We start from the raw sequence: 57,671 nt of genomic DNA on the forward strand, positions 1-57,671 counted from the left end.
GGGCGGCCGAGGGACCGGGACCGGCGCTGGGATCGGTACGGCGCAGCGATGAGACGCCGCAGAGCACACCGTCCCGGTACTCGTGACGACACTTCTGAAGACGCACACGAAGGAGCGCAACGTGACTCAGTGGTTCTACCGCCGCGGCGAACTGGCACGCGAGGGCTGGGAGACCCTCGTCGACGCCCGCACCCCCGGCTGGGCGCACACCGGCCTGCGGGTGGGCGCACTGACTGAGGGCACCGTCCTGGAGCTGCCACCGGCCCAGGTGGAGCGGATCGTGATGCCGCTCTCCGGTCCCGCGCACGTCGAGTACGTCGTGGACGGCGCCACCCGGGAGCAGCGGCTCGGCGGGCGCCCCGGGGTGTTTCACGGCCCGTCCGATGTGCTGTACCTGCCCAGCGGCGCCGCCGCGACGCTGCGCTGGGCCGGCAGCGATGCCCGCATTTCGGTCTCCGAGGCCGTCACCGCCGAACGGCGCCCGGCCCGGTATCTGCCCCATGAGGACATCCCAGTCGAGCTGCGAGGTGCCGGCACCTCCAGCCGGCAGGTGCAGAACTTCGGCACGCCCGCGGCGCTCGATGCGGCGAAGATCATCGCCTGCGAGGTGATCACGCCCGCGGACAACTGGTCGTCCTATCCGGCGCACAAGCATGACGAGCATCTGCCCGGGCACGAGAGCCGGCTTGAGGAGATCTACTACTTCGAAGCCGCCGTGACCCGCGGCGCCGGTTCGCCCGCCGGTGTCGAAGCCGCCCCCGGTGGCGCGGATCCGTTCGGCATGTTCGCGACGTATTCGTCCCCGGCCGGGGAGATCGACATCAACGCCCTGGCCCGTACCGGCGATGTGGCGCTCATTCCCTACGGCTATCACGGGCCGGCGGCTGCCGCCCCCGGCTACGACCTGTATTACCTCAACGTCATGGCCGGTCCGGACGAGGAACGGGTGTGGCTCATCAGCGACGATCCCGCCCACGCCTGGGTGCGTGGCAGCTGGGAACAGCAGAGCGTCGACCCGCGCCTGCCCTACACCGCGACCGGGACAGGCGCCTCGGCGGTCTGACCGCCGGCCGGATCAGCGAATACCAGAACGGAACGTAAGGACGCATCATGAGCACCAGGCGGATGACGGTCGGGCAGGCACTCGTGGAGTTCCTGGCCCGGCAGTACACGGTCGACGGGGACAGGCGGGAGCGCACCATCGCCGGCACCTTCGGCATCTTCGGGCACGGCAACGTCGCCGGTCTCGGCCAGGCCCTGCGGCAGGCCAATGAGCAGGACCCCGAGCTGATGCCCTACTACCAGGCCCGCAACGAGCAGGCGATGGTGCACCAGGCCGTGGGGTACGCCCGCATGCACCGGCGGCTGGGCACCTTCGCTGCCGCGGCCTCCGTCGGCCCGGGTGCGGCGAACATGCTCACCGGCGCCGCGCTGGCGACCTCCAACCGGATGCCGGCGCTGCTGCTGCCTTCGGACACCTTCGCCACCCGCGTGGCCGACCCCGTGCTGCAGCAGCTGGAGCACCCGCACGACACCAGCCTCCAGGTGACCGACGCCTTCCGGCCTCTCTCGCGTTTCTTCGACCGGGTGGACCGGCCCGAGCAGCTGTTCTCCATCGCGCTGGCGGCGCTGCGGGTCCTCACCGATCCGGCCGAGACCGGCGCCGTGACGATCGCGCTGCCGGAGGACGTGCAGGCCGAGCCGGTGGACGTGCCGGAGGAGTTCCTCGCCGAGCGCGAGTGGCACCTGCGCCGCCCGCTGCCCGAGCACGGCCCGCTGGAGCGCGCGGTCCGGGTGATCCGGCAGGCCCGCCGGCCCCTCATCGTCGCCGGCGGCGGGGTGCTGTACTCCCACGCCGAGGATCAGCTGCGGGCCCTGGCCGAGGCGACCGGGATCCCCGTCGGCACCACGCAGGCCGGCGGCGGCGTCCTGGACTGGGACCACCCGCAGAACCTGGGCGGCATCGGCGCCACGGGCTCGTCCGCGGCCAACCGTTATGCCGCGCAGGCGGACGTCATCATCGGCATCGGGACCCGCTACAGCGACTTCACCACCGCCAGCCGCACCGTGTTCCAGCACGAGCGGCCCGCCTTCGTGAACGTCAACGTGGCAGCCTTCGACGCCTATAAGCACGGCAGCCAGCTGCCCGTGATCGCCGATGCCCGCGAGACGCTCACCGCCCTGTCACGCGAGCTGCAGGACTGGCGTCTTCCGGCCGAGGCCGCCGAGGAGGCCGCCGCGCTCAAGCGCGACTGGGATGCCGCCGTGGACGAGGCGTTCGTCCCCAGCGGGGCCGAGCTGCCGGGACAGCCGGAGATCATCGGCGCGGTCAACTCCGCCATCGACGGCCGGGACGTGCTCATCCAGGCGGCCGGCTCGCTACCGGGGGATCTGCAGAAGCTCTGGCGCACCCGGGACCCGCTGGGTTACCACGTGGAGTACGCCTTCTCCTGCATGGGCTACGAGATCGCCGGCGGCCTGGGCGTGCGGCGCGGACTGGACGCCCTGGACGACGACCGCGACGTGGTCGTCATGGTCGGCGACGGCTCCTACCTGATGCTGCACACGGAACTGCTCACCGCGGTGGCCGAAGGCCTGAAGATCATCGTGGTGCTCATCCAGAACCACGGCTACGCCTCCATCGGGCATCTCTCCGAGACGGTCGGCACGGACCGCTTCGGCACCTGGTACCGCACGTACGACAAGCAGGCGAAGAACTTCCAGGGCGATGAGGTCCTGCCGGTCGACCTGGCGGCCAACGCCCGCAGCTACGGGATGGACGTGATCGAGGTCGAGCCCGGTCCCGGCGCCATCGACGATCTCAAGGCCGCCCTCGCCACCGCCAAGGCGAAGGACACCTCCACGTTCATCCACATCAACTCCGATCCCCTCGTCTACGCGCCTGAGGGCGATGGCTGGTGGGATGTTCCGGTCGCCGAGGTCTCCGAGCTGCCCAGCACCCAGCGGGCGCTGGAGGAGTACCGGCAGGAGAAGAAGCGGCAGCGGCCGCTGCTGGGCTGAGGACCGGCGACCCGAGTGGCCACAGCCCGGCTGAGGGCAGGCGACCCAAGCGGCCGCAGCCGGGCTTAACGGTCGACATCGCGCGTACTGAGCTGAAGCAGGACCAGCCGGTTCTGGCGGACTTACGCACCGGCATCGGCGCAAGATCAAGGACGGTGTCCGGAGCGGACGCCGCGGAACGGGCATGACCGCCCGCGAGACTCGAAGGAGAGCACATGACCGCAGCGGAACTGCGCATCGGCGTGATCGGCGCCGGCGCCATGGGTTCGGACCACATCAAGCGGATCACCCGCCGGATCTCCGGCGCCCGCGTGAGCGCCGTGGTGGAACCGGACGAGACGAGGGCTCAGACCGCGGTGCAGAACGCACCGGGCGCGCAGGCGTTCGGCCGCATCGAGGACGCGCTGGAAGCCGGCGCCGTGGACGCCGTGCTGATCGCCACCCCGGGATTCCTGCATGAGGCAGTGCTGCTGCCGGCGCTGGAGGCGAAGCTGCCCATCCTGTGCGAGAAGCCGCTCACCCCGGACCCCGAGTCGTCCTGGCGCGTCCTGGAAGCGGAGCAGGCCTCCGGTGCCCGGCGCATCCAGGTGGGCTTCATGCGCCGGTTCGACCCGGAGTACCGGCAGCTGCGCGAGCTGGTCTCCGCCGGGACGGCCGGCGAGCTCCTCATGGTCCGTGCGGCACACCGGAACGCGAGCGTCCCGGAGCAGTACCAGCAGGACATGCTCATCACGGACTCCGTGGTGCACGAACTCGATGTGCTGCCGTGGCTGGCCGGCGCCGAGCTGCGCTCCCTGGAGGTCAAGCTGCCTCGGCGCAACTCCCTCACCCCGGAGCGGCTGCAGGAGCCGATCCTGGTGCTGATGGAGCTCTCCAACGGCGTGCTGGTCGATCTGGAGATGAACGTGAGCGTCCAGTTCGGCTATCAGGTGACCACCGAGGCGGTCTTCGAGTCTGGCGTGGCGCGGATCGGTGAGAACGCCGGCCTGCAGCTGTGGCAGGCCGGCCGGACCGGCACCGGCGTGGATGCGGACTTCACCACGCGCTTCGCCACAGCCTACGACGAGCAGGTGCAGCGCTGGGTGGATGCCGCCCGCGCGGGCCTGGCCGGGACGGGTTCCTTCGTCGACGGGCCGGACGCCTGGGACGGCTACCGCGTGGCGGTCGCCTGCCAGCAGGGCGTCAAGGCACTGCACGCCCCGGGCACCCGCGTGGAGGTGGAGCTGCCCGAACGCCCGGCGTTCTACCGCTGAGCACCTGGCGCGCTTGGCCGCGTGATTCCGGGGCTGTGCACTAATTCCGCGTCAACTCCCCCGGGAATTAGTGCACAGCCCCGGAAGTAGAGGACGGGGGGCGCTCAGGTCCAGCGGTCCAGGACGCGCTTCTGCACGAGGGCGAAGACGCTGTCGCAGAGCTTGCCCAGCACCGCCAGCAGCACGATCGCGAGGATCATCCGGTCGGTACGGCCGTTGTTCTGCGAGTCGATCAGCAGGAAGCCCAGGCCCATCGACGAGGCCAGCAGTTCGGCCGCTACCAGGAACAGCCAGGACTGCGCCAGGGCGAGCCGCAGGCCGGCCACGACGGAGGGCATCGCCGCCGGGAGCTGAACCGTCAGGAGCAGTTTCACGCCGCCCAGCCCGAAGGCGCGCCCGGCCTCGACCAGCTGCGCGTCCACGTGCCGCAGTGCCGCGGCGACCGTGGTGTAGACGGGGAAGAACGCGCCGATGGCGACCAGGGTGACCTTGGAGTCCTCGCCGATGCCGATCCACAGGGCCAGCAGCGGTACCCAGGCCAGGCCCGTCACGGCCCGGAACGCGCCGATGGTGGGGGCGAAGAGCACGTCGCTGAGGCGGGACAGTCCCACCAGCGCGCCCACGGCGAGGCCCAGGATCGCGCCGATCGCGTAGCCGAGCAGCACCCGCTGGGTGGAGATGCCGATGTGCTGGAAGAACTGGCCACGCTCGATCAGGTCGATGGCGGCGGTGAAGACGTCTTGCGGGGGCGGCAGCTGCACCGGCGTGAACACGCCGGCGGCGGTGCTCCAGAACCACGCGGCCACCAGCGCGGCCGGCACCAGCAACCCCAGCAGGACGACGGGACCGCGCCTGCGTCCGGAACGGCGCGCACGCCCGGAGCCCGGACCTGTGCCGGAGCCCGGACCGGCAGCGCCGGGCGCGCCGCTCGCCACCGTGGCATGACCGTGCGCGGCCGTCCCCGGCGCGGCGCCGCTCCCGGCGTGTGTGACGTCGTCAGGTGCGCCTTCCGGCGCACCTGCGGCTGAATGATGCTGGCTCATCCTCGCGCTCCCTGTGGACTACCGTGGATTCCCCTGCAGCGCCTGCGCCTTACTCGGCGGCCTGCGCGTAACTCGGCTCGAAGAGGGTCTCCAGGGCCTCGTCCAGGGCTTCCTGATCGCGGACGTCACCGGAATCCACCATGAAGGAGCCGATGGTCTCCAGCACCGGGGAGAGCTCCTCGGCGACGGGGACCCCGCTGATGTCGTGGTTGAAGCGGCTGAAGGCGAGTTCGGCGATCTCCGGCTCCAGGCCGGCTTCCTCGGCGTAGATGTCCTGTGCCTCCTCCGGGTTGTCCAGGACCCACTGCCGGGCGCGCTCGTACACGTCGATGACCAGCTGCACGGTCTCCGGGTGCTCGGATTCGAACTGCTCGGTGACGTTGAGGACGATCGGGCTGATCAGTTCGGGATTGGTGTAGATCAGGCGGGCGCCAGCCACCTCGGCCCCGGCGAGGATCGGGTCCAGGCCGGACCAGGCGTCGACGGTGCCGTTGTCCAGGGCGGCGCGGCCATCGGCGTGCTGCAGGTTCTCCAGGGTGACCTCCTCGACCGGCACGTCGAACAGGTCGAGGGTCTGGAGCAGGAAGAAGTACGGGTCGGTGCCGCGGGTGACCGCCACGGAGGCCCCGCGCAGGTCCTCGACGTCCTCGATCTCGGAGTCCTCCGGGACGGCTAGGCCGAAGCCCTCGCTGGCGTGGGTGACGTAGACAGTCTTGATCTGGGTGCCGTTGGCGCGCGCCTGCAGCGCGGGGCCGCCGCCGGTGGTGCCGAAGTCCACCGCCTGCGCGCGCAGGGACTCGTTCGCCCGGTTCGATCCGGCGGAGAAGACCCAGTTGACGTCGACGCCGTCCTCGCCGAGCTCCTCCTCCAGCCAGCCGTGCTCCTTGATCACGAGGCTGAGGACCGAGTAGGTGGCGTAGTCGACGTTGAGCTCGGTGAGCTCGCCTCCGCTGCCGGCGATGCTGCTGCCCTCGCCGGCGCAGGCGCTCAGCGTCAGGCTCGCGGCGGCGAGTCCGGCGATGAGGGAGCTGGTCTTCACGGCAGCGCGGGGGCGCATGGTCTGGGACATCGGATGGCCTTTCGTGGAGCGTGGGTGCGGATCAGGCTTCGGAGCGCAGCTGGACGCCCAGGGCGGCCAGGAGCTGCTGGCGCAACCGGGTGAATTCCGGGTCGGAGTGGCTGCGGGGACGTTGCTGGCTCGGCGAGACGGTCTGCAGGACGGTGGCGCCCGGCCGGCCCTCCTCTTTGCCGAGTACGACGATGGTGTCAGCCAGGACCAGGGCTTCGTCGACGTCGTGGGTGACGAAGATGACGGTGGTGGGTTCGGCGGCGTGGACGTCCAGCAGCAGATCGTGCATGCGCAGCCGGGTGAGGGCGTCGAGCGCGCCGAAGGGTTCGTCGAGCAGCAGCACGCTCGGGGTCCGGGCGAGCGCCCGGGCGAGGGAGGTCCGCTGGGCCATGCCGCCGGAGATCTCCTTGGGCTTGTGCCCGGCGAATTCGGTCAGTCCCACCAACTCGAGCAGTTCGCCGATGCGGGTGCGGCCCCGGGCGCGGTCCTCGTCCCGGGGCAGGCCCAGGGCGACGTTGTCGGCGACCGTGCGCCACGGCAGCAGCCGGGCTTCCTGGAAGGCGAAGGCACACCGCGGGTCGTACTGGGCCACCGCCCGGCCGTCGATGTTCACCGCGCCGTCCGTGGGGGTGTCCAGGCCGCCGATGAGCCGCAGCAGGGTCGATTTGCCGGAGCCGGAGGCGCCGATGATCGCCACGATCCGGCGGGCGGGGATCTGGAGGGTGACGTCGCGCAGCACGGTGTGGGCGCTGAACGATTTGCCCACGGCACGCAGCGCGACGGCGTCCTGCGTCGCGGAGTGCGCGCTGCTCGTGCCGGCCTGGCCGGTGTGCTCAGTCATGCTCGCCCATAGGTGTCGTCGGTCGTCGGTGGTGGCTGGCGTTCGCGTCGTGCCGTGCCGTGCCGTGACGGAGCGTGACGTCGTATACCGCGCCGCCGGTCGCGCCCGGCGTTCCGGCACACGCAGTTTCCCCGCACCGCGCGGGCCACGTGGCCCGTCGGCACGCGGCGGAGCGGGCTTCCGCCCGGCCGATGACCGACGCTACCGAGAGGCCGCGCCCGCGGTGGGGGGTGGACGACACATTTCGTCAATCAAGGCGGGGCGTTCCCCCGCAGAGGCGGGGCGCGCCGTGGGTCAGGCGGGCCGCGCCGTGGGTCAGGCGCGCGCGGCGGTCTCGACGTCGCGCTGCTCGGCCTTCAGCTGGGCCGCGAGGACGGCGGGCCGGGCCACCGCGATCGACAGGACCGCGCCTACGCCGCACAGGCCGGCCGCCATCATCCACGCCGCGTCGTAGCTGCCGGTGGCGTCGCGAAGCAGGCCGGCACCGCCGGCGGCGATGGCCGCGCCGATCTGGTGGGAGGCGAAGACCCAGCCGAAGACGACGGGGGCGCGTTGCCCGAACCGCTGAGCGCACAGCGCGATCGTCGGCGGAACCGTGGCGACCCAGTCCAGGCCGTAGAAGACGATGAACGCCCACATCGGCGGGTGGACCTCCGGACCCAGGAGCGCCGGCAGCAGCAGGAGCGAGCCACCGCGCAGGGCGTAGTACGCCAGCAGGAGGAAACGCGGGTCGATCCGGTCGGTCAGCCAGCCGGAGAACACGGTGCCGAGGATGTCGAAGATGCCGATCAGGGCGAGCAGTCCCGCAGCGGTCGTGGCGGGCATCCCGTGATCGTGCGCCGCGGGGACGAAGTGGGTGCCGATGAGCCCGTTCGTGCTGGCGCCGCAGATCGCGAAGGAACCCGCCAGCAGCCAGAACGTGCGGGTCCTGGCCGCGTCCCGCAGTCCGGTCATCGTCGTGGCGAACGCCGAGCGGGGGCTGGGGGCGGGCGTGATCTGCGGATCGCCGGGCACGGCGCCGTAGGGCACGAGGCCCACATCGGCGGGCCGGTCGCGGAGCATCAGCAGGACGAGCGGCACCGCGAGGAGCGCCGCCCCCGCGATGACGAACGAGGGCGTCCGCCAGCCGTGGTCCTGCGCGAGCGCGGCGATGAGCGGGAGGAACACCAGCTGACCGGCGGCGCTGCCGGCGGTCAGGATCCCGGAGACCAGTCCGCGGCGGGCCACGAACCAGCGCCCGGCGATGAGGGACACGAACGGCATCGACATCGCGCCGGTAGCCGCGCCGATCACGAGGCCCCACAGGATCCAGAGCTGCCAGGCCTGCTGCACCAGCACCGTCAGGCCGCTGCCCAGGGCGACGGCGGCGAGCGCGACGACTGTGACCCGGCGGACGCCGAACCGTTCCATGAGACCGGCGGCGAACGGCGAGAACAGGCCGAAGAGCAGCAGGTTCACCGAGACCGCGCCGCCGATGGTGCCGTGCGACCAGCCGAACTCCTCGTGCAGGGGGTTCATCAGCACGCCGGGCGCCGAGCGCATACCGGCGGCGGCCACGAGGGTGAGGAAGGCGGCGATGACGACACTGATGTACCAGGGAGAGAGTCTTTTCACGAGCTTCACCTTCTCCCGTGGGCGCCCACGCCTGCCAGTGGCAGAAAAGCCAAGGTATGAAACAATTCGGCCATGCCGTCATCATCGTCCGCGCAGCGCCCCGCAGACCGCGAGCGCCCTGAGCGCCGCGAACACCTGGAGCGCTTCGAACACCTGGAGCGCCGTGCGCGCCCGGCACGCGCCCAGCGGCCGGGACGCGCTCAGCAGTCAGAGCACGCGGGGCGGCCTGGGAGCGTCCATCGCCGCCAGCGCCGGCCGCACCGGGTGGTCGTCCTGCTCCTGCCGCCGGTGATCGGCTTCGACGCGACGATCCCCTCGCTCATCTTCGGCAGCGCGACCGATGCCGCCGGGCAGCCGCTGTACGAGGTGCGCATGTGCACCACCGCGGAGGGGCCGGTCTCCACCTCCCGGGGATACGGTCTGCTCGCCGATGCGCCCCTGGAGGCGCTGGCCGAGGCCGACACCGTGGTCGTGCCCGGCACCCGGCTGCCCGCCGCCCGCGAGCGCGGTGAGCTCGATGACGCCGCCCGGCGGGCGTTCGCGCTCATCCCGGACACGGCCCGGGTGGTCTCGGTGTGCACGGGGGCGTTCGTCCTGGCCGCGGCCGGGATGCTGGACGGCAGACGCGCCACCACGCACTGGCAGTACGCCGCGGAACTCCAGCGCCTGCATCCGGCCATCCGGGTGGACGCGAACGCGCTGTTCGTCGACGAGGGCCGGGTGCTCACCTCGGCGGGGCTGACGGCCGGCATCGACCTGTGCCTGCACATGGTGCGGCAGGACGCCGGCTGGGAAGTGGCCAACCGGGTGGCCCGGTACTGCGTGGCCCCGTCCTGGCGGGACGGCAGCCAGGCGCAGTACATCGAGCTGCCGCAGCCGGCGTCGAACGGCGGCACCCTGGCGGCCAGCCGGCAATGGGCGCTGGGCCGCCTCAGCACCCGCGTGACGGTGCCGGAGTGGGCGGCTGCGGCGCATATGAGCGTGCGGACCTTCAACCGGAGGTTCCAGGCGGAGACGGGCCTCTCCCCCGCCGCGTGGCTGTCCCGGCAGCGGGTGCGGCGGGCACAGGAACTCCTCGAGACGACGGACCTGCCGGTGGACGCCATCGCCGTCCGGACCGGCTTCGGCACGGGCGCCGCCCTGCGCAAGCAGTTCCGCGCCGTCGCCGGGACCACGCCGTCCGATCACCGCCGCCGCTTCGGCAGCGCGCACGACCGTACGGCGTGAACCCGGCAGCGATCAGCAGCCGCTCGGTCGGCTCTGGAAAGCGATCAGCGGCAACATGCCAGGTCGCCGCGCGGGGCTGACACCGCCGGGCTGGCACCGGTCAGAGGCTCGTCTCAGCGCGCGCCGGGCATCAGCGTGAACCGGAACCCGGCATTGTCCTCCACTGCCTGCCGCGAGTAGACCAGCGGGAACGTCTCTCCCCGCAGCCACGGACCGAATTGGTCGGCGTAGTGGCGTGAGCGCGGATCGCCGGATTGCCCCGGGGCGTTCATCGTCAGGCTCCTGTCCCAGTCCCCGACGTCCAGGGCCATCCGGAACGAGGATCCGATGGTCTGCCGGAAAGTACCGTCGTATCCGGCCAGACCGACGGTGTCACCGGTCCCTCCGCGCGGGACCGGGCCCAGCCGTGCCCACTCCGCGGGAATCCCGGTGCGCCCGGTGAACGCGGGATGTTCGAGGGCCGTGTGGTGCACAGCACCCCACGACCACGACGCGGTATCCTCCCCCAGAAGCCCCCGGATCTCCTCCAGCGCCGCCGGCAGCGTGTGCTCGACGACGTTCCGCAAGGCCTGCGGATCGTACTGTCCAAGCAGGGCGGCCATGCGCAGATCCCCTCTGAGGTCTCCGCCGAAGGACTCGTCCTTCAGGAGGTATCTCTTGGCCTCCTCGATCGCCTGCGGGCTCAGGCCTTGGATCCCGAGGACGGTCTCCACGAGCCGGGGCCGGAGGTGCCTGCGGGCCCAGACCTCGAAGACGAGCGCTTCACGGGAAGCCGCCTGGGTCCGTCCGTCCCAGGCGCGCAGCCGGCGGAACTCCTCGTGCCTGGGAGTGGCGCCCTCGACGTCGAGGACGCGCAGCAGTTCGACGGCGTGAACGCTCAGGTCGTCCCATTGCATCGCCGCGGACTCCTCGACCGAGATGCCGCCCGAGCCACCGAGCCATTCGCGAAGTCGCGTGGCACGGGCATAGGAGTACCAGTCGTAGGTGACGGTCTGCTCCGTGTTGTCGTGCCCGGCTGGAAGGTTCATCTCATTCGCGGAGGCGAACCAGCCCTGGTCCGGACGGCGCAGCGAGGGGAAGTCGGCAAGATCCCACCACCCGTCCCACTCGTAACGGCCGTCGCCCGGGACCGGGACGCTGCCGTCCCATCCTTTCCGCCGGGGGATGCGGGCGGCCGGCTGCCAGCCGAAGTCCCCATCGGGCGTGGCGTAGATCTGGTTGACCCCCGGCGCTCCCCAATGCCGCAACGCCGCCAGGAAGTCGTCGGCGTTGCGGGCGTTCATATAGCCCAGGCTGGCGAGATAGGGGACCATGCCCGGTTCCAGCCACGCGGCTTTCAGCGCCACCGCGACGCCGCGTCCGGTGTCCTCGTAGATCACCGGCCCGTGCCGGGTGAAGCGGAGCGTCACCGCCGCCGTCTTGCCGCCCGCGATCCCGATCTCCTCGGTGTGCTCCTCGAACGGAGTCCATTCACCCCGGTAGCGGTACTGACCGCCGTCGCCGGGCCGCGTCTCGTAGACGAACAGATCCTCCTGGTCGGCCGGCCAGATGGTGAGGCCGAAGGCGATGGCGTCGTTGTGCCCGATCGAGATGCCGGGCAGGCCCGGCTCGCCGGCGCCGACGACGTCGAAGGCGGGAGTGCTCAGATGCGCGAGGTACCGGAGCGAGGGCAGGGTGACGGCGCGATGCGGATCGTTGGCCAGCACGGGCCGGCCAGTCGAGGTCCTCTCGCCGGAGACCACCCAGTTGTTGCTGCCGCTCAGCGTTTCACCGGCGCGTCCGGGTTCGGGCTCCCCGGCGAAGGCGACGGGAGAGAAGGCGAGCCGGTAGACGCGCAGAACCTCCTCGGAGAAGACCTGCAGATCGGTTCCCTCCGGCACCTGCAGGGGGTCCGCCGGTTCGCGTGCCTGCCTGATCGCCTCGGCTTCGGTCCCGAACTCGCGCAAGGTGATGCTGCGGGCCAGCTCCTGCTCCGCGTTGTAGAAGAGACCGTGGGTCCGGAATCGCACGTAGTCCTCCGCGGACCACAGCCGCGGCCGGTATCCGTGCAGATGGAACTCCGGCGGCAACCGGCCAGGTTCCTCGCACGCCCAGGAGATGTAGGCGTTGACCCCGGTGGCGAACGCCTCGACCGCCTCGCGGGTCCCGGCGGCGTACGAGGCCCATTCGGCCTCGATACCGCCGCGGTAGCGGAACAGCCGGTTGGCGCGGTCCTGCTCCAGGTAGGCCTCTCCCAGCACTTCGGCCAGCCGTCCGTTCCCGCGGCGCAGCCACAGGTCGATCTGGAACAGGCGATCGCGGGCGGCGTTGAATCCCTGAGCCAGGAAACCGTCGCGCGCCGAGGAAGCATAGATGTGCGGTACGCCCCAGCGGTCGACGATCACCTCGACGGGCTCGTCCAGGTCCGGCACGGGGAACTCCGCGTCCTGGGCGCTCTCGGCGGGCAGAGCGGGATCGATGTGTCCGGCAGGGCCGATGGTCCCGGCAGGACCACGGGTGGGGCCGGCATCTCCCGCCGGGTCTCCGGCGGGGCCGGTATCGGGGTGGTCAACGGCGCCTGCGGGGTCGTCGGGGGTGAAGTCCGAGGTCATCCGGTCCTCCTCGTGCGCATGATCGCGTCCACCGCGACCGCGGCGACGACGATGCAGCCCTTGGCGATCATCTGCCAGTGCTGCGAGACGTTCAGGCTGTAGAACACGTTGGTCAGGGTCGCCAGGATCAGCAGTCCGACGACCGAGCGCCACATGGCGCCCTCGCCGCCCCGCAGGGAGGTGCCTCCGACCACGACGATGGCGATGGCGTCCAGTGCCAGCATGCCGCCGACGTCCGCCTGGCCGACACCCAGACGCGAGGCGTCGATCATGCCGGCGAGCGCGGCCAGCACGCCGGTGAGGGCGTATACGCTCCCGTGCAGTCCGCGCACCCGCAGACCGCTGAGCCAGGCGGCCTCGTAGTTCCCGCCGATCGCGTAGACGTTGCGGCCGAAGGTCGTTTTGGCCAGCAGGAAGGCGCCGATGATGAACGACACGATGAGGATGATGATGGGCAGGGGGACACCGGCGATCCGCGTGAGCGCGAGATCCTGGAAGGCCGGGTTCCCGTTGACGATGAAGGGCGAGGAGCCGGAGTAGATGTAGGCGATGCCTCCGATGATGGAGGAGGTGCCCAGGGTCGCGACGAACGGGTTGATGCCCAGCCGGGCGATGATGGCGCCGTTGAAGCAGCCCACGAGCAGTCCCGCCAGCAGCGCGCCGAGGCCCGCCGTGAGCACGGAGCCCGTCTGCAGGGTGAGCCCGGCGAACAGCGTGGCACCGAGCGCGTAGGTGGCACCGACCGAGAGGTCGAACCCGCCGCTGATGATCACGAAGGTCATGCCGATCGCGATCAGCCCGACGGCAGCGTTCTGAGTGAGGATGTTGCTGATATTGGCCGGGCTGAGAAAGCCCGGGTAGAGCACCGTCGCGATGCAGATCAGGACCACGAGCGCGCCCAGGATGCTGAACGTGGACACGTAGTGGCGCAAGCCCCGGGCGCCGCCGCGGCCGCCGGGCTTCCCCGGCGGCGCGTCGGACGCACCGGTGACGGGCTGAGCGTTGGGGATCGTATCTTCTTTCATGCTGCTTCCGTTTCTCCGAAACCGAATCGGACGATCTCCTCGACCGAGTACGCCGTCGAGGCGGTGTCCAGTTCTTTGACGACTTCTCCGTGCGCGAAGACGAGCAGGCGATCGCACACGGCCAGGACCTCTTCGAGCTCGGACGAGGTGACCACCACGGCCGCGCCCTCCTCCGCGAGGCGGACGAGCGAGGCGAGCACCTCGGCCTTCGCGCCGACGTCGATCCCCCGGGTCGGCTCGTCCACGAGGAGCACGCGGGGCCGGCGGCCGGCCCACTTGGCCAGCAGGACCTTCTGCTGATTCCCGCCGGAGAGATGACGGACCGGTTCAGCCAGCCTGCCGGGGTCGAAGCCGAAGAACCTGGCGACCTCGGCGGTGCGTGAACGCTCCTTGACCGGCGAGATCATGCCCTGTCCGGGGGTCCGGCGGCCGAGCCAGTAGTTCGAGGGCGCATCCATGCCCATCACGAGAGCGGCACGGCGGCTCTCGGGGACCATCGCGATTCCCTCGGCGATGGCGGCGCGGGCCGAAGACGGCCAGGGCCGCTTCTCACCGTGCAGGACGAGTTCGCCGGAGCTGGCCGGCTCCAAGCCTGACAGGGACCGGAAGAACGTGGTCCTGCCGGAGCCGACGAGACCCCACAGCCCGACGATCTCCCGTTCCCGCACCCGCATGTCGATGCCCTTCAGCACGCCGGGAAGGACGAGGTTCCGCACGGAGAGCGCCTCACCGCCCAGAGCGTGACGGGTCTCGCGCCGGGCGATGACCACGTCCTGGCCCACCATGTGCCGCACCAGGGCGGGCTTGTCCCACTCGGACCGGGACGCGGAGCGAACCACATCGCCGTCGCGCATGACGGTGATGTGATCACTGAGGCTGAGCACCTCGTTCAGGTTGTGACTGACGATCACGATGGTCGTCCCCTGAGCCCGGAGGCGGTTGATGATCCGGTAGAGCACCTCGCGTTCCTGCTCCGCCAGCGCAGCGCTGGGCTCGTCGAGCATGAGGATCCGGCCCTTGGCCTGCACCGCGCGCATGATCTCGATGATCTGCTGCTGCGACACCGACAGGTCGCGCGCCCGGGCGTCCGGGTCGACGAAGACGTCGAACTCCTCGCACAGCTGGAGGTACCGTGCCCGCATGGCTTTCTCCGACAGGACGGAGGCCCGTGCCATCAGCTGACCGAGGAACACGTTCTCCACCGCCGTGAGCGCCGGGACCATCGTGAGTTCCTGGTACACCACGGCGATGCCGTGGCGCCGGGTCTGCCGCGGATCGGAGGCATCGAGTTCCTCACCGAACGCCGTGATGGTGCCGGTGTCGTTCTTCACCCGCCCGGCGATCATTCCCAGCAGCGTCGACTTGCCCGCTCCGTTCTCCCCGACGAGGGCGTGCACCGTGCCGGAACGAATGGTCACGCTGGCGTCGCGGACGGCGTACTTGCCGGAGAACCTCTTTGATATGCCCTTGCATTCGATGGCGACCGGTTTCGCTGGCGCTACCGCGTTCATGATCACTCCTGGAGGCTCAGCCGCCGCACCGGGCCCGCGGTCGTGCGCGGGCCCGGTGCGGCGGGCGATCAGTATTCGGCGTCGTAGTCGTCGACGTTCTCGGGGTAGACGAACGGGCTCCCGTTCGGCAGCGAGTCGAGTTCGGCGAGGTTGACGAACACCGGCGTCTCAGTGCCTTCCACCAGGTCGACGAGGCCCTGCAGCGCGTAACGCGTCTCCTGCCTCGGGAGCATGATGATCGTCGAAGCCAGTTCTCCGTCGGAGACCCGGTCGAGAGCCCATTCGTCGCCCCCGAAGTCGAACACGTCCACATCGCTGCCCGAGGTCGCCTGCACCACCCCGCGGGTCATGCCGGAGAAGTTCGACATGATCACGTCGAGGTCCGGATTGGCCTGCATGATGGTCTGCGCGGCTTCGAAGGCCTGGGGCGTCGTGTAGTCCGTGGTCTGCTGCGCGACGACCTCGTATCCCTCCTCCGCGTCGAAAGCCTCGGCGGCCTGGAAGAAGCAGATCGTGTTGGCGTTCAGGTCGGGACCGGAGATGAGCGCGATCTTGGCGCCGTCCGGGTAGGCCTCCTTCACCTGCTCGACCCAGTCCTGGTAGACGTCGAGCGTCTGCCCGCCGACGTAGTTGACGGTACCCGGCTGCCAGGTCTCCTCGCCGAGGTTGGTGGCCCGCCCGCAGATGGGCAGGTTGAAGACCGCCACCATGACGCCGGCCTCGGGCGCATCCTGGGTGAGCAGGTTGCAGACGAGGTTGCCGTCGTTCGGCTCGACCGCGAAGGCGTTGTAGCGACCGCTGGTCAGCGCGGTCTGCATCTGGTCGAACTGGACCTGCGCGTCGAACTCGCCGTCGAACACGTCGAGCTCGAAGCCGTTCTCCTCGGCGAAGACGTTCGCCTCGTCGATGGCCGCCTGCAAGTACTGATTGCTGCTGCCGGCCGAGAAATAGGCCACGCGCAGATCCTCGACCGCGTCGACGGACGGCTCGGGCTGGCCTTCGGCGCTCTGGGCGCCGCTGCCCGATTCGGCCTCGGCGGCCTGCTGGCTGGGGCTGGTGCAGGCGGTCAGCGTCAGGAGCAGCGCGGCCGCGCAGGCGCCCCAGGCGAATCGCCGGGTGGGTGAGTCATTCATCGTCATTCACTCCAGGTGTCATAGATGTCGCTGATGGGCGCGAACCATGTGCCGGGGAAGGACGCCATGTAGTCGATGAGCCGCTCCAGGCCCATGATCATGTGGGCGCGGCCGATGGTCTGCGGGTGCACGGTGATGCACAGGACCCCGCCGGGCACGTTCTTGTACGCGTAGTCGAAGTGGTCCTGGAAGCGCTTGAACATCGCCTCGCTGGAGCCCAGGCCCGGGTTGGCACCGGGGATGTACTCCTGATCGGGGAAGTCGTCCAGGTACCACGAGACCGGGAACTCGAGCACGCTGCTCGGCTCGCCGAAACTGCTGCCGTCTTCCCAGCCGACCGTCACGGGGCGCGGACGATACGGTTCGAAGTCCCTGCCCATCAGGGACGAGTCCCATTCGAAACCGAACTCCTCCAGGAGGCCGAGGGTCGTCTCGGTGAAGTCCCACGCCGGGGAGCGGTATCCCCGTGGCTTCTTGCCGACGTGCTTCTCGTGCAACCGGAGGGTCTGTTCCATGAGCCGGCGTTCCTCGTCGGCGTCGAGCTTGGGCACCGGTTCGTGCCAGCATCCGTGGGCGGCGATCTCGTGGCCGCGCTCGACGATGGACCCGAAGCGCTCGGGGAAGGTCAGCATGGTGTGCGCCGGGGTGCACCAGGTCGTGGTGATGGAATAGCGCTCGAAGAGGTCGAGGAGGCGCGGCACTCCTACTTCAGCGCCGAACTCTCCGCGGGACAGGTAGCTGGGGCTGCTCAGGCCGAAGGTGCCCATCCAGACACTGTGCGCATCGAAGTCGGCTCCGATGCTCACGGCGAGGGTCTTCCCGGCAGGGAGGTTGAGCGGCATGTCGCGTTCTCCTAATCGTGTGGTGCGTGCATGAGACGGGAGAGTCAGACGGCGAGGAAGCCGCCGTCGATGACCAGTTCGGTTCCGGTGACGAAGCGGGCGTCGTCACCGGCCAGGTAGACGCAGCCGGCGGCGATGTCCTCCGGTTCGCCGCCGTGGCCGGCCGGGGTCGCGCCGATGACCCGCTCGTTGGCGTCCGCGGGTTGCCGGTCGGTCAGCGGTGTACGGATCCAGCCGGGAACCACGGCGTTCACCCGGATCCCCTCGCGGGCGTAGGTGACGGCGGCGTTGCGGGACATCGATCCCACCGCGCCCTTGGCCGCGTTGTACGCCGCGACGCCGACGCCGCCCACGACCCCCCAGGCGGAGGAGAGATTGATGATGGAGCCGGCGCGCCGTTCCCGCATGGCCGGGAGGACGGCGCGCATGCCCAGGTAGACCCCGGTCTGATCCACGTCCAGCACGCGCTGCCACTGCGCGGTGGTGAGCTCGTGGATGGGCTCGTATCCGATGACGCCGGCGGCGTTGACGAGGACGTCGACGCGGCCGTAACGGCGCATCACCTCCTCTGCGAGCGAGGCCCAGGCCTCCTCATCGGCGACGTCGAGGCGGCGGGTTTCGATCTTCTGATCGCCCGGCCGGTCCTGGTCCGCGATGTCCGCGGCGATCACCCACGCGCCCTCCGCGGCGAACGCTTTGGCGACGGCTCTGCCGATGCCCATGGTCGCGCCGGTGACGATCGTGACTTTGCCTTCGAGTCTTCTCATGTCTCTCCTTCCGGTCACGACCGCTCAGGCAGCCAGGTATCCGCCGTCGACGGGCAGGTCCACGCCGGTGATGAACGCCGACTCGTCCGAGGCCAGGAAGACGGCGGCGCCGGCGACGTCGGACGGCGTCCCGGGCCGGCCCAGCGGGGTGGCGTCCAGGAATCTGTCGTTGACGTCGGCGCTCTGGCCGGCGGTCATCGGCGTCTGGATCCAGCCGGGCAGGATGGCGTTGGCGCGGATGCCCTGGCGCGCATAGGTGATGGCGGCATTCTTGGTCATGGTCCGCACGGCGCCCTTGGCGGCGTGGTAGGCGGCGATGCCCGGGACCGCGGCGGCACCGCAGATGGACGAGATGTTGATGATGGCGCCGCCACCGCCGGCTTCCATGGCGGGAATCGCGGCGCGCATGCCGAAGAAGACGCCGGTCTGGTTGACCGATACGACCCGGCGCCATTCCTCCAGCCTGGATTCGTGCACGGACTCCGGCGAGGTGATGCCCGCGTTGTTCACCAGCACATCGAGCCGCCCGGTCCGTTCCAGGACCTTCGCGACCACCTGCGCCCAGGCGTCCTCATCGGTGACGTCGAGGGCTTCCGTGGCCGCGAGCGCGGGCGCCGAGAATCCCAGCACATCGCATCCGATCACCGTGGCGCCCTCGGCGGCCATCGCGGTGGCGATGCCGGCACCGATGCCCCGCGAGGCCCCTGTGACGATCGCGACCTTGCCGGTCAGCCGTGTCATTGGATCAGCTCCTTCCCGTCCCGGCGAGTGCCGGATTGGGTTCAGAGTATGATCGGCGTCACATGCCCCGGATCGTAAGAATTACGTATCTCCGACAGGGCCGCCGCGGCGGCTCGCCCGCAGGCCGGTGCGGGGCGCCCGCATGGACGGGCGCACCCGGACGCGGCACGGCGCACCAGCTGGCTCGCCCGCACGACGGTTCCGCATCCTCGCCGCGAGCGGATCCGGATCCTTCGGCAGTCTCAGCAACCCGCCCGGACCGCGCACACGGCTAAGCCGCCCGTCCTCGCGTTCGTGAGCGCGTCAGCCACGACTGCGGCACGAAATCGCCGTCGGTGTACGGGTGCGGGCTCAGGATCCGCTGCTGGCCGCGCTGAATCTGGAAGATGAGGTGGGCAAGGGAGAGCGAGGGATCGGACCCCGTGCCGGCGTAGGTCTGCGCGGTCTGGCTGGTGTCCCCGAAGTAGTAGGCGCCGTTGACGCCGCGGTACACGATCCGGCGGAGTTCCTTCGTCACGGCGTCCCTGTCCCGCGGGTTCTCCGCCAGGCGCCATGCCTGCGCGATCAGCTGCACGCGGTCATAGGCGATCCCGGCGTGCGAACGTCCCGGCAGACGGCCGAACGTGTTCGCGTACTGGGTGGCGAAGGCACGCGCCAGCGGATCGGAGTAGGTTCCTGTGACGGTGGCCCAGACGAGGCCCTCGGCCCGGTCGCCCATGCGCTCGTAGAACTTCGGCACACTCGGGGCGTAGAGGGAGTACACCAGGGTGTCGCTCGGTTCGGCGAGGAAGGCGTCAAGGAATCCGACCGTGCCGTCCACCAGGTAATGGCCGATCATCACCGCCCCGGGCTCGAGCGAGCGGATCCGCTCGGCCATGGCCGACCAGGCGAGCTTCGAGTCGCCCGCCGGCCGCATGACCTCGAGCTGCCAGCCGAGGCGATCGGCGAGAGCGGCGGCCTCGGCGAGACCGAGATCGGTGAGATCCCATCCGCTCTGGATGATGACCAGCCGGCGCGAGGAGGGAGCCCACTGCCCGCTCACGCGCAGCTCCTCCATGAACTGCACGAACCGGGGGCCGTAGTGGGAGTCGCTCGGGCACACCTGGAAGATCCGCCCGTACCGGCCCGGGTCCTGGCTGACCCGCCGCTCCATCGCCGCCAGGGTGGCCGCGTGCAGGTAGATGCCGCCGGCGTCGGCGATCACCTCGTGCGCCAGGTCCTGGTGGGCCAGATAACCCGAGGTGATGGCATCGGCCTCCTGGTCCGCCATCTGCGTGAAAGCGGCCCGCACGCTGTCCACGTCGAAGATGTCGACATCGGCGACGGCCAGCTCGACCCGGCGGCCGTCGATGCCGCCGCGGGCGTTGATCTCGTCGATCGCCAGCTGGCTGGCGTTGACCATCTCCTCGCCGTCCTCGGCGGCGTGACCGCTCAGGGGCAGCGCGGCACCGATCAGGAGCGGCCGCTTGACCGGCCGTGGCCGTGAGGCCGTCCCGGCCTGGCGTCGAGTGAGCGCCCGCCCGAGCGCCAGGACGGAGAAGTCGCCCATCTCGCCGGGGAACGGCAGCTTGACCAGGCCCCCGTCCAGCGCCGCGGCCGCCGCTGCGGTCCGGCTGGCGGCGCCGAGCTTCTGCATGATGTGCTCGACGTGCGTCGTGACGGTACGGGTGCTCAGCGAGAGCCGCTCGGCGATGGCGGCGTTCGAGAGCCCGACGGCGACGAGCGTGATGATGTCCAGTTCGCGCATCGTCAGATCGAACGGGAGTTCCTCGCACGGCACCGCGGTCACCACCGCGGAAGGAGCGAGGTTCCCGCCACGCTGGTGCCCGGCAATGCTGAACAGCCTGGGCACGCGCGCCCCGGCAGGCGCCCAGACGAAGGCCGCGTGCTCGATCCTCGCGGCGATCATGTCGCGGACGATCCTGAGCAGTTCCTCGTCGAGCTGTCCGGCGTCCCCTGCCTCGATGGCGACCATGCGCCCTTCGGCGTCTATCTCGGCGCAGAAGCCGTCCTCCGCGCCGAACACTCCGCTATTCACGGCAGTCTCCCTTCCCGGTCTTGCCCGTGATCGACTCAGCCGTGGATTGATAAGAGAGTACGAGAGGCTTATGTGAGACGCCTCACATACGAACGGTTTGTTACCTGCTCTTTACGCGCGGGCCCCTTCGCGCCCCGCAGCGCGGCCCTCGCGTTCCCGGACGCGGCCCCGTGCTCGGCAGCGTGGCGGCCTTCGCCCCCCGGGCCGGCGGCCGGCCCGCCCCATGCCGGAAACCTTCGCAGCACGCTCGCATCGGAAGCGGCGCAGGGCCGGATGTTCATGAGCGCACTCGGAGCCAGCACCAGGCCGGTGTCGACGACGCCAGACGGGCCTCAACACCCTCGCGGCGGTACGCGGATGCGGCCGGGGCGGTGCGGGCGCCGGGGCAACCGGCACGGATGCGGCTCCGGCTCACCGGCTCATGACGAAAGCCGGCTGGCCCCCGGGGGTCGCCGCACCAGACTTCAGCCGTCCGCGTAGAAGCGCAGGAGGGTTCCGGGGCGGGCCTGTGCCAGAAGAGGCAGTGCCCGGCCGCGCACCACAGCGATGACCGGATAACCGCCCGTGACCGGACGGTCGTTCAGGAACAGCACGGGCAGCCCGGAGGGAGGCACCTGCAGGGCACCGGTCACGGTGCCCTCGCTGGGCAGCTCCCCGGCGATGGCCCGCTCCAGCGGCGTCTCGCCCTCCAGCCGCATCCCCACCCGGTCCGATTCCGGCGTGATCCGCCAGGGCTGCTCCAGCAGGCGGGTGCGGGAGTCCGCTGTGAACCAGTCCTCACGCGGGCCCATCACGACCGGCACGTCGAGCGTCTCGCCGGGCATCGTCGGCCAGAGCTGCGGGTGACCGGCAGCGGTCATGGGCGGCGGACCGGTCTGAAGTTCGTCTCCGGCGGCCAGCGGTGCCGGTCCCAGGCCGGAGAGGGTGTCGGTGGCGGCACTGCCGAGCACGCGGGGCGCGGCGATCCCGCCGCGGAGGGCCAGGTAGCTGCGCATCCCCGTGGCCGGGACGCCGATGTCCAGCGCGTCTCCGTCGTGGAGCGCGAAGGCGCGCATATCGCTGATGTGCTCGGTCTCGCCGTCTGCCCGGGTGATCGTGATCGGCGTTGGTGCACCGGTCAGGGCGGCGGCCAGGATACCGGCGGCGGTGGCGCGGAAACCGCCCAGCGTCAGTTCCAGTGCGGGGGCGTGCGGGTCGTTGCCGACGAGGCGGTTCGCCTCCCGCAGCGAAGGTGCGTCGAGCGCTCCGGAAGGGGGAACGCCGATGTCCGCGTGTCCCGGGCGCCCGGCGTCCTGGATGAGCGGACGCAGGCCGGGCACCTCGATGCGCAGTGCGCCGGCGCCCCGCGGGGTTCCGGGTCCGGCGGGAATCTCGCGGTCTGCAGGATCGGAGGCGGGCGGGGCGGACGCATCGGTGGCCACGAACCGGACGGTGTCGCCTGGCTGCAGCAGCGCGGGGAGGTCTCGCGTCTCGTCCCACAGCGGGACGTCGGTGCGTCCCAGAAGCTGCCAGCCGCCGGGGCTCTCACGCGGATAGATGCCGCTGAACGTGCCCGCCAGGCCGACGGCACCGGCCGGGATTCGGGTCCGGGGCGTCTGCCGGCGGGGCACGTCCAGGCTGGGGTGGCCGCCGGTCAGATACGCGAAGCCGGGGGCGAAACCGGCGAAGGCGACCGTGTACCGGCTGCCGGTGTGGCGTGCGATCACCTCGTCCGGCGTGATCCCCAGCAGCTCGGCCACCTCGCCGAGGTCCTCGCCGTCGTAGCGGACCGGGATCTCGTGGTGCCGCGCGTCTGTCTCGTCCGGCGTCACCGGCTCCAGGCGTTCCAGTTCCCGTCTGAGGCGATCCGAGCCGGACCGGCCCGAGACGGTACCCACCAGGAGCGTGCGCGCGGCGGGGACCACTTCGGTGATGTCGTCCAGCCCGGGCCGGCCCTCGGCACGGGCACGTCGTAGCGCCTCGGCGAGACCGAGCACCTCGTCCAGGTCCGCGCAGTCGAGCAGCAGAGCCGCATCGCCGGCCGGCCGCACCCGCCCGGTACCGGCTGCCTGCCCGCCGCCGGCCTCGGTGCGAGCGGTGTCTGTCATCGTGCTTCCTCCTGCGCCGTCATCGCCGCATGTCGTGCCAGTCCGTTCCGGTCTCGCTCCGGGGTGAACGGCGCGATCCGCGCCCCGGCCTCCCGGAGTCCCGCCGCGACGCGCGCGGCCATCGCGACCGCTCCGGGGGTGTCGCCGTGGACGCACACGGAGTCCGCGCTCAGCCGCAGCCATGAGCCGTCCGCGGCTCTGATCCGCCCGTGTTCCACCAATTCGACGATGCGTGCGGCCACGGCGTGCGGATCGTGCAGCACCGCGCCGGGTTCGCTGCGGGGCACGAGCGTGCCCTCAGGGGTGTAGCCGCGGTCGGCGAACGCCTCGGTGGCCGTCGGCAGCCCGGCGGCGTCGGCGGCTCGCAACGCCTCGGAGCCGGGCAGGCCGAGCAGGACGAGGGAGTCGTCGATCTCCCGGATCGCGGTGGCCACGTCCCGGGCCTGACGGGCGTCGTGGACGATGGTGTTGTAGAGCGCGCCGTGGGGTTTGACGTAGCGCACCCGGCCGTCGGCCGCCGCGGCCATCGCCTGGAGCGCGCCGATCTGGTAGACGAGCTGCGGGATGAGCACGGCGCTTGGCACGTCCATGGGACGGCGGCCAAAACCCTCCCGGTCCTGGTAGGAGATATGGGCGCCGATGGCCACCCCCCGGCTGACGGCCTCGGCCACGGTGGCGCGCATGGTGACCGGGTCGCCGGCATGGAAGCCGCAGGCGATGTTGGCGCTGGAGACGATCTCGAGCATGGCGGCGTCCCCGGTGCCCGGACTGTGATGCTGCGTCGCGGGGCCAGGCTGGCGCGCCGGATCGGTGGCAGCCAGCGCCGTCCCGGCGTCCAGGGCGCCTTCGCCCAGGTCCGAGTTCAGATCGATGCTGCTGGTCATGCTCAAACTCCTCGCCTGCCGGTGCGGCAGCCCGGCGCCTGTGCCACCGCTGGCGGCGAACGTGCACTGCGGGCTGCGCCTGCGCTGGCGGGTTCCTCTAGGATACGGGGCTATGACTGCTCCCGACGAGGTCGCCCGGCCGCCAGGGGCGCCCCGCGACGGAACGATCACCGTCATCGGCGAGGCGCTCATCGACGTGGTGCACCGGCCGGGAGAGCCGGCCGGGTCCGCCGAGGAGTTCCCCGGCGGCAGCCCCGCGAACGTGGCGCTCGGATTGGGGCGCCTGGGGCGCACGCCCCGTCTGCTGACGGCACTCGGCGATGATGCCCGCGGACGTCAGCTGCGCGCGCATCTGGCGCCTTCCGGGGTGGAGGTCGTCGACCTGGGCGGCAGCTCGCGGACCGCCACCAGCACCGCCTGGCTGCGGGAAGACGGCTCGGCCCGCTACGACTTCGATCTGCGCTGGCAACCGGAGGCCGGACGCGCTGCCGCCGAACCCGCGCCGATGTGGGCGCACACGGGCTCCATCGCAGCGGTGCTGGAGCCCGGCGCCAGCGAGGTGCTGCGCCTGATCCGCCGGTGGCGGGAACGGGCGGTGGTGTCGTTCGATCCCAATGCGCGCCCGTCGCTGATCCCGGACCCGGCGGCCGCCCGGGAACGGATCGGGCAGCTGGCGGCATTGAGCGATGTGGTCAAGGCCAGCGACGAGGATCTGGAGTTCCTGGCACCGGGCCGCGATCCGCAGGAGACGGCCTCCCAGTGGCTGGCCTCCGGTGCCTCGCTGGTCTGCGTGACGTTCGGGGGCGAGGGAAGCCTCGTCCTGACCGCCGATGGCGATCGCGTCGAGGTGCCCGCCGCGGCGGTGATGGTGCAGGACACCGTCGGCGCCGGTGACACCTTCATGGCGGCGCTGATCGACGCCTTGGCCGCACACGCCCCGGACCCCGCCGTGCTGCGTTCGGCGGGCCCCGGGGCGGCCGGCTGGTCCCGCCCGGTGGTGGAAGCGGCTGCGCGGCGAGCCTCGCTGGCCGCCGGGATCACCGTCGCGCGCCGCGGCGCCGACCTCCCGTGGGCGCAGGAGCTGGCCGCGGCCACAGCGCCTTGAGGCAGTCAGCGGCAGACGGACGACGGCGCACCCACGTGTGGTGCCGGGGGACGCGCCGCCGCGCTCGTTCCGGATCTCGTCAGCGGAGGCTGATGACGGCGGTGCCGCCGAACAGGCTGCCGCGGAATTCCAGGGTTCCCGGGTCGGCGTCTTCCGGCACGTCGAACACGACCTGACCGGTCACCGTGTTCCCGGGGTTGATCTGCTCGAACAGGCTGTTGGCGTCCTCCACGTAGAAGCTGGCCTCCGTGCTGCTGCTGAACGACCGCCCTTCATCGTCGATGAGGGTGACGTCCGAGCCGGTGAAGTGCACGGCGCTGTCACCGACGTTCGTCACGCTGACGTGCACCACGATGAACTGCCCGCTGGCATCGGTGCCGAGGTACTCGTTTCCGACGCGGGACACGCCGGTCTCGACCTCCGTGACGGTGATCTCCATGTCACCGGAGGCCACGGCATCGCCGATGCCCGCGATGGGTTCGTCCTCCGCAGCCGGCTCTGCCTCCGCGTCCTCGCTGTCGCCTCCAGCGGTTTCCTCGCCTCCGGTCTCAGGAACGGCAGCCGTGTCCTCGGACGCGGGCTCCTCACCGCCGGAGACGATCGCGCTGAGGAGCCCGAAAAAGACCACCAGCGCCAGGATCCAGAACCACACGCGCTTGTAGAACTTCTTCTTGGGCTTCGGCGCCGCGGGGGCCGGCCCCTGCGGGTATCCCTGAGTTGCCTGCGGAACAGACTGGGGCGCCTGATGCGGGCCGGGGACATGGGGTGGGACGGTCATAGGAGAACTCCTCATACGATGCGGGTTTCGGGTCATCACCAGTCCACAGCGTCCGTCGGCTCTCCCGCGTCGGCCGGACGGTCAGAACTGCATAGCCGGCAGGTCAGCCCCAGCTGTCCACTTGGGCATCTCGACTGCCCACCTGGCAGAGGCATAGTGTCCGTGGTGCGCCATAACATCGGGCCATGACCGACACCCGATTCCAGCGCCTTCTGCGTGCGACTGGCTTCGTCGCGCTGACGGTACTGCTCGTTCTGCTCTCCTGGAGCGGGGCAGCGCTGAGTTCCTCCGGCGTGGCTGCCGTGTACGCGCCGCAACGGGAGCCGGTCTTCAGCGATGAGGGAATCCCCGATCCGAGCACCATTCCCGTGGTCACTGGTCTCAGTGCGCTCTATATGCTCGTCTCGTTCACGCTGTTCCTGCGCCGCCGATACCCTTGGCTGGTATTGGCGGTGGGGCTCTTCGGGACGTTCGTGCTGCAGTTCGATCCGCTCATCGCATGCATGGTCATGGCGAGTGTGGTCGCACGGCGTCAAGGCAAGGGTGTCGTCGTGGTGGCTGTCCTGGCCGGCGTCGCGACTGCTTTCCACGCAATCCGCGACGCTTTCCTCCTGCCCGCGCATCTGTCGCCCTCCGCGACGGTGTTGTGGGATGACGAGTCCATCCTGGCCGGCGAGGTGTCCCCCGGCCGCGAAGTGGTGGCACTGGCGATTCCGGTGTTCGTCTACGCCATCGCCCTCGTCTACGGGCTGCTGATGCGGTCCCGTCGCCAAGCGGCGGAGGCACGGAGGGAAACACGCCAGGAGCAGCGACGCAGCAGCGCGCTGCAGCAGCAGACGCAACGGCTAACGGAACGCGAGCGGTTGGCACGGGATGTGCACGACACGCTCGCACACCGCCTCTCCCTGATCTCCATGCACTCGCATGGCCTGGAGAACGCAGCAGCCTCCACCGATCCACGGCTCGCTACGGCGGCGAAGGTGCTGCGCGACAACGCCAAAGAATCTCTTAACGACCTGCGGGGGCTCGTCGAGAGCCTGCGCACGCCGCAGCATGGGGAAGGAACGCTCGTTGGACCCCCGGGGGTGTCCACGCCACCTACCGGCACTCCCGTTCGCAGCGCACCGGCGGGTGCGCCTGTCGGGCAGCGCGGCCGCGGGCCGTTCAGCGGCACTACACAGCCACAGGGATCGACCGTACCGAGCCTCGCTGCGGACGCCGGCATGGTGATACCGCCGATTCCACCGGCACCGCCGGGCCTCCGGCCCGGTACACACGCCCCGCCGGTCCTGCAGCCGGCGACGCGCACTCCGCGCCCCCGACCGGTGGGGTTGCACGATCTGGACGCCTTACTGCGGTCGTCGCGGCAGGCCGGTCTGGACATCAGGCCGCTGATCGCGCTCCCGCCGCCGGAACAGATCGATGCCCGGGTCAGTGAAGCGGCGTTCCGCATCGTCCAGGAGTGCCTGACGAACGTGCACAAGCATGCTCCCGGCTCACCGGTTTGGCTCCGTCTGGGCCGGACACAAAACGGCGAGCTCCGCATCCACGTAGCCAACCAGCTCGGCTCGGCCGGTCCGCTGGCCGGCAGTGGCAGTGGCACCGGTCTCCTGGGTATCCGCGAACGCACCGCAGAACTCGGCGGCCGCTGCAGTCTCGGCCCGGACGGTCATGGTGGCTTCGTGGTCGAGGTGCACCTTCCCCCGCGTGCGTTTCACCGGGACCCGGCGGTCGCGCGGGAGTCGTAGACAAGAGCCCCGGGCGCAGCCTGGATATAGTCACCTGTGTGAGTATCGACCGTCCTGACGACCGCCCCATCCGGGTGCTGCTCGTCGATGACGATCCCATGGTCCGCACCGGTCTACGCGTCATCCTCGACGATGCCGCCGGTATCGAGATCGCCGGTGAGGCCGCAGATGGGACAGAGGTGGCCGACGCCGCCGCCCGCCACTGGCCGGACGTGGTGCTGATGGACGTCCGGATGCCACGCATGGACGGCATCGCCGCCCTGTCGGAACTGCAGAAACGCGTCAGCCCGCCGAAAGTGATCATGCTGACGAGTTTTGACGTCGACGAGGATGTCTACCATGCGCTGGAGGCCGGCGCGATGGGGTTCCTACTCAAGGACGCGACCCCGGATGAGCTGGCCCATGCCATCCGCGTGGTGCATTCCGGTCAGGCGATCATCTCGCCGCGCTCGACGCTGCATCTGCTGTCGCACTTCCACGGTGGGCGGCCCGAGGCAGAACGGCGGCAGGCGACTGAGCGCTGTGCAGCGCTGACCTCCCGAGAACTCCAGGTGGCCCGAGCTGTGAGCCTCGGCATGAGCAACCAGGAGGTCGCAGACGACCAGCACTGCAGTGTGGGGACCGTCAAAGCGCATCTGAGCCGCATCATGGCGAAACTCGACGTGCCTCATCGGATCGGAATCGCCCTGACGCTGCAACGCGCCGGTCTGCTCTAACGCCAGGACCCCGGGTTCGGGCTTCGCTGTTCCGCAGCACAGCGTTACCGGCCCATCGGACGGGCCGGCCCGCCACCGTTGCCAGGCAGCGAGCCGGTCCTGTCGGCGCCGGTCAGCTCATTGGTGAAGGAGCTTCAGGACTCGCTCTCCCGCCGGATGCGGGGGTGATCCGCCACGCGGGGGTCCTCCTCGCCGGAGACCGTCAGCACGGGCCCCTCGGCATGATGCAGCACGCCGTTGGTGGTGGAACCCAGCAGCAGACCTTTGAAACCGCCCAGACCCCTCGTGCCGAGGACCGTCAACGGCGCGGTGGCGGTTTCGGCGATCAGCACCTGGACCGGGGAGCTGAGCACGACGTCGGTCTCGACGCTCAGCTCCGGGAAGAGGCCCTGCAACCATTCGGCGTCCTCGTTGACGGTGTCACGCAGGCCGTCGGCAAGGCCTGTCAGCACCTCCGTCGGCGGTGTCCAGCCCACCTCATAGACAGTCAGGGGCGGGACCGCGCCGACGAGCCGGAGGCCCACACCGCGGCGCATCGCGTGCGAGGCGGCTTCCAGCGCGGCGGACAAGCTGTGCCGTGAACCGTCAGCGCCAACCACGACCGGAGCGGTGTCGTCCTGCCGTTCCCCTTCTGCCAGGGCGCGCGTGTACTTCCGCGGCACGATCAGCACCGGAGCTTTCGAATGAGACGGCAGGCCAGAGGATGTCGACCCCAGTAGCCGGCCCGTGAATCCGCCGCGTCCCCGGCTGCCCACCACGACGAGGTCGGCGTCCTCGGAGCACTCCAGCAGCACTTTCGCCGCGTCACCGTACTTGACGACGCCGCTCACGTTCACCATGTCGCCTACCTCGGCCTCCGCCTCGGTGAGGATCCGCTCGTGCTGTTCCTCGAGCAGGCGCCTGTCATCGACCAGGTGGGTGTATGCGGCCACATTCGCGGCATACGGCGTGATGGTGTAGGCGGTGACGAGTGTGAGGGGCGCGTCCCTGCGCTGAGCTTCTGCTGCCGCGACCCGCAGGGCGCCCAAGGCGTCCTGTGAGCCGTCGATGCCGACCACGATCCCGTAGCGGGCCGGCGCCCTTTGTCCTGCGGGGCGCTCCTGCGGCGATGGCGTACCCATGATGACCTCCGATCATCGGGCGTCCGCCCCCGGGCTTAAGGCCTTCGAACGCCTGCCAGTGCGTGGCCACCGCGGTGCCCCGCGGGGGCTCTCTGCGGGATCACGGGCCCTGTAAGTCGAGGCGTGTCCTGCATCAGTCCAAGCATATCGCCGCGTCCCCATGGCAGGACCGCCGGCCCGGCCCTCACAGGGCGAGCGGGCCCGTAACGGAGCCGGGGACGGTCCCTTCGTCCCGGCCACGGTATGGTGCTCGAAACGGCCGGTCTCCTCTGATTCAGGACCGGTCGCGCTCAGATTCTCGTGGAGGAACGACGATGTCTCATCACGACAAGCCCACCGCGCGCAGCGCCAAACAGTTCCGCGTGCATCACTTCGCGCAGGCGCGCGAAAAGGGCTCGAAGATCACGGCGCTGACCGCCTATGACGCCGTGACCGCCCGTATCTTCGATGATGCCGGGATCGATGTCCTGCTGGTGGGCGACTCGATCGGCAATGTCATGCACGGCCACGACTCCACCCTTCCGGTGACGGTGGAGGACCTCATTCCGCCCGCTCGCGCCGTGGCCCGCGCCGCTGGACGGGCGTTCGTGGTGGTCGACATGCCCTTCGGCAGTTACGAGAGCGGACCTGAGCAGGCCCTCGGCACGGCGGTGCGGTTCATGAAGGAGACCGGCGTCGCCGCGGTGAAGCTCGAGGGAGGCGCGCGCGTCGCCGGGCAGATCCGCGCCATCACCCAGGCCGGCATCCCGGTGATCGGCCACCTGGGATACACACCGCAGTCCATTCACGCTCTGGGCGGCCCGCGCGTCCAGGGCCGGGACTCCGCTGCCGATGAGCTCCGGGCGGATCTGGCCGCCGTCGCCGAGGCAGGGGCCTGCGCCGTGGTCCTCGAGATGGTCCCCGCCCCGCTCGCCGGGGAACTGACGACAGCCAGCCCGATCCCCACCATCGGCATCGGCGCCGGGCACGGCTGCGACGGCCAGATCCTGGTCTGGACGGATATGGCCGGCATGAGCGCCTGGGCACCGCGCTTCGCCCGCCGCTTCGGCGAGGTGGGAACGGCTCTCCGCGAAGCGGCACAGGACTACGCCGGAGCAGTGCGTTCGGGTGACTTCCCCGGCGATGAGCACAGCTTCCAGAAGTAGGCCGGCCCGGCGGCGCCACTCTGGCGACGAGCTGGGCGCGGCGACTGCTGTAACCGATCAGTCGCGACCGATCTGAGTAGGAAACGAGGGAGCTGACCACCGATTCCGTATTCCCACGTGCCCTCCCGCGTCGGTATCCTTAAGACTATGCAGCCGATCACACGACCGCACCGCGGCTGTGTGACTTCAGGCGGTCTCGGGACTTCCGTACCGCCAGTCATGACACTGACGAGCAGAGGAAAGAGGGAATCGCCATGACCGAGTACAAGGTCACCGAAGCCGCCACCGGCACCGTCGTCGCCGAGTACCCCACCGCCACCGACGCCCAGATCGAGGCGGCGCTGGAGGCAGCGAACTCCGCCTACTACGGCTGGTCCCGGAAGACCTCGGTGGCCGAACGCGCCGCCCTCATCGCCAAGGTCGCCCAGCTGCACGAGGAGCGCCGCGAGGAGCTGGCGAAGATCATCGTCCGGGAGATGGGCAAGCCTCTGGAGCAGGCGCTCGGCGAGGTCGACTTCTGCGTGGAAATCTACAACTACTTCGCCGATATCGCGGAGAAGCAGCTCCAGGACGAGGAACTCCCGCTGAACAGCGGCAGCGGGCGGGCGTTCCTGCGCTACCAGCCCATCGGCGCCCTGCTGGGCATCATGCCGTGGAACTTCCCGTACTACCAGGTGGCGCGGTTCGCCGGCCCGAACCTGGTGCTGGGCAACACCATCGTGCTCAAGCACGCCCCGCAGTGCCCGGAGTCAGCTGAGGCGATCCAGAAGATCTTCACCGACGCGGGCTTCCCCGAGGGCGCCTACGTCAACGTCTATGCCACGCACGAGCAGGTCGAGAAGGCCATCGGCGACCCCCGCATCCAGGGCGTCTCCCTCACCGGCTCCGACCGCGCCGGCGCTGCGGTCGCGGAGATCGCCGGCCGCAATCTGAAGAAGGTCGTGCTCGAACTCGGCGGCTCCGATCCGTTCATCCTGCTGTCCACCGACGACCTGGACGCCACGGTGGAGGCCGCCATCGGCGCCCGCCTGGACAACAGCGGCCAGGCCTGCAATGCGGCCAAGCGCTTCATCGTCGACGAGAAGTACTACGACGAGTTCGTGGAGAAGTTCACCTCCGCCATCTCCGCCATCGAGGTGGGCGACCCTGCCAAGGAAGAGACCGTGCTGGGCCCGCTGTCCTCGCAGGCGGCTGCCGACCGGCTCGAGGAGCAGGTGGAGCGCGCGATCGCGCACGGCGCTGAGGTCAAGGCGCGCGGCGAGCGGAAGGGCACCTGGTTCTCCTCCGCCGTGCTGACCAACGTCACCCCCGACAACCCGGCGCATCACGAGGAGTTCTTCGGTCCTGTCGCCGCCATTTACAAGGTCAAGGGCGAAGACGAGGCAATCGAGCTGGCCAACGACACCCCGTTCGGCCTGGGCTCCTATGTGTTCACCACCGATGAGGAGCAGCAGCTTCGCGTCGCCGATGCCATCGAGGCCGGCATGGTGTTCATCAACGGCGTGGGCCTGGAGGCCGCGGAGATCCCGTTCGGCGGCATCAAGCGCTCAGGCTACGGCCGCGAGCTCGGCCCGCACGCCTTCGAGGAGTTCGCCAACAAGAAGATGATCCGTATCAACGGCTGATCCGCCTTCGCTGAGGGCCGGGTCTCCCGAACACCACGACGCACCGCCGCTTCCCATTCACGGGGAGCGGCGGTGCGCTGCTGTGTACGGCGTGCGGCGCAGCGCTCCGAACGGGTTACCCGCATTCACACCTCCAAGGACGAGACGGGCGGACCCGGTGCACGCCGGAGCTAGGCGACCGCCCAAACCCCACTGCTGTTCTGAAAACCCACCGGGGATCAGCCGTGGGAGTTGTGGATTTTAGTTGACCCGCGGGAGGCGAGCGCTCAGATCGCCATATGAATGGGTCCCGCACCTAGACCCGCTGTCTGGCAGAAAATGTGCTGCCCCAGCAGATCGAAGCACGCCCATCCGGACCCGTCATCGCCTCACGTCCGCCGGGCCGCCGACCCGCCACAGCGAGCGGTCAGGCGCTCAGATGCGCGATCAGGCGCTCGATGAACTCCTCGCCAGCGCGGATCTGCTCCAGTTCGATGAACTCGTCCGGGGTGTGGGCCTGCGCGATGTCACCGGGGCCGAGGACGATGGTCTCGATGCCTGCCTCTGCGAAGAGTCCCGCCTCGGTGCCGAAGGTCACCTTCTGAGCCGGGGCATCGGCGCCGAGCCGGCGGGCCAGCTGCAGCACCTGCGCGTCCTCCGGCGTGTCCAGGCCGGGCGCCTTCGCGATGACGCGCAACGAGGTTCCCGCGGCCGGGTTCTCCGTTTTCATGGCCGCATCGATGACGGCCAGCTCGGACGCGATTCCCGCGATGACCTGGTCCGGATCGTCGCCGGCGACGGTGCGGAACTCCAGCTCGATCCGGGTGTGCGCCGGCACGATATTGGCCGCGGTGCCGCCGGAGACGACGTTGACGCTGGCCGTGGAGTGCGGGATGGGGTAGCCCTCGTCGAAGGGGCCGTTGGCCCGCCAGTGATCGGCGAGGCCGCGCATGTACGTGATAATCCCGGCGGCATGCTCGATGGTGTTCACCCCGTGCGTGGTGAGCGAGGAGTGCGCCGCGACCCCGCGGAACTCCAGTTCGATGATGTTCATCGACTTGTGCGCGCGGATGGGGCGCATGCTGGTGGGCTCGCCGACGAATGCCACCCGCGGATGCAGGCCCTGATCCGCGATGCCCTTGACCAGGCCGGGGGCGCCGACGCAGCCGATCTCTTCGTCGTAGCTGAAGGCCAGGTGCACCGGCTGGGAGAGCCTGGCCGCCGCCAGCTGGGGGACGTAGTGCATGACGATGCCGCAGAACGCTTTCATGTCGGCGCTGCCGCGGCCGTAGAGCCGGCCGTCGCGCACGTCGCCGGTGAACGGCTCGGAACTCCAGTCCTGGCCGTCGACGGGAACGACATCCGTGTGACCGGAGAGCATCACACCGCCGGCGCGGGTGCCGTCGGCCGCCGGGATCGTCGCCAGCAGGTTCGCCTTGCGGCCGTCCTCACTGGGCAGGATACGAGGTTCGATGCCGTGACTGCGCAGGTCCGCGGCGATCACCTCGATGAGTTCGAGGTTGGAGTCGCGGCTGGTGGTGTCCAGACCGATCAGGCGGTTGATCCAGGGAAGCGAGGCAGGGAGTTCCATGCCTCGTGACGCTAGCACGAGGCCGGGACACGCGATGGTGGCGGCTGCCTCCCGAGGTGGGTGGTACCCGCTGCCGAAGCCCCGATGCGGTGCCGCACGGGTCGGGTGTTCGCGGCTGCAGCTAGCTCGGTCTGTGCTCTGTGGCGCGCAAAGCCAGGTGAAGAGCCAGCCGCTCGTCTCGGCTGGCAAGATCCACGCCGAGGACCTCCCGGATACGGTCGATGCGCATCCGCACCGTGTTCCGGTGCGTTCCTAGCACCTTTGCCGCCTGCGCCGTGGACAGCGAACTGTCCAGGTACGCCAGGAGCGTCCTGCGGTACTCGGCACCCAGATCGTCCAGTGGCTCGAGAAGACCCATCGCCCGCGGCAGGAATGGCGCCGACTCGGTCCACGACAACAGCAATCTGGTCGCACCCAGACCGTCGGCCCGCACGAACCGGCGCCCCGCGGCTTTTGTGGCCGCTAGCTGAGCGGCGTCACGCGCCTCTGCCAGTGCCTGCCGCAGATGATCCACGCCCTCACCCGCCCGGCCGACGCCCATGCTGATCTCGATACCGCGCGCCGTCTTCCGGTACACGGCTCGCAGGTCACGCACGACCTCCTGGAGTCGCGCGGCCGACGGCGCGGAGGAAAACTGCACCCAGCCGGCCCAGCCACCGTCCCTGGGAAGCAGCACAGTCGTGGCGCGAACGATCTGGAGCGCGTCTTCCAGCACATCACCGAGGCCGGGGACGGGATCAGCCGGAGCCAGGAAGAATGCCAGATGCCATCCCGTGAGTGGAAGGCCCAGATCCGCAGCGCGCTGTTCCAGGGAACTTGCCGGCGCAGTCCCGGCGAATGCCTGATCCAGCACGGCGTTCCGCGCCGAACCAAGGACCTGCCCCGCCAGCTGGAGCTCGGCGTACCAGCGGGCGGCGTACACCGATCCCAGCGCGACCACGCGCCCCGCCTGACGAACCGCCTCCGCCGGAGAGTCCGCCGGCAGCCGCGCGCCGAGCAGATAGCGCTGTTTCCCGACCCGGAAGGGCTGGCGTACGTACAGGTACTCGTCCTTCGCCGTCAGCGCCGCACCGGGATCAAAGCGCGCGAGTGCTTCCTGCGGCACGGTGACCACGCCCTCGGTATGCGCCAGCAACGGCCCGTTCTCCACGCCCAGCCACACATCGGCGCCGATCAGCGCCGAGAACTGGTCGAGCACCGGCCTCATGCTCTCCGGGCGCTGCTCTCCCTGCGCCGCCTGCAAAGCGGTGAGGATATCCGCGTCACGCAGCCTGGGCGCCTGCAGATGGACGCGTGCTTGCGCGGCGAATTCCAGCAGATCCTGCTGACTACCCTCCAGCATCACCATGGCAACGCCGAGACGTCGCGCCAGTGCCGCGGCGCTTCCTCCTGCCTGCGCTTCATGCGCGGAGCAGACCATGACTCCGGCGGCACCGCTGTCCCGGACACGGCGCACCAGCGCGTCCCACCACCAATGCTGATCGGTGGTACCGAAGACGACCAGCAGATCCCCGCCTTCCAGGTCTTCGCGCCCGCCGGCGATCACGAGCCTGACACGAGAGACCGTCACCCGGGCCGGCGCGGCGGAGCCTCCGGCACCCAGCACCTGAGCGCGTTCCCGCCAGAAGGGCGGGTGCAGCAATTCCGCCAGCGTCGTCATGGCAGCACCGCCTCGAAGTCCAGGCCGAACGACGCGGGCCCGGTCCGTTCCACATATGCGTCCCGCCGACGGGGCAAGGAAGGCGGCAGCGCGATGACCACCACATCGGCGGCCAGGCGTATCTGGTCCGCTCGCAGCGGCAGGAACGTCCGGGCGTCCAGCACCCCGATGACAGCGGGAGTCGTGCATGCCATGCTGCCGTCGATCGCGACGGCGAGGAACTCGTTCTGCATGTCGACGCGAAGCAGCGGCCCCGAGGCTGACACCGTGAACCAGCCAGTGCGTCCTCCGTCGACTCCCGGTCGATGGATGGCACTCACGTGGCCGTCGCCGAGCACCCGCCCGCCTTCGGCATCCAGGTAGGGCTGCAGCCCGCTGAGCGACTGCGCCGCCGCGAGAACCCTGCCCCAGCGGGAAGCCCTGAGCAGAACGTGCGGGACCACCACATCGGCGACCTCGGACAGCGTCCCCACCGAGAAACTCACGACGACCCAGCCTCCGGTAGCGCGGACCACGGCACGGACGATCTCCTCGAGATACCGCCCGTCCGCAGCGCTTCCTGCCTCAGCGGTCGTGTCAGGCACCGCCGCTGCGTGAGTCGCCCCGCCGACGACCATCGTGCGCCCATGCGCGTCGACCAGGACGGCCGGAAGCATGGAGACGCCGGAGTAGGCCGGGCTGAACTGATCAAGCCACGGCAGCGCACGGCCGCTCAAGTCCGCATCCAGAACAGGCAGACTCAACTGAGCGGCCGCCGCCACGGCCGCCAGGCCGTTGAAACCGCCTACTTCCAAGGGAACCACGGCCTGCGCATCCACGCCGAGAGACGCGAGCCGTTCCACTGCAGCCGGGAACTCAGCCCCGCTGGGAAGCTGCTCCGACAGCGGACCGTCCGCAGCGCCGGCGATGCCTAACGCCACCGCCTGCCCATGCGCCGTCGCGGTCAGCGGATCCATCACGTCCAGCCTTCGCTCGCCGAGGTATCGCCGGGCAAGCCATCGCCCGATTCCAGCATCGCCGCCACCCCCGCAACCGAAAAGGCGCGCGCCGATCGTCAGCATCTCGATGTCGTGGAGGCCTCGGATCCACTGGTCCGAGCTGTTCCCGCCCGTCACGGGATTGCCCCTTCCGGCGCCCGGGTGCGAGCGATACGCAGATCGCCCACCGCTTTGACCCGGATTCTGGTGGCTTCTCCGGGCAGATACGGGATCGGGATGTCGTCCTCGTCGATGATGGCCACGCTGGAAGGCGCAGCACCGGCGGCAACCGCACGGTCCACCGCCTCCTGCCGTGCTTCGTCCATCGTCTGCCTGCGCCTGCCGGGCGGGATGGTGAAGATCCTGTCGACCTCGCCGGAAACCTGCGCGATCGCGGCCCCGACTGCATTGGCGACCGCGTAGTGCTCCGGACGGACGACCGGCCCTACCCCCTCAAGCCGCTCCGGGAGCAGTGCCGATCCGCCGCCCACGCCCACCACCGGGAACTCGCCGGGCGCGGTCCGCATCGAGTTCACCGCATCGGCGTGGCGGGATGCCATGTCCCGCAACGCGTCATGCACCAGCTGCTCGTCTAGATGGCGTACCAGGGATCGGTCGCCGATGTCAGCCCTCCCTGCCGCCACGGCCACATCAGTGGCGGTGAGGACGTCGCCGCCGAACACCAGTCCGCGGCGGGAAAGGCGGTATCCGACGGAACCCGGCCCCACCCGCACCGGCGGACCCGGGCGTACCAGGCTGCCGCCGCCGATGGCGATGGAAATGACGTCAGGCATGCGGAAGTTCGTGGGAACGCCAGCGACTTCCACCGCGCTGGTCGCCTCACGAGGAAAGCCAGCACGCAGCATTCCGACATCGCTGGTCGTGCCACCGAAATCGACCACTGCGCAATCCCTCACTCCCGAGAGCATCGCGGCGCCACGCATCGAGTTCGCCGGGCCGGAGGCGAACGTCGAGACCGGGTATTCCTGGACCGTTTCGACATCCATGACAGTGCCGTCGTTCTGCGACAGGAACAGCGGCGCGGTGATGCCGCAGGCCCGCACGACGCCATGCAACGCCGCAGCGACCTCCTCCGCGAGGAGGCGCAGTGAGGCGTTGATGATGGTGGCGTTCTCTCGTTCCAACAGGCCGATCCGCCCGATCCGGTAGGACAGCGACACAGGGACATCGGGGAGCACCTGACCAAGCACATCTGCGGCCTCCTCTTCGAACTCGGCGTTCACAGGGGAGAACACCGAACTCACGGCGATGCTCTGCACCCCCGCTTGACCGAGTCGCTCGCCGATTCTCCGTAGCCCGGCCACATCGAGCCGCGAGATCCGCCGACCGGTGAACTCGTGTCCGCCGGCCAGCAGATGCCCGCTGGCGTGCAGGGCGTCCCGCAGATGCTGCGGCCACTCGGTGAACGGCGGCAGCGCAGCCGTCGCGGGAAGACACAACCGGATGGCCGCGGTGCGAGCCAGCCGGTCGGCCTCGACCAGGGCGTTGAGGAAATGCGTGGTGCCGACCATGACGGCATCGACGTCCGCAGTCAGGAACGGACGCTGACGCTGCAGATCGTCCAGTGCCCCGCGGATCCCTGTCGAGACATCAGCGGTGGTGTGACGCTTGGCCACCGCGACGACCGCTGACCCGTCCATGAGGACGGCGTCGGTATGAGTGCCCCCGACGTCGATTCCTATCCGCATATCTCCACAGTGTGCCTTATCTCACACCCTGACCGGATCGGTGTCATAGCCGAAGTACCGCGGGCCAACCAGCGCGATCCCTTCCTCGGTGTGCCACCGCGCATCTGCCGGCGAGGCGATCACCGCGATCCGGGCCCCGTACCGCAGGTTCTCTGTGGTGATGGGCTCTCCGGTCTCGATGTCCAGCGCCATGATGAGATCCGGAGTGGTGACCTCCGTGGCCCCGTCGATCTCCGCGATCAGGATCTCATTCTGGATGTAAAGCCTCATGACCGTGCCCTCACGTCCACCGAAACCTGCGATCGTGACGATGCCCCGGGCGAAGCCCGTCTCGGTCTTCCGCTCGAGGTCCGTGATCTTGCCCGCGAAGAGCTTTCGTCCGCCGACTGCGGCCACGACGGCCTGCACCGGGTCCCTGTGTTCCTTCTGCGCGGCCTGGATCGCCGCTCCGATGTCGATGCATGCCGAGAGGGTGCCCGGCACGTAGGACTTCCTTGCCTCCTCGCCGTCCATGGCATACAGCGAGATGATCGCGGAGCATCCCATGTCGATGGTGGCCGAACGCGCCAGCGTCTCCGCCCATCGGTTGCTGATCGTGTCCAGCACGCCCCGGTTTCCCTTCTCATCCATGATGGTCATCGGGGTGGCGCGGATGCCGTAGAGCGAGGGGATCACCATCTGGAGCTCGGGGAAGGCCCGCCCCATGAAATCGCCGTCCACGAGCGGGAGACCCAGCTGAGCGGCCGCGACGAACGGGATGGTCGAGTTGACGCCGCCGGCCTCGATGCAGGCGATATGCGTGGGCTTCTTACCCAGGTAACCTGCCAGGGTCTCCACGGCGGCGGAGACCTGATCGATAGTCGGCACCTTCTCCACCATGACGGTGGGCGCGCCCATCATAGCCACGGGAAGCACGACTGAATCGTCATCAAGGTCGTCCACTGCGGCGAGACTGATGGGACCGTGCTCGCGAATCGTCGCTTCCGCCAGAAGCGCACCGATGTAGGGGTCTCCGCCTCCTCCCGTCCCCAGCACCGCGGCCCCGCGCGCCAGCGCGGGAATGTCCTCGAGCACGACAGTGCGCATGGTCACACCCCTTTCAGATCGCCGACGGCCTTGCATCGGATCCGGGTCGCGTTGCCCGGCAGATATGGCAGGGGGACCTCGTCGAAGTCCACGATCCGCACGGTGTCCCTGTCCGCGCCGGCCTCCACCGCCCGGTCCACGGCGGCCTCACGGGCTTCGGCCACAACGTCGTCGCGGGTTCCCGGCGCCACCGTGAACACCTGATCGATCTCGCCCCCGATCTGGGCGATCGCGGCGCCGATGGCGTTCGCCACGGCGAAGTTGTCCGGACGGACCATCTCGCCGAGCCCGGGAAGCCGGTCCGGCAGCAGAATCGATCCGCCGCCGACCGCCACCACCGGAAGCGGATCGGATGAAGTGCGCATCCGGTCCACCCCCTCTGCGACATCGTCAGCGATGCGTTGCACCGCAGCCGTGACAAAGTCCTTGTCCAGGTGAGCGACCCTGGACGGATCGCCCATCTCCGCCATTCCCGCAGCCACGGCGATGTCACTGGCGGTGAGCGTGGCGCCGCCGAAGACGAGTGCCTCGGTGGTGAGCCTGTAACCCACAGACCGGGGCCCCACCGCGGCTTCGGCGGAGACGAGGCTGCCGCCGCCGATGCCGATGGAGTAGACATCCGGCATGCGGAAGTTGGTGCGCACGCCGCCGATCTCCACCTCCGTGTTGGCCTCGCGCGGGAACTTGTTGACCAGGATGCCGATGTCCGAGGTGGTTCCGCCGACGTCCACCACGGCGCAGTCTTCCAGGCCCGACAGCACAGCGGCACCGCGCATCGAATTGGTCGGACCGGAGGAGAACGTGCTGATGGGGTACTGCCGTGCGTAATCCGCGCCCATCAGCGTGCCGTCGTTCTGGGACAGGAAGAGCGGAGCGGTGATGCCGTAGTCCGCAAGGGAACGCTCGAAGCCGCCCACGACGGTCTGGGCCATGGCGGACAGCGCCGCGTTGGCGATCGCAGCGTTCTCCCTTCCCAGCAGCCCGGTGCGGCCGATCCTGCTGGAAAGCGAGATCGACACCGCAGGGCCGAGCTCCTCGGCGAGGATCTCCGCCGCACGCACCTCGAATTCGTCGTTGACCGGGGAGAACACAGAGGAAACCGCCACGGCTTCCACGCCATTGGTCCTCATGTCCGCGGCGATGCGTTTGATCTCATCGGGATCCAGTGGGGAGATCTCCCGGCCGTCGAATTCGTGACCGCCGTGGGCAAGATAGCTGCGGCCCCCGGTGGCCTCCACGAGACGCTGGGGCCAGTCCACCATCGGCGGCAGCGAAGCCGTAGCCGGCAGACCGAGTCGCAGAGCTGCGACCTTCACGAGCCGACGTGCTTCGACGAAGGCGTTGACGAAGTGGGTGGTGCCGATCATCACCGCCTCGATGTCGCCGGGGTCGAAGTCCCGTTCGGCCTTCAGCCCGTCAAGCGAATTGACGATCCCGGTAGAGATGTCGTCGGTGGTAGGGGCTTTGGTTCCCGCGAGGACGGTGTCGCCCTCCATCAGGACGGAGTCGGTGTTGGTCCCACCGACGTCGATTCCGATGCGCACTAGGTAGTCCTTTCCATATCAGGGCTTCGAGGGTGTCAGGGCGCCGGCGCGGCCTGTTTCGGGGCAGCGAGCTGTTCCAGCGGAGTCCAGTCGTGGTCCAGCCCAAAGCAGCGGGGCCCCCAGACCTTCAACGCCTCGGGTGTGCGCATGATCTCCGGCGTAGAGATCCCCAGCACGGTCACGCGCTGGCCGTACCGGGTGGATTCCGTCGTGATCGCCTCACCCGAGTCAGAATCCAGCACGCAGATGAGATCCGGGACGACCCCGACGACTTCGCTATGACCAGCCGGATCGACCATCCGCGCGATGATGTTCTCGTTGCGGAAGTCGATCACCAGTTCGTCCTCGGCACCGAAGACGGCGATCTTCAACGTGCCTGAGCTGAAGCCGTCCACCACCTGCCGTTGCACGTCGGTGACCTTCCCGGTGGCGATCACGTGCGCGTAGCCGTAGATGGAGTCCTGCACCACGGAGGCGATCGCGGCGATCGGATCGGAGTGTGCCTGGTTGGCCTCGCGCACCGCGGCGCCGAACGACTGGGCAAGACCCAGCGTGCCGGCCACAGCCGTGCGTTTCACATCCGCTCCGCTCATCGGATACTCCGCGATGTAGGCCGCCCCGCCCATGCGGATCGTCACGGCACGAGCGAAAGATTCCATCCGGACGTTGTCGTCACCGGTCTCGACGACGACGTGATCCCCATTGGCGTCCGAGACGACCAGCGGTGAGCCGGGCACCCCGTAAACCCCGAAGGTCTCCATCTGAAGCTCCGGGAAGGCCCGCCCCATCCCGTCGCCGTCGACCACGGGGATGCCGGCCTGTGCGGCGGCCAGGAGCGGGATCATCGAGTTCAGCCCGCCTATCTCCATCGGGATGATGAAATCGGCCGTCTTCCCGATGCGCGTCTCCAATGCACGCAGGGAGTTCAGCGCTTCCTCACCAGCAGGGAGCTTCTCCACCACGACGGTCGGGGCTCCCATCATGGCGGAGGCGATCACGCACGCCTCGTCCGGCACTTCGTCCGGATGGACCACGGTGACCGTCAATCCGTCGCGGATGGCTTTTTGCACCAGCAGCCGGCCGATGAGCGGGTCGCCTCCGCCTCCGGTGCCGAGGATGCCGGCGCCGATGGCGATGTCGTCGATGTCCTCGACAGTCAGGATGCGGGTCATGCCGCGGCCTCCGTCTCGGTGTTCGACTTCAGCAGAGCGCTGTCCTTACCGAACCGGTTAAGCAGGAAGAGCACGATACCGGCCGAGACCATGCCGTCGATCACCGGCATGCTGGTGATGAGAACGGGCGTGTAGGTGGTGATCAGAGCCACGACGGAGCCCACGATCCACGCGGCAAGGGCGAAGGGACGCAGGACCGGCACCGAGTCCAGCAGGGAGGTGCCGTAGCGCGATCGCTTGCCGAAGTAGTAGTCGGCGATGATCACGCCGGCTACCGGCGGGATGAACACGCCCAGCACGTTCAGGAACGCGGGGAAGTTCTGGTAGATGCCCATCAGCGCCAGGACGATACCCACGACGCCGGCGATGGCGGTCAATTGCCACTTCTGCAGTCTGGTGAAGATCACCGCCAGTCCCAGAGCGGCGGAGTAGAGGTTGTTGTCGTTGGAGGACCACTGAGCGAGCATCAGCAAGACGAGAGCGAGCACGCCCCAGCCCAGGCCGATCATGATGTTGACGATGTCCGAGGTCCCGGTCTCCATCGCCATCAGCGTTCCCGTGATGAGGACCAGCGGGGTGACGACGCCGAAGGCCAGTACGGCTCCGCCGATCGTGTGTGCCGGCGATTTGGCGTACCGTGAGACGTCCGGCGCGATGACCGCGCCGACGATGAAGGAGCTCACGGTGAGGGAGATGCCCACACCGACGCTGATCGGTTCGCCATTGCCTTCCATCGCTAGGATCTCGTCCCAGGTGTTCGCCTCCAGGACCCGCCACGTGGATGCGATGATGAGGACCGCCATCAGCGGCACCGCGAGCTTGGAGAGGATGTCCAGCGCCTTGTAGCCGATCACGGCGGTGGAGATCATGAGCACGCCGCCGATGATGATGAACAGCCACGAACCGACGGAGCTTCCGGTCAGCGTCGTCCATGCGGTCGCCGCGGTGTCTCCGAAAAGCCCCAGCTGAACAGCGAACCAGCCGTAACACCCGAGCGCCATGATGAAGGCGATGAGGACGATGGCCGAACGCCCGAAGGCGAACCGTGCCGCCATGGCAGTGGAGAGCCGAAGACGCGCGCCGATGATGCCCGTCAAAGAGGTGACGACGGTGAGGATGGCTCCGCCAACGAAAGCGGCGACGAATGCCTCGCGAATGTTCAAGCCGTCGCCGATGGTGCCACCGGTCAGCAGCAGTCCCAGGCTGATGCCGACCCCGGACCACACGAGGCCCATGGAGAGCCAGGAGTGCGACTTCTCCTCCGGGACGGTCTCCCGGCTGTAATCCTTGAATGCCCTATTCGCTTTGCTGATTGCCGTTGACATGTGAGCGTTCCCCTCAGATTCTCTCTTTGATGCGGGGCGGATAGTAGGTGGCTCGACTGGGGACGGCCTTGAGCCTGACGGCCTGTTCCAATGCGGTGATGGCCGAGCCGGTGGGATCCATGACGGGGATCTGCCCGTAGTCGGCGCTCAGCCGCGCCGAGACCGCGTGGGCCACATCGAGCATGCCGGTGCAGCCGAGTACGAAGCTCTGTGCTGCCCCGCTGTCCAGGGCCGCCCGCGCCTGAGCCTCGAGCCGGTCGACCAGAACGTCGTGCTGGCCGACGGAGAGCACGGGCATGTCCACCACGCGGATATCGGTGACCCGCTCGCTCAGGCCGTAGCCGCCGATGAGGCGGTGCAGCATGGAGAGCACATCGGGCAGCACCGTGAGGATACCGATCTTGTCCGCAGTGCCCAGCGCCGCGTGGATGGCTGGTTCGAAACCCCCGAAGACCGGGCCATCGAAGATCTCCCGGGCCGCATGCACACCGGGCTCGGCAAAACAGGACACGAAAATGCCGTCTATCCCGTCATCCTTGGCCTGCTGGACGAGTTCGAGGATTCCGGGAACGCTGAGCGCCTCGTCGTAGCTGTTCTCGATGGACTGCGGTCCGCGTTCGATCTGGACCACGTCCACCTGCGTGCCCACGGCGCACCAGGCCTGGGCTTCCTCCTGAACACCGGCCAGCAGGGACGCGTCGATGATCGGAACGATGATCCGTAGCTTGATTGCCATAGCGGCTCCCTTCGTTCTGCCGCCTGCCGTAAAGGAAGCGGCGGCGAGCATGTCCGCGAGCCTAAGAAGCACCCCGCCACACCGGAATGGGCACATTGCACAGTCCTGGTGCACCACGCGCCAGTGTGCACTGCATCACACACGCCGGTGAGGGTTTCTGAGAGTGAAATGTCTGGTGAGAGTCGTGACCAAGGCGGTGACAGGAGATGTTTCAGCCATATGAAGAGTGAATCTTCAACAGCGCCGCCTGGCAGCACTACCCGCCAGATCGCTCCTGTGCGGCGACCGGAGAGCGCGATCCCCTAGCCGTGCGGTCGCGCCGGGCGCCCCAGCCCCACGGCCAGCAGCGCCACCAGGCATACGGCCGCCGCCGTGAAGCCGAGTCCGGTGAAGCCCACCAGCGCCAGCACGACTCCGGCGAGCGCGCCGCCGGCAGCCCCGGCCAGGCTCATGAAGGTGTCGAGCGTCCCCTGAGCGGCGACCCGCGCCGAGGCCGGCACGGCGACGACCAGCATCGACGACCCGGCGACGGTCGCCGCAGACCAGCCCAGGCCCAGCAGCACGAGGCCGGCCATGGTGAGCGTGTGCGCGTGCCCGCTCAGGCCGGCCAGCACGGCGGCGGCGAGCAGGATCACCTGGCCGCCCGCCAGGACCGCTCTGGCGCCCAGCCGGTCCGCGAGCATGCCCATCACCGGCGCGAGGGCGTACATGCCGGCGATGTGCAGGCTCACAGTCAGCCCGACCAGGGTGATGGCGGCGCCGTGCCCGCTCATATGGACCGGCGTCATCGACATCACCGCCACCATCACCGCGTGGGCGGTCAGGACGCCGATGAAGGCCCGTCGCCCCGTGCTGCTGCGCATCAGGGCGCTCAGGCCGGCTTTCAGACCTGCGGCTTCAGCGTGCTCGGCGGCCGCGGTGACCTGAGCCCCCTCGGCGGGTTCCCCGGTCCCGGCGTCCCCGGTTCCCTCAGCGCTGGCCACCCGGCCGGAGGAGCCGGGCACGAGCGACTCCGGCGCCGGCGCGGGACGCCCGCCCGGTCCGCTTTGACCGGCGGCCTCCTGTGCCTCCTGGCGGAGCCGCCGGGCGGTCAGGTACGGGTCCGGCTTCAGGCCCCACCACAGGACGGCCATCCCGAGCAGCAGTCCGGCGGCCGCGATGACGAAGAGTCCCGCCAGGACGGGAACGCCGAGAGCAGCTGAGAGCCGTTCACCGGGGCCGAGCAGATTGGGGCCGGCCACCGAGCCGACCGTCGTCATCCACACCACGAGGGAAAGGTCCCGGCCGCGCCGTCCGGGACGGCTGAGATCGGTGGCCGCGAATCGCGCCTGCAGATTCGCAGAGGTGGCGAATCCGATGAGCGCGGCACCTGCGAGCAGCAGCGGGAAGGCCCCCAGCACGGCGGCGGCGATCACGACGAGGCTGCCGCAGAATGCCACCAGCAGACCGGTTGTCAACGCCCGGCGCCTGCCACCGCTGGGAACGAGCCGGGCCAGTAGGGCGGAGCCGAAGGCAGCGCCCAGGGTCGTGGCAGTGGCCGCGGAGCCGGCCCAGGCCTCCGAACCGGACAGGTCGACCGCCAGCAGTGAGCCGGTGGAGACCACAGCCCCGGCGCCGATGCCGCTGAAGACCTGGGCGGCGGACAGGAGGGCCACGGTGCGGCGCTGCAACCGGAGAGAGTTCGTCACACAGCACACGCTAGCTTCCCCGCCACGCCGCAGGGCAGGCGGCTCCGGGACACCGCGCTACACCGCCGCCACACGGACAGCGCTGTGGGCTCTCGATGAGCCTTTGAAACGGCGCACAACGGGCGGGGCAGGCGCGCTGCAGGCACCAACCGACGGGCCAGTCGGCCGTCGCTGGCGGGCAGCACCACGTCAAGCCGCCGGGCACCGGCGCGTACCCTCGGGAGACCGCGTATCCTTAAGGAGACATGTCACGGATCTTCACCAAGACCGGACGCCCCGCGGGGCAGAACGTGCGGGGCGAGGCCGCGGGGCTGCGGTGGCTGGCCGAGGCGGAACCGGCCGGGGGTGCGCGCGTCGCCCGGGTGATCGCAGTGGACGAGGACCGCCTGGAGCTGGAGTTCATCGAGCAGGCGCCACCCTCGGCCCGCGCGGCCCGCGCCTTCGGAACCGCCCTGGCCCGCACCCATGCGGCCGGCGCGCCCTGGTGGGGTTGCCCGCCGGCCGGATGGCAGGGTCCGGACTGGGTGGGCAACAGCCGCACCCCGCTCATCGGCGACCAGCAGAGCGCCCCGCGGACCTGGGGGGAGTTCTACGCAGAGCACCGCATCATGGAGTTCGCCCGGCGGCTGCACCAGGCAGGTGTCGTGAACGCCGATGAGTACCGTGTCTTCACGCGGCTGGCGGACCGGCTGGCCAGCGGCGAACTGAACGCGCCGCAGCCGGCCCTGGTGCAGGAAGCCGGGCACGAGGTGGCACGGTGCCACGGCGATATGTGGTCCGGCAACGTGCTCTACGACGGCACCGGCAAAGGGGCGACGCTGATCGATCCGATGGCGCACGGCGGCCACGCGGAGACCGATCTGGGCACGCTCTCCGTCTTCGGCTTCCCCCATCTGGAGGACGTCTATGCGGGGTACGACGAGGCCTCGGCGCTGGCGGACGGCTGGCGCGAGCGGATTGAGCTGCATCAGCTGGGCATCGTGATCATGCACGCGGACCTGTTCGGCGGCAGTTACACCGGGGCAGCGCTCCGGCTTGCCCGGCGGTACCTGTAGCGCGCGTGCGGCACACGGCCCGGGCGCCGGCGCTCAGGCCGGGCGCGGTCCTCCGCTCGGGCTGCGGCGCGGTTCTCCCGATCCGGCCTTACGGCCCGGCCAGCAGCAGGAGCACCGCGCCCAGCAGCGCCACGATCCCCAGCCCGAGAAGCAGCACGATGCGCTGGACGGCCCGGCGGTCCGGCGCCTCGCGGCACAGGCTGACCGCGAGCGCCACCCGTGCCGGCGAAGCCATCCCCAGCAGAGACGCGGCGACGTTGTGCCCGGCCATGACGAGCAGCACATCGGCGTCCAGCGCGACCGCCATCTGTGCCTGCGGCCCGGCGAACATCGCGTTAGCCCCGGTATTGGAGGCCGTGATGTACCCGCCGAGGCCCGCTACCGCCGGAGCCAGCGCCAGGTAGCCTTCCCCCAGCCGTGCCACCGCCGATGCCAGCACCTCAGACATCCCGGACACGGCCATCACGACGCCGAGGACGATGAACAGGCCCGTGGCCGGCCCCACGCCGAGCCAGGACCGGCCGATGCGCGCGGCCGCCCCGGTTCCGCCACCGCGAGGCCGGAGCCCGCGGGCCGCCACCAGCGAGGCGATCAGCAGCCACAACGCGGGTGAGCCGAGTGGCCGTGCCAGAGCAGCGGCACCAGGTGCCGCCTGGGCCAGCGCCAGCAGGCCGAGGCTAGCCGTGAGCACTCCGCCGAGCAGCACCGCATGCGGCAGCAGAGCCCGGCGGACCGGTGCGGGCACGGCCAGGACTCCCCCGCGCAGCCGGCGGAACGTCAGATGCACCACAAGCGTCACAGCGGCGCCCGCCGCGCCGGCCGGGGCCGTGCCGATCAGCAGATTCGCCCCGAGCACGGCCGCCCAGAGGACCGTTCCGGAGGCCAGGCCGGCGCCGATGGCCCACCACCGCCGGTCATCGGCGGCGAGCCATGCGGCCAAGGCGCCGACTGCCAGGAAGACCGGCAGGCTGAGCCACGCCGTCGCCACGCCCAGTTCCTTGAACGGCAGGCCCGCGAGTTCTGCGGCGATGAGGGTGCCGGGCGCCAGAGACCCCCACGGCACCGCGCACAGCCCGAGCAACGCGATGACGGCGGCACGGCCACCTGGCATCCCCAATGCCAGGAGCAGTGGCAGCGCGATCACCACGCCCACCCCGAAACCGGTGAGCGACTCCGCCAGCGGCGTGACCCCGTGGACGATCGCGAGGATGGGCGCCACGCCTCGCCCCAGCGCTGCTTTCAGCCAGTCCGCGATCCGCCCTTGCGCGCCGCTCACCCGGGTCAGCTCGGCGAAGGCGATGCCGCCCAGCACGATCAGAAGCACTTCGATGAGCAGGGGCGACCACTGCGTGAGCGCGCGGGACGCCTCCGGCCAGGGCACCGGGAACCACAGCGCCGCGATCAGGAGCGCCGATGCGGCCCCGGCCAGCGCGGAGCGGGTCGCCGGGGCTCCGGCCATGAAGGCGGCGATCGCCAGAACCGGCGGCACCGAGGCAAGGACGATGAGCACATGGCCTTCCTATCACCTCGCCCTGCGGCTCGACGGGCTCGGCGCGCCTCGCACGACGGAGCGCGCCTGGTCCTGCCCGCTAGGAGCTTCGCCCTGCGGTTGGCTCGAAGCGGTTGACCTCAAAAGGTCGCGTTGCCCGTGAATATCCGATCACCGTGACCATTTCGGCTCGATCCGCGCCGGGCAACGCGACTCGCAGGGCGGGCTGGCGCGGCTCGCAGGGCGGCTCGGCGCCGGAGCAACTGCCGGGAATACCCTCCGGGCCCCGCGCAGTTGCGTAGGTGACATCAGGAGCCCAGGGGCCGGTGACCGGCGCGCGGGCACGAGCAGAGGGAGTCGCCATGTCCACCATTGCCGTCATCGGAGGCACCGGGTACACCGGGACGAACATCGTCCGCGAGGCCGCTGGCCGCGGTCACCAGGTCATCTCGCTGAGCCGTTCAGCCCCGTCGGAGCCGGTGGAGGGTGTGCGGTACGAGCACGGTGAGGTGCTGGAGCACGCTCCGGCGCTCGTCGAGACCGCCGATGCGGTGGTCGCCACGCTCTCCCCGCGCGGGGACACCGCGGGGACGATCCCGGCTCTGTACGGCCGGCTGGCCGAGCTCGCCGCCGAGTACGGCACGCGGCTGATCGTCATCGGCGGCTTCTCCTCCCTGCGCCCCTCCCCGGACTCGCCGCGGTTCGTCGAGGGGGACATCCCCGAGCAGTTCGCCGCCGAGGCCGCCGAGATGGACGCCGTCCGGCAGTGGCTCCAGGACGAGGCGCCCGAGCAGCTCGACTGGCTCTTCGTCAGCCCGGCCGGCAGCTACGGTTCCTTCAATCCCGGCGAGGCACGCGGGACCTACCGCATCGGCGGCGAGATCGCCCTGTTCGACGATGACGGCGAGTCCGCCATCTCCGGGGCGGATTTCGCCTTGGCGGTCGTCGACGAGATCGACGACCCGCAGCATCGCCGCGCGCACATCGGCGTGGCGTACTAAAGGGGCGCGGGCATGCGGATCGACGTCTGGGCCGATGTGGCCTGCCCCTTCTGCTATCTGGGCACCGCACAGCTGGAACGGGCGCTGGCGTCCTTCCCGCGGCGGGACCAGGTCGAGGTGCGCTATCACAGCTTCCAGCTGGACCCCGATGCCCCGGTTGAAGCGGCCGGCAGCGGCATGGAGATGCTGGCGCGCAAGTTCGGGCGCTCGGTGGAGGAGACCCGCCGGATGACCCGCGGGACCGAGGAGCGGGCCGCCGCCGAGGGGCTGCACATCGACCATGAGGCCATTCAGCCGGTGAACACCTTCGATGCGCACCGGCTGGTGCATCTGGCCACGGAGCACGGCGCCGGCCATGCGGTCCTGATGCGGCTCTACCAGGCGTACTTCAGTCGCGGGGAGAACGTGGCCGATCACGACACCCTGGCGGCCATCGGCGCCGAAGCCGGTATGGACGAGGCCCGCGTCCGGGAGATGCTGGCCACGGACGAGCATGCCGAGAACGTCCGGGCCGATGTCCGGCAGGCCGCTGAACGGGGCATCCAGGGCGTGCCGTTCTTCGTCTTCGACCGTGTGCATGGCCTCTCGGGAGCTCAGGGCGCCGAGACCCTCAGCGCCGTCTTCGCGCAGCTCTGGGAGAAGACGGCGTAAACGCGCTCGGTCAGGGTCGGGCGTCAGCCCGCCACGCGGGTGCGTCTGCGCCCCAGAGGCCGCCCATGTGCGCGTAGCCGGACGGGGCGCCGGGGAAGTCGAGCGCGGGAGCCGCGCAGACGAGCACGCCTGCCGGGGTCCGACCGGTCACGGTGGGCGCCTCCTCCTGTTCACCGGGCGCTCCGCTGCCGCGACCGTCCCGGCGGCCACCTCCGGTCTGTGATCCTGCCGCGGACGCCGACGCGGGTGCACCGGTGCTGCTGGCGCTCGCGGGACATGCGGTGTTTCGCGGCCCATACGAGGCCAGCGCCCGGGAACCGGCCTCATCCGGGGCCGGCGCGGCCATCAGCTCAGCGGCGACCCTGGCCAGGGACACCGACACAGCCCGTCCCCGGCCGTCTTCACGGCGCGCAGCCACCGCCAGAGTCAGGGCGGTCGCGAGCAGGTGACCGGCGGCATGGTCGAGCGCCTGCGCCGGAAGCGCACCGGGACGGACGTCTTCACCGGCGGCCACGCCTTCGATCACGGCGATGCCGGACGCCGCCTGGACGATGCTGTCGAACCCGCGCCGGTCCGCCCACGGTCCGGTGTGTCCCCAGGCGCTCACGCGACCGACCACCAGCCCCGGATGCCTGGCAGCCAGTTCTTCGGTGCTCAGGCCGAAGGCGCCGAGAGCCCCGGGCCGGTATCCGGTGACCAGGACATCGGCGTCCGCCAGCAGCTCCTCGAACTTCCGCCGCCCCTCGGGCGAGCGTAGATCCAGCAGCGTCGAGCGCTTCTCCTGCCCGGTGTCCAGATGCTGCCACGCGGCCTCGGGAAGATGCGGCGGATCCACCCGCAGCACCTCGGCTCCAGCGAAAGCCAGGGCACGGGTGGCGACTGGCCCGGCGATCACCCGCGTCAGATCGAGGACCCGTACGCCGCGCAACGGCAGATCCCCGGCGGCGGCACCCGGGGGCTTCCGCCCCGGCACCGCACCTCCGATCTCCCGGACGCCAATGAGCGGTTCCGCGGCGACCGCCCGGCCCTGCGGGTGCGCGGCCCACTCCTCCGGCCTTCGCACCGCGACCACCACCGCTCCGGCCGCTGCCGCGCGGTCCTCCAGTTCGCGGGCGGAGAGCGCGCCGATGACCTCCGCCACCCGTGCTGTCGCCGTCTCGTCCGCGGTGCCGGGGCCGATGCCCAGCAGGGCACGCAGGCGCTCTTCGTGATGCGGGTAGTTCGCATGCGTGCGCACCCAGCCGTCGGCGGCGGGCCAGAAGCCGGACAGCGGGGCCCATGCCCGGGGAGGCTGCCCGTCGAGCCGGAAGAGACGGTCGCTGCGTGCCGAAGCGGCGATCCGCCGGCCATCGAGCCGCACCCACGGGCCTTCAAGTCCGGCGGGTGCAGAGGCAGTGGCAGCGGGTGCAGCCCGCGCAGCGGGTCCGCCGGATACAGCGAGGGCGGCGAAGGCCAGACTGGCGGCACCCATGGTGCCGGCGAGGAGCCCCGCGGCGTCGAGACGGGAACGCAGCGGCACAGGAGGCGCGGGCGACCCGAGGCGGTGCAGCATGGCCGGGTCGCCACCGGCCGCAGCCCATGCCCGGGCCGCGAAATGTCCTACCGTCATCGGCGCCTGCACCCCCTTGAAGACCGTGCCGCTGCCATTCTCTCCGAGCGTGTCAACCGGGGGGAACAAATCGTGCTACGATTTCGCTGCATTAGATGCAAACAGAATAGATACACGAACATCGAGCCGCGGCCGGGATGATCACGACAGATCTGGTGCCGCCTCGGAAGGGAAGCACCATGCAGTTCGGCATCTTCTCGGTGAGCGACATCACCCGCGATCCGACGACAGACCACACGCCGAGCGAGGCCGAGCGGATCAAGGCCGCCGTCGCCATCGCCACCAAGGCCGAGGAGGTGGGCCTGGACGTCTTCGCCATCGGTGAGCACCACAACCCGCCGTTCTTCTCCTCCGCGCCCACCACGCTGCTGGCGTACATCGCCGCGCAGACGAAGAACCTGGTCCTGTCCACCGCCACCACTCTCATCACGACGAACGATCCGGTGCGCATCGCCGAGGAGTACGCGATGCTCCAGCACCTCGCCGGCGGACGCATGGATCTGATGCTGGGCCGGGGCAACACCGCGCCGGTGTATCCCTGGTTCGGCCAGGACATCCGGCAGAGCCTGCCGCTGGGTCTGGAGAACTACAACCTGCTGCACCGGCTGTGGCGGGAGGACGTCGTGGACTGGGAGGGGAAGTTCCGCACTCCGCTGCAGGGCTTCACCTCCACTCCCCGGCCGCTGGACGATGTGCCGCCGTTCGTATGGCACGGCTCGATCCGCACGCCCGAGATCGCCGAGCAGGCCGCCTACTACGGCGACGGGTTCTTCGCCAATCACATCTTCTGGCCGAAAGAGCACTTCATGCGGCTCATCCGGTTCTACCGGCAGCGCTACGCGCACTACGGCCACGGCACCGAGGACCAGGCGATCGTGGGCCTGGGCGGGCAGGCGTTCATCGCCAAGAACTCTCAGGACGCCTACACGCAGTTCCGCCCGTACTTCAACGAGGCGCCGGTCTACGGCCACGGGCCACGCCTGGAGGACTTCGCCGAGCAGACGCCGCTGTCGGTGGGGAGCCCGCAGGAGGTCATCGACAAGACGCTCACCTTCCGCGAGCACTTCGGCGATTACCAGCGTCAGCTGTGGCTGATCGACCACGCGGGCCTGCCGCTGGGCACCGTGCTGGATCAGCTCGAGCTGCTCGGCGGCGAGGTCGTGCCGGTGCTGCGCAAGGAGATGGCCGCGCGCCGCAAGGCCGGCGTCCCGGATGCCCCGACGCACGCCAGCCGGGTGAAGGACAAGTACGGCGATGCCGAGCCGCGGCAGCCACGGCCGAATGCCAACCGTGGTGACAACGTCACGGGCGGCTCCCCCTATCAGGACACCGACGAGGGCGTTCGCGCCTCGTTGCCGGAGCTGTGAGGACAGTGGACACGACTGAGGAAACGGCCCCCCGCGGCCGGAGCGGACGACCCGGCCGCGCTGCCCGGGCCAATGCCGCCTGGGAGGCGCTGCTGACCGCGCACGCCGTGCTAATGAAAGAGTTCACGGCCGAGAACATCTGGGACGAGATCTCCATCCGCGAGTACGACGTGCTGTACACGCTCTCGAAGTGCTCCGCGCCGCAGAAGCTGCGCGAGCTGCACCAGCACGTGCTGCTGAGCCAGCCGGCGCTCTCACGCATGGTCGACCGGCTGGTGCAGCGGGGCCTGGTGGACCGCGAGCCCGACCCCGATGACCGCCGCGCCACCCGGCTCTCCCTCACCGAGGCGGGCAGGAAGGCGCAGCGGCGGGTGGGCCGCAAGCACGCGGCGAGCGTGGCGGCAGCGGTCGGCCGCGCGCTCGATGACGACGAGATGGTCCAGCTGGAGGCACTGTGCCGGAAGCTGCTGACCGGCACCGGCGACGAGGACGGGGATGAAGGAGAGTGACCCGATGAGCGACACTGCACCGGGACCGGCGCCGGTACGGCGGGAGTTGCGGCTGGCCGTCGTCAGCGCGGGCGCGAGCGATCCCTCCTCGACCCGTATGCTCGCCGACCGCACGGTCGCGGCTGCCGGCCGGCTGGCGGCGGCCGAGGGGATCACGCTGCGAGTGGACGTGGTCGAGCTGCGCGAACTCGCGCAGGAGATCACCACCGCGATGACCTCGCAGTTCCTCGGCGAGGGACTGAACGCGGCGGTGGAGACCCTGCGCACGGCGGACGGGATCGTGGCCAGCACACCGGTCTACAAGGCCGGTCCGAGCGGGTTGTTCTCCGCGTTCTTCCAGATCCTGGACAACGACCTGCTGATCGCCAAGCCCGTCGTGCTCGCCGCGACGGCCGGTACCGCGCGGCATGCGCTGGTCGTGGACGAGCAGATGCGCCCCGTCTTCGCCTATCTGCGCACGATGACGATGCCGACCTCCCTGTTCGCCTCCACGGAGGACTGGACCGACCCGGCGCTGAGCAAGCGGATCGAACGTGCCGCGCGGGAACTGGTGCTGCAGATGGACAGCGGCTTCGAGCGGCGGGTGCGCGAGGAATCCTGGGGCAGCTATCAGCACTCCTTCGGCAGCGCCGGCGGCACCGAGACCGGCATCGAACTCGATTCCGATCTGATGCGCCTGGCAGCCGGCGGTCAAGCCTGAGGCTACCGGCTCGGCGGCCAGCGCTGCATCGGCGGCGCGCTTCATGGGGGCCGCACCACACCCATCACCGCCCCTGCGGCGGCCGCACCACACAGCTAGAGCTTGCGGCGCCGGCGGCCGGGCGGGCGGCGCAGCCGCGGATGCGTGAAGACGAACACCGCGACCAGGAGCATGATGGACGCGCCCACCATGACCGGAAGCTGGGGCATGGCGCCGTAGAGGGCAGTGCCGGCGGTCGGCGCCACGACGAAGGTCAGGCCGTTGGTGGCGCCGATGAGCCCGGCCATCCCGCCCTGCTCCTCCCGGGAGACGAGGAGGCTGGGACCGGCGGTATAACCGGGAAGCCCGATGCCCAGGCCCAGGCCGATGGCGAACATCGCCAGGAGAAGCAGCGGCAGGCCGGCATCGGGGATCAGCAGGCTGTACCCGGCCAGCCCGATGACGCTTCCGACCCGGAGCAGCATCGGCGGGCCCCAGCCGGAACGCGGCACCACGAGGCTCTGGCCGGTGACCATGCCCAGGCCTGTCACCAGCAGCGCCGCACCGGTGAGCATGCCGGTCTGCTCGGCGGTGAGCCCGAGCCGGTCCTGCACGATGAAACCGGTGATGACCATGATGAAGCCCAGGGCGGTGAACATCCCGAAGCCGGCGAGCAGGAACGGCCAGATGCGGCGGTCGAGGGGGCTCACCCGCACCGGCCGGGCGATGAGCTGCGTACGCGACTCGGGCCGGAGCCGCAGGCTCACCAGGAGAAGACCGACGATGAGCAGGACCGGCACGGTCACCAGCGGAGCCATGAGGCCGAGGCCGGAGAGCATCCCGCCCAGGACCGCGCCGCCGACCATCGCCATGCCCTGCACCGCGCCGATCCCGGCCATACCGCGCACCCGCGAGACCTGATCCGTGGTGACATCGGCGATATAGGCCTGCGCCGTGGGCGGTACGGCCGCGATCGCGGTGCCGAACAGCAGCCCCCGCAGCAGCGCGAAGGACAGGAACAGCGCCGTGCCGGTCACGATGCCGCTCATGCCCAGTCCGGCCATCAGCGCGAACAACGTGGTGGCGATGAACGCCAGGATGAAAGCCGCGACGAGCACGGGCTTGCGACCCAGGGACTGCGAGCGGCGGCCCCACATCTGGCTGGTGAGGACCATCATGAAGGCTCCGGCGCTGACAGTCGCGCCGATCTGCCATTCAGCGAGGCCGACTTCGCGGGAGAGCGGCGCGATGATGGGGTTGAGCGCCATCTGCGCCAGGAAGACGAGGAACACCGCGGCAAGCACCAGCCGCACCTGGGGTGCCTGCTCGGCGGCCGTCATCATCGTCCTTTCCGTGCGTCTGGCGGTTCCGCCAGGATTGTCGTTCTTCGCCGGTGCCTGCAGCGCGTGGGCAGCGCGACTTCGTCATGCATGGGCCGGTCGATCGGCCCGCCCCGGATGCGCGGGGTGCGTCCGGGACCGCGCGGTCTTCCAGCGACGGAGCCCTTCGGGGCCGGACTCGCTCGCCGCCCCAGCTTGGATGGTGCTGCTGACATGACTGGCCAGGGCGCGCCTCCACATCGAGGGCGAGTCCCGGCCTTCTTCTTCGGAGCCTATCCCAGCGCCGATGGCGCCGGCACCGGCGGGGGTGTCCTGAAGCGCCCGTGCGGTGCGCGGCCCGTTAGATTGAACGTCATGGCCGAGAGGAGCAGGCGGGCGTTCACGCCGCTGGAAGAACGGATCGACGCCTGGGCTCACGACCGGCTGGAACGCCTCTCGTCCGGCGGGCGGATGCGGACCGCGCTGCTGGAGTTCGTCGTCTTCGTGCTCAAGCAGGCCTGGGCATGCGTGTTCGGCGCGGCGATGCTGGCCCTCCTGGTCGCCGCGCGGCTCTGGTACCCCGACGATGCCGCGCTGGCCCGCAGCGACGCGCTCGTCCTGGCGGCCGTCGGGATCCAGGCGCTGATGCTGGCCTTCCGCTTGGAGAGCGGGCGCGAGCTGTGGGTCATTCTGCTGTTCCACGTGGTGGGCACGGTGATGGAGATCTTCAAGACCGCGGTCGGCTCATGGCAGTACGGCGGCGAGGGCCTGCTGTGGATCGGCGGCGTGCCGCTCTACACCGGGTTCATGTACGCCGCCGTGGGCTCGTACATGGTGCGGGTCTTCCGGCTGTTCGATCTGCGGTTCGACCGGTACCCGCCGCGCTGGGCGACCGCGATCCTCGCCACGGCGATCTACGTCAATTTCTTCGCGCATCACTATCTGCCCGATGCGCGCTGGGTCCTCCTGGCGCTCGTGGTGCTGCTCTACCTGCGCTGCACGATGCATTTCCGCAACCACCGCGCCCGGGGCTGGCGGCGGATGCCGATCCTGGCCGCCTTCGCCGGGGTGGCGTTCTTCATCTGGGTCGCGGAGAACATCGGGACAGCGGCCGGGGCGTGGATCTACCCCTCCCAGACCGACGGCTGGGAGCTCGTCTCCGCCGCGAAGCTCGTCTCCTGGTTCCTGCTGATGATCATCTCGGTGGTGCTGGTCACCTTCGTATACCGCCCGCGCGGGAGGGATGGCGCAGCGCGCTGACGCTGCGGCCCACACCTCGTCCGCGGAGGGGACACCGTGACCGGGCAGGCCTCCGGCTGGGGTCCTCGTCAAGCGCCGCTTCGGGCGTCACGGGGTCGCCGCAGCCGACAGGAATACGCATCGGCGGCGGGGCCTTGCACTGGATGTGAAGAAGATCGGATACCTCTCGTTCGGCCATTACCGGGACATTCCCGGCTCGCACACTCCCACCGCGCGCGATGCGCTGCTCCAGGCGATCCAGCTGGCGCAGGAGGCGGAGCGGGTCGGTGTGGACGGCGCGTTCCTGCGAGTGCACCATTTCGCGCCGCAGCATTCCGCGCCGTTCCCGCTGCTGGCGGCGATGGCGCAGGCCACCGAGCGCATCGAGCTGGGCACCGGGGTGATCGATCTTCGTTATGAGAACCCCCTCTATATGGCCGAGGAGGCCGCCATCACGGACCTCATCTCCGGCGGCCGTCTGCAGCTGGGCATCTCGCGCGGCTCACCGGAGCCGGCGCTGCGCGGCTGGGAGGCGTTCGGCTATCGCACCCCGGAGGGGATGTCCGTGGCGGAGATGGCCCAGCAGAAGGCGCATGTCTTCCGGGAGGCGATCCGCGGGGCCGGGGTGGTGCAAGCCGATCCGCAGATGACCGGGCACGACGGAGCTCTCGCCATCGACCCGCTCTCCCCCGGTCTGGACGAGCGCCTCTGGTGGGGTTCGGGCACCCGGGCCAGCGCCCGATGGGTGGGCGAGCAAGGCTTCAACCTGCAGAGCTCCACCCTGCTGACCGAGGACACCGGCGAGTCGTTCGATGCGCTGCAGGCGGAGCAGATCGCGATCTACAAGGACGCGTGGCGGCAAGCCGGTCATTCCGGGGAACCCCAAGTATCGGTGTCCCGGAGCATCATCCCGCTGGTCACCGACGAGGATCACCGGTACTTCGGGGTGCGGGCCCAGGCGGAGTCACGCGACCAGGTGGGGCACCTGGAAGGCGGGCTGGCCCGGTTCGGCCGCAGCTACATCGGCGAGCCGGAGAAGCTGGTGGAGGAGCTGGCCGCCGATGCCGCAGTCGCCGCCGCCGACTATGCGCTCGTCACGGTGCCCAACCAGCTGGGCGTGGGGTACAACGCCCGGCTGCTGGAGTCCATCGTCACCCGGGTGGCGCCTGACCTCGGCTGGCGGTGAGCACGGCTGCGAGAGTGACGCCGTGGCCGGCCGCCAGCGCCGCCGCGATCCCAGCGGGCATGAGCAGCGCACCGAGCACGGCGGTCGCAGCCGTCTTACCCGGCCCGTGTTCCCGCACGACCACGAGATGAAGTGCCGCAGCACCGAGTAGCGCGGGCGCGGTGGCGGCGCCCGG

Annotated in this window: 47 protein-coding genes (1 of these 47 running past the window's edge); 17 read left to right on the forward strand and 30 right to left on the reverse strand. The window is 69.9% G+C overall.

Annotated elements, in window-relative coordinates:
- The first annotated feature begins 121 nt into the window (after positions 1 to 121).
- From iolB to IEW13_RS12705, 3 genes are all read left to right on the forward strand, one after another.
- Positions 122 to 1,063, forward strand: coding sequence for a 5-deoxy-glucuronate isomerase (iolB, locus tag IEW13_RS12695; protein WP_188551299.1), 942 nt, complete (start codon positions 122 to 124; stop codon positions 1,061 to 1,063).
- Between the two features lie 47 nt (positions 1,064 to 1,110).
- Complete coding sequence (gene iolD, locus IEW13_RS12700) at positions 1,111 to 3,021, forward strand: 3D-(3,5/4)-trihydroxycyclohexane-1,2-dione acylhydrolase (decyclizing) (RefSeq protein ID WP_229745152.1); 1,911 nt, start codon at positions 1,111 to 1,113, stop codon at positions 3,019 to 3,021.
- 215 nt (positions 3,022 to 3,236) lie between these two features.
- Positions 3,237 to 4,274 carry a Gfo/Idh/MocA family protein gene (locus IEW13_RS12705; RefSeq protein ID WP_188551300.1) on the forward strand — a complete coding sequence of 346 codons (1,038 nt, stop codon included), beginning with the start codon at positions 3,237 to 3,239 and terminating at the stop codon, positions 4,272 to 4,274.
- 104 nt (positions 4,275 to 4,378) lie between these two features.
- Here the strand turns inward: IEW13_RS12705 and IEW13_RS12710 are convergent, their stop codons facing one another.
- The 4 genes from IEW13_RS12710 to IEW13_RS12725 all read right to left on the reverse strand — a co-directional run bounded on the left by IEW13_RS12710 (position 4,379) and on the right by IEW13_RS12725 (position 8,841).
- Positions 4,379 to 5,317, reverse strand: a complete 939-nt coding sequence (locus IEW13_RS12710) for an ABC transporter permease (protein WP_188551301.1) — start codon at positions 5,315 to 5,317, stop codon at positions 4,379 to 4,381.
- 49 nt (positions 5,318 to 5,366) lie between these two features.
- Entirely contained in the window at positions 5,367 to 6,386 is a 1,020-nt protein-coding gene (locus IEW13_RS12715) for an aliphatic sulfonate ABC transporter substrate-binding protein (RefSeq protein ID WP_188551302.1), read from the reverse strand.
- A 31-nt stretch (positions 6,387 to 6,417) separates the two neighbouring features.
- A complete protein-coding gene (locus tag IEW13_RS12720) occupies positions 6,418 to 7,227 on the reverse strand; it encodes an ABC transporter ATP-binding protein (RefSeq protein ID WP_188551303.1) in 810 nt (269 codons plus the stop codon).
- Between the two features lie 315 nt (positions 7,228 to 7,542).
- The gene (locus IEW13_RS12725; protein ID WP_308420826.1) at positions 7,543 to 8,841 is read right to left on the reverse strand and encodes an MFS transporter; all 1,299 of its coding nucleotides are present in this window, start codon (positions 8,839 to 8,841) and stop codon (positions 7,543 to 7,545) included.
- A 72-nt stretch (positions 8,842 to 8,913) separates the two neighbouring features.
- On the opposite strand from IEW13_RS12725, the gene IEW13_RS12730 reads away from it, so the two are divergent.
- A complete protein-coding gene (locus IEW13_RS12730) occupies positions 8,914 to 10,068 on the forward strand; it encodes a GlxA family transcriptional regulator (RefSeq protein ID WP_229745154.1) in 1,155 nt (384 codons plus the stop codon).
- A 113-nt stretch (positions 10,069 to 10,181) separates the two neighbouring features.
- On the opposite strand, the gene IEW13_RS12735 is transcribed toward IEW13_RS12730, so the two are convergent.
- The 10 genes from IEW13_RS12735 to IEW13_RS12780 all read right to left on the reverse strand — a co-directional run bounded on the left by IEW13_RS12735 (position 10,182) and on the right by IEW13_RS12780 (position 23,687).
- Positions 10,182 to 12,659, reverse strand: coding sequence for a penicillin acylase family protein (locus IEW13_RS12735; RefSeq protein ID WP_188551304.1), 2,478 nt, complete (start codon positions 12,657 to 12,659; stop codon positions 10,182 to 10,184).
- Positions 12,656 to 13,684 (reverse strand): ABC transporter permease, encoded by a 1,029-nt coding sequence (locus tag IEW13_RS12740; protein ID WP_188551305.1) that lies wholly within the window; start codon positions 13,682 to 13,684, stop codon positions 12,656 to 12,658. Before IEW13_RS12740 ends, IEW13_RS12735 begins: the two co-directional genes overlap by 4 nt.
- Complete coding sequence (locus tag IEW13_RS12745) at positions 13,681 to 15,195, reverse strand: sugar ABC transporter ATP-binding protein (RefSeq protein WP_188551306.1); 1,515 nt, start codon at positions 15,193 to 15,195, stop codon at positions 13,681 to 13,683. The genes IEW13_RS12740 and IEW13_RS12745 overlap by 4 nt, the downstream gene beginning before the upstream one ends.
- Positions 15,196 to 15,263: 68 nt before the next feature.
- Positions 15,264 to 16,328: a sugar ABC transporter substrate-binding protein gene (locus IEW13_RS12750; protein ID WP_188551307.1), complete on the reverse strand. Its 1,065-nt coding sequence runs from the start codon at positions 16,326 to 16,328 to the stop codon at positions 15,264 to 15,266.
- Between the two features lie 2 nt (positions 16,329 to 16,330).
- The gene (locus tag IEW13_RS12755) at positions 16,331 to 17,170 is read right to left on the reverse strand and encodes a polysaccharide deacetylase family protein (RefSeq protein WP_188551308.1); all 840 of its coding nucleotides are present in this window, start codon (positions 17,168 to 17,170) and stop codon (positions 16,331 to 16,333) included.
- Between the two features lie 44 nt (positions 17,171 to 17,214).
- Positions 17,215 to 17,937 carry an SDR family NAD(P)-dependent oxidoreductase gene (locus tag IEW13_RS12760; RefSeq protein ID WP_188551309.1) on the reverse strand — a complete coding sequence of 241 codons (723 nt, stop codon included), beginning with the start codon at positions 17,935 to 17,937 and terminating at the stop codon, positions 17,215 to 17,217.
- A gap of 24 nt (positions 17,938 to 17,961) precedes the next feature.
- Positions 17,962 to 18,678, reverse strand: coding sequence for an SDR family NAD(P)-dependent oxidoreductase (locus IEW13_RS12765; protein WP_188551310.1), 717 nt, complete (start codon positions 18,676 to 18,678; stop codon positions 17,962 to 17,964).
- Between the two features lie 271 nt (positions 18,679 to 18,949).
- Positions 18,950 to 20,716: an ABC transporter substrate-binding protein gene (locus IEW13_RS12770; protein WP_188551311.1), complete on the reverse strand. Its 1,767-nt coding sequence runs from the start codon at positions 20,714 to 20,716 to the stop codon at positions 18,950 to 18,952.
- 464 nt (positions 20,717 to 21,180) lie between these two features.
- Positions 21,181 to 22,803 (reverse strand): 5-oxoprolinase subunit PxpB, encoded by a 1,623-nt coding sequence (gene pxpB / locus IEW13_RS12775; RefSeq protein WP_188551312.1) that lies wholly within the window; start codon positions 22,801 to 22,803, stop codon positions 21,181 to 21,183.
- The gene (locus IEW13_RS12780) at positions 22,800 to 23,687 is read right to left on the reverse strand and encodes a LamB/YcsF family protein (protein ID WP_188551313.1); all 888 of its coding nucleotides are present in this window, start codon (positions 23,685 to 23,687) and stop codon (positions 22,800 to 22,802) included. The genes pxpB and IEW13_RS12780 overlap by 4 nt, the downstream gene beginning before the upstream one ends.
- Positions 23,688 to 23,799: 112 nt before the next feature.
- Here IEW13_RS12780 and IEW13_RS12785 point away from each other — a divergent pair, with 112 nt between their 5' ends.
- Positions 23,800 to 24,792, forward strand: a complete 993-nt coding sequence (locus IEW13_RS12785) for a carbohydrate kinase family protein (RefSeq protein WP_188551314.1) — start codon at positions 23,800 to 23,802, stop codon at positions 24,790 to 24,792.
- A 79-nt stretch (positions 24,793 to 24,871) separates the two neighbouring features.
- Here IEW13_RS12785 and IEW13_RS12790 read toward each other — a convergent pair whose 3' ends face one another.
- Entirely contained in the window at positions 24,872 to 25,570 is a 699-nt protein-coding gene (locus IEW13_RS12790) for a DUF4352 domain-containing protein (RefSeq protein WP_188551315.1), read from the reverse strand.
- A gap of 185 nt (positions 25,571 to 25,755) precedes the next feature.
- On the opposite strand from IEW13_RS12790, the gene IEW13_RS12795 reads away from it, so the two are divergent.
- Positions 25,756 to 27,318 carry a sensor histidine kinase gene (locus IEW13_RS12795; protein WP_188551316.1) on the forward strand — a complete coding sequence of 521 codons (1,563 nt, stop codon included), beginning with the start codon at positions 25,756 to 25,758 and terminating at the stop codon, positions 27,316 to 27,318.
- Positions 27,319 to 27,392: 74 nt separating this feature from the next.
- Entirely contained in the window at positions 27,393 to 28,034 is a 642-nt protein-coding gene (locus IEW13_RS12800) for a response regulator transcription factor (RefSeq protein WP_229745155.1), read from the forward strand.
- 134 nt (positions 28,035 to 28,168) lie between these two features.
- On the opposite strand, the gene IEW13_RS12805 is transcribed toward IEW13_RS12800, so the two are convergent.
- Entirely contained in the window at positions 28,169 to 29,155 is a 987-nt protein-coding gene (locus IEW13_RS12805) for a universal stress protein (RefSeq protein WP_188551317.1), read from the reverse strand.
- 314 nt (positions 29,156 to 29,469) lie between these two features.
- Here IEW13_RS12805 and panB point away from each other — a divergent pair, with 314 nt between their 5' ends.
- Together panB and IEW13_RS12815 are read left to right on the forward strand one after the other, a co-directional pair.
- On the forward strand, positions 29,470 to 30,300 hold the full coding sequence (panB, locus tag IEW13_RS12810; RefSeq protein ID WP_188551318.1) for a 3-methyl-2-oxobutanoate hydroxymethyltransferase: 831 nt from the start codon (positions 29,470 to 29,472) through the stop codon (positions 30,298 to 30,300).
- Positions 30,301 to 30,554: 254 nt separating this feature from the next.
- On the forward strand, positions 30,555 to 31,925 hold the full coding sequence (locus IEW13_RS12815) for an NAD-dependent succinate-semialdehyde dehydrogenase (protein ID WP_188551319.1): 1,371 nt from the start codon (positions 30,555 to 30,557) through the stop codon (positions 31,923 to 31,925).
- A 406-nt stretch (positions 31,926 to 32,331) separates the two neighbouring features.
- On the opposite strand, the gene argE is transcribed toward IEW13_RS12815, so the two are convergent.
- The 10 genes from argE to IEW13_RS12865 form a co-directional block, all read right to left on the reverse strand.
- Positions 32,332 to 33,495 carry an acetylornithine deacetylase gene (gene argE, locus IEW13_RS12820; protein ID WP_188551320.1) on the reverse strand — a complete coding sequence of 388 codons (1,164 nt, stop codon included), beginning with the start codon at positions 33,493 to 33,495 and terminating at the stop codon, positions 32,332 to 32,334.
- A gap of 121 nt (positions 33,496 to 33,616) precedes the next feature.
- Positions 33,617 to 35,155 (reverse strand): PucR family transcriptional regulator, encoded by a 1,539-nt coding sequence (locus IEW13_RS12825; protein WP_188551321.1) that lies wholly within the window; start codon positions 35,153 to 35,155, stop codon positions 33,617 to 33,619.
- Positions 35,152 to 36,216: a DUF917 domain-containing protein gene (locus IEW13_RS12830; RefSeq protein ID WP_229745162.1), complete on the reverse strand. Its 1,065-nt coding sequence runs from the start codon at positions 36,214 to 36,216 to the stop codon at positions 35,152 to 35,154. The genes IEW13_RS12825 and IEW13_RS12830 overlap by 4 nt, the downstream gene beginning before the upstream one ends.
- Positions 36,217 to 36,266: 50 nt before the next feature.
- Complete coding sequence (locus IEW13_RS12835; protein ID WP_188551323.1) at positions 36,267 to 37,841, reverse strand: hydantoinase/oxoprolinase N-terminal domain-containing protein; 1,575 nt, start codon at positions 37,839 to 37,841, stop codon at positions 36,267 to 36,269.
- Positions 37,842 to 37,862: 21 nt separating this feature from the next.
- Positions 37,863 to 38,927 carry an S-methyl thiohydantoin desulfurase family protein gene (locus IEW13_RS12840; RefSeq protein WP_188551324.1) on the reverse strand — a complete coding sequence of 355 codons (1,065 nt, stop codon included), beginning with the start codon at positions 38,925 to 38,927 and terminating at the stop codon, positions 37,863 to 37,865.
- A gap of 2 nt (positions 38,928 to 38,929) precedes the next feature.
- A complete protein-coding gene (locus IEW13_RS12845) occupies positions 38,930 to 40,471 on the reverse strand; it encodes a hydantoinase/oxoprolinase N-terminal domain-containing protein (protein WP_188551325.1) in 1,542 nt (513 codons plus the stop codon).
- A gap of 35 nt (positions 40,472 to 40,506) precedes the next feature.
- Positions 40,507 to 41,643, reverse strand: a complete 1,137-nt coding sequence (locus tag IEW13_RS12850; protein ID WP_188551326.1) for an S-methyl thiohydantoin desulfurase family protein — start codon at positions 41,641 to 41,643, stop codon at positions 40,507 to 40,509.
- Entirely contained in the window at positions 41,640 to 42,968 is a 1,329-nt protein-coding gene (locus IEW13_RS12855; RefSeq protein ID WP_188551327.1) for a cytosine permease, read from the reverse strand. Before IEW13_RS12855 ends, IEW13_RS12850 begins: the two co-directional genes overlap by 4 nt.
- A 13-nt stretch (positions 42,969 to 42,981) precedes the next feature.
- Positions 42,982 to 43,704, reverse strand: a complete 723-nt coding sequence (locus IEW13_RS12860) for an aspartate/glutamate racemase family protein (protein WP_229745156.1) — start codon at positions 43,702 to 43,704, stop codon at positions 42,982 to 42,984.
- A gap of 302 nt (positions 43,705 to 44,006) precedes the next feature.
- Positions 44,007 to 45,392, reverse strand: coding sequence for an MFS transporter (locus tag IEW13_RS12865; RefSeq protein ID WP_229745157.1), 1,386 nt, complete (start codon positions 45,390 to 45,392; stop codon positions 44,007 to 44,009).
- 245 nt (positions 45,393 to 45,637) lie between these two features.
- Here IEW13_RS12865 and IEW13_RS12870 point away from each other — a divergent pair, with 245 nt between their 5' ends.
- A complete protein-coding gene (locus IEW13_RS12870) occupies positions 45,638 to 46,447 on the forward strand; it encodes a fructosamine kinase family protein (protein WP_188551329.1) in 810 nt (269 codons plus the stop codon).
- An 88-nt stretch (positions 46,448 to 46,535) separates the two neighbouring features.
- Here the strand turns inward: IEW13_RS12870 and IEW13_RS12875 are convergent, their stop codons facing one another.
- A complete protein-coding gene (locus IEW13_RS12875) occupies positions 46,536 to 47,957 on the reverse strand; it encodes an L-lactate permease (protein WP_188551330.1) in 1,422 nt (473 codons plus the stop codon).
- A 341-nt stretch (positions 47,958 to 48,298) separates the two neighbouring features.
- On the opposite strand from IEW13_RS12875, the gene IEW13_RS12880 reads away from it, so the two are divergent.
- Both IEW13_RS12880 and IEW13_RS12885 read left to right on the forward strand, forming a co-directional pair.
- Positions 48,299 to 48,937 carry an NAD(P)-dependent oxidoreductase gene (locus IEW13_RS12880; RefSeq protein WP_188551331.1) on the forward strand — a complete coding sequence of 213 codons (639 nt, stop codon included), beginning with the start codon at positions 48,299 to 48,301 and terminating at the stop codon, positions 48,935 to 48,937.
- A 12-nt stretch (positions 48,938 to 48,949) separates the two neighbouring features.
- The gene (locus IEW13_RS12885; RefSeq protein WP_188551332.1) at positions 48,950 to 49,588 is read left to right on the forward strand and encodes a DsbA family oxidoreductase; all 639 of its coding nucleotides are present in this window, start codon (positions 48,950 to 48,952) and stop codon (positions 49,586 to 49,588) included.
- A gap of 10 nt (positions 49,589 to 49,598) precedes the next feature.
- On the opposite strand, the gene IEW13_RS12890 is transcribed toward IEW13_RS12885, so the two are convergent.
- Entirely contained in the window at positions 49,599 to 51,197 is a 1,599-nt protein-coding gene (locus tag IEW13_RS12890; protein ID WP_188551333.1) for a CoA transferase, read from the reverse strand.
- 179 nt (positions 51,198 to 51,376) lie between these two features.
- On the opposite strand from IEW13_RS12890, the gene IEW13_RS12895 reads away from it, so the two are divergent.
- From IEW13_RS12895 to IEW13_RS12905, 3 genes are read left to right on the forward strand one after another with little or no spacing between them, the layout of a single operon-like run.
- The gene (locus IEW13_RS12895; protein WP_188551334.1) at positions 51,377 to 52,564 is read left to right on the forward strand and encodes an LLM class flavin-dependent oxidoreductase; all 1,188 of its coding nucleotides are present in this window, start codon (positions 51,377 to 51,379) and stop codon (positions 52,562 to 52,564) included.
- Between the two features lie 5 nt (positions 52,565 to 52,569).
- Complete coding sequence (locus IEW13_RS12900) at positions 52,570 to 53,073, forward strand: MarR family winged helix-turn-helix transcriptional regulator (protein ID WP_229745158.1); 504 nt, start codon at positions 52,570 to 52,572, stop codon at positions 53,071 to 53,073.
- 4 nt (positions 53,074 to 53,077) lie between these two features.
- Positions 53,078 to 53,773: a CE1759 family FMN reductase gene (locus IEW13_RS12905; RefSeq protein ID WP_188551335.1), complete on the forward strand. Its 696-nt coding sequence runs from the start codon at positions 53,078 to 53,080 to the stop codon at positions 53,771 to 53,773.
- Between the two features lie 95 nt (positions 53,774 to 53,868).
- Here IEW13_RS12905 and IEW13_RS12910 read toward each other — a convergent pair whose 3' ends face one another.
- Positions 53,869 to 55,092, reverse strand: coding sequence for an MFS transporter (locus IEW13_RS12910; protein ID WP_188551336.1), 1,224 nt, complete (start codon positions 55,090 to 55,092; stop codon positions 53,869 to 53,871).
- Between the two features lie 354 nt (positions 55,093 to 55,446).
- Here IEW13_RS12910 and IEW13_RS12915 point away from each other — a divergent pair, with 354 nt between their 5' ends.
- Positions 55,447 to 56,331 (forward strand): DUF817 domain-containing protein, encoded by an 885-nt coding sequence (locus IEW13_RS12915; protein ID WP_188551337.1) that lies wholly within the window; start codon positions 55,447 to 55,449, stop codon positions 56,329 to 56,331.
- A 139-nt stretch (positions 56,332 to 56,470) separates the two neighbouring features.
- A complete protein-coding gene (locus tag IEW13_RS12920; RefSeq protein WP_188551402.1) occupies positions 56,471 to 57,496 on the forward strand; it encodes an LLM class flavin-dependent oxidoreductase in 1,026 nt (341 codons plus the stop codon).
- On the opposite strand, the gene IEW13_RS12925 is transcribed toward IEW13_RS12920, so the two are convergent.
- Positions 57,462 to 57,671, reverse strand: partial view of an HXXEE domain-containing protein gene (locus IEW13_RS12925; RefSeq protein WP_188551338.1) — the 3' portion only. The gene runs 312 nt beyond the window's last position; the window shows 210 of its 522 coding nt (coding positions 313–522); its start codon lies beyond the right edge, outside the window; the stop codon is at positions 57,462 to 57,464. The genes IEW13_RS12920 and IEW13_RS12925 overlap by 35 nt on opposite strands.

Origin of the sequence: Sediminivirga luteola (assembly GCF_014639315.1) — a bacterium.
In the GTDB taxonomy this organism is placed as follows: domain Bacteria; phylum Actinomycetota; class Actinomycetes; order Actinomycetales; family Brevibacteriaceae; genus Sediminivirga; species Sediminivirga luteola.

Bases quoted from the DNA above. Each gene is read 5' to 3' on its own strand.
- IEW13_RS12780 (WP_188551313.1), bottom strand. From the start codon at position 23,687: ATGACCAGCAGCATCGATCTGAACTCGGACCTGGGCGAAGGCGCCCTG.
- IEW13_RS12740 (WP_188551305.1), bottom strand. From the start codon at position 13,684: ATGAAAGAAGATACGATCCCCAACGCTCAGCCCGTCACCGGTGCGTCC.
- IEW13_RS12870 (WP_188551329.1), top strand. From the start codon at position 45,638: ATGTCACGGATCTTCACCAAGACCGGACGCCCCGCGGGGCAGAACGTG.
- IEW13_RS12790 (WP_188551315.1), bottom strand. From the start codon at position 25,570: ATGACCGTCCCACCCCATGTCCCCGGCCCGCATCAGGCGCCCCAGTCT.
- IEW13_RS12840 (WP_188551324.1), bottom strand. From the start codon at position 38,927: ATGCGCACTGTCGTGCTCGAGGACATTCCCGCGCTGGCGCGCGGGGCC.
- IEW13_RS12905 (WP_188551335.1), top strand. From the start codon at position 53,078: ATGAGCGACACTGCACCGGGACCGGCGCCGGTACGGCGGGAGTTGCGG.
- IEW13_RS12805 (WP_188551317.1), bottom strand. From the start codon at position 29,155: ATGGGTACGCCATCGCCGCAGGAGCGCCCCGCAGGACAAAGGGCGCCG.
- panB (WP_188551318.1), top strand. From the start codon at position 29,470: ATGTCTCATCACGACAAGCCCACCGCGCGCAGCGCCAAACAGTTCCGC.
- IEW13_RS12765 (WP_188551310.1), bottom strand. From the start codon at position 18,678: ATGACACGGCTGACCGGCAAGGTCGCGATCGTCACAGGGGCCTCGCGG.
- IEW13_RS12760 (WP_188551309.1), bottom strand. From the start codon at position 17,937: ATGAGAAGACTCGAAGGCAAAGTCACGATCGTCACCGGCGCGACCATG.
- IEW13_RS12745 (WP_188551306.1), bottom strand. From the start codon at position 15,195: ATGAACGCGGTAGCGCCAGCGAAACCGGTCGCCATCGAATGCAAGGGC.
- IEW13_RS12755 (WP_188551308.1), bottom strand. From the start codon at position 17,170: ATGCCGCTCAACCTCCCTGCCGGGAAGACCCTCGCCGTGAGCATCGGA.
- IEW13_RS12705 (WP_188551300.1), top strand. From the start codon at position 3,237: ATGACCGCAGCGGAACTGCGCATCGGCGTGATCGGCGCCGGCGCCATG.
- argE (WP_188551320.1), bottom strand. From the start codon at position 33,495: ATGGAACTCCCTGCCTCGCTTCCCTGGATCAACCGCCTGATCGGTCTG.
- IEW13_RS12850 (WP_188551326.1), bottom strand. From the start codon at position 41,643: ATGACCCGCATCCTGACTGTCGAGGACATCGACGACATCGCCATCGGC.
- IEW13_RS12795 (WP_188551316.1), top strand. From the start codon at position 25,756: ATGACCGACACCCGATTCCAGCGCCTTCTGCGTGCGACTGGCTTCGTC.
- IEW13_RS12885 (WP_188551332.1), top strand. From the start codon at position 48,950: ATGCGGATCGACGTCTGGGCCGATGTGGCCTGCCCCTTCTGCTATCTG.
- IEW13_RS12750 (WP_188551307.1), bottom strand. From the start codon at position 16,328: ATGAATGACTCACCCACCCGGCGATTCGCCTGGGGCGCCTGCGCGGCC.
- iolD (WP_229745152.1), top strand. From the start codon at position 1,111: ATGAGCACCAGGCGGATGACGGTCGGGCAGGCACTCGTGGAGTTCCTG.
- IEW13_RS12915 (WP_188551337.1), top strand. From the start codon at position 55,447: ATGGCCGAGAGGAGCAGGCGGGCGTTCACGCCGCTGGAAGAACGGATC.
- IEW13_RS12910 (WP_188551336.1), bottom strand. From the start codon at position 55,092: ATGACGGCCGCCGAGCAGGCACCCCAGGTGCGGCTGGTGCTTGCCGCG.
- IEW13_RS12815 (WP_188551319.1), top strand. From the start codon at position 30,555: ATGACCGAGTACAAGGTCACCGAAGCCGCCACCGGCACCGTCGTCGCC.
- pxpB (WP_188551312.1), bottom strand. From the start codon at position 22,803: ATGACAGACACCGCTCGCACCGAGGCCGGCGGCGGGCAGGCAGCCGGT.
- IEW13_RS12835 (WP_188551323.1), bottom strand. From the start codon at position 37,841: ATGCGGATAGGAATCGACGTCGGGGGCACTCATACCGACGCCGTCCTC.
- IEW13_RS12890 (WP_188551333.1), bottom strand. From the start codon at position 51,197: ATGACGGTAGGACATTTCGCGGCCCGGGCATGGGCTGCGGCCGGTGGC.
- IEW13_RS12715 (WP_188551302.1), bottom strand. From the start codon at position 6,386: ATGTCCCAGACCATGCGCCCCCGCGCTGCCGTGAAGACCAGCTCCCTC.
- IEW13_RS12710 (WP_188551301.1), bottom strand. From the start codon at position 5,317: ATGAGCCAGCATCATTCAGCCGCAGGTGCGCCGGAAGGCGCACCTGAC.
- IEW13_RS12880 (WP_188551331.1), top strand. From the start codon at position 48,299: ATGTCCACCATTGCCGTCATCGGAGGCACCGGGTACACCGGGACGAAC.
- IEW13_RS12830 (WP_229745162.1), bottom strand. From the start codon at position 36,216: ATGCTGACGATCGGCGCGCGCCTTTTCGGTTGCGGGGGTGGCGGCGAT.
- IEW13_RS12895 (WP_188551334.1), top strand. From the start codon at position 51,377: ATGCAGTTCGGCATCTTCTCGGTGAGCGACATCACCCGCGATCCGACG.
- IEW13_RS12860 (WP_229745156.1), bottom strand. From the start codon at position 43,704: ATGGCAATCAAGCTACGGATCATCGTTCCGATCATCGACGCGTCCCTG.
- IEW13_RS12730 (WP_229745154.1), top strand. From the start codon at position 8,914: ATGCCGTCATCATCGTCCGCGCAGCGCCCCGCAGACCGCGAGCGCCCT.
- IEW13_RS12720 (WP_188551303.1), bottom strand. From the start codon at position 7,227: ATGACTGAGCACACCGGCCAGGCCGGCACGAGCAGCGCGCACTCCGCG.
- IEW13_RS12825 (WP_188551321.1), bottom strand. From the start codon at position 35,155: ATGACGACGCTGGCGGAATTGCTGCACCCGCCCTTCTGGCGGGAACGC.
- IEW13_RS12785 (WP_188551314.1), top strand. From the start codon at position 23,800: ATGACTGCTCCCGACGAGGTCGCCCGGCCGCCAGGGGCGCCCCGCGAC.
- IEW13_RS12855 (WP_188551327.1), bottom strand. From the start codon at position 42,968: ATGTCAACGGCAATCAGCAAAGCGAATAGGGCATTCAAGGATTACAGC.
- IEW13_RS12735 (WP_188551304.1), bottom strand. From the start codon at position 12,659: ATGACCTCGGACTTCACCCCCGACGACCCCGCAGGCGCCGTTGACCAC.